48 protein-coding genes (1 of these 48 only partly in view) are annotated in these 57,671 nt (G+C 65.4%); 15 read left to right on the plus strand and 33 right to left on the minus strand.

Annotated elements, in window-relative coordinates:
* Positions 1–122 precede the first annotated feature (122 nt).
* Complete coding sequence (locus IFT63_RS07785; protein WP_192083750.1) at positions 123–2,897, minus strand: ATP-binding protein; 2,775 nt, start codon at positions 2,895–2,897, stop codon at positions 123–125.
* Between the two features lie 271 nt (positions 2,898–3,168).
* Here IFT63_RS07785 and IFT63_RS07790 point away from each other — a divergent pair, with 271 nt between their 5' ends.
* Entirely contained in the window at positions 3,169–3,543 is a 375-nt protein-coding gene (locus tag IFT63_RS07790; RefSeq protein ID WP_192084189.1) for an AlpA family phage regulatory protein, read from the plus strand.
* Between the two features lie 14 nt (positions 3,544–3,557).
* On the opposite strand, the gene IFT63_RS07795 is transcribed toward IFT63_RS07790, so the two are convergent.
* The 15 genes from IFT63_RS07795 to ndk all read right to left on the minus strand — a co-directional run bounded on the left by IFT63_RS07795 (position 3,558) and on the right by ndk (position 20,661).
* Entirely contained in the window at positions 3,558–4,082 is a 525-nt protein-coding gene (locus IFT63_RS07795) for a DNA-binding protein (protein ID WP_192083751.1), read from the minus strand.
* Between the two features lie 4 nt (positions 4,083–4,086).
* Entirely contained in the window at positions 4,087–4,362 is a 276-nt protein-coding gene (locus tag IFT63_RS07800; RefSeq protein WP_192083752.1) for a hypothetical protein, read from the minus strand.
* Between the two features lie 58 nt (positions 4,363–4,420).
* Positions 4,421–5,677 (minus strand): site-specific integrase, encoded by a 1,257-nt coding sequence (locus tag IFT63_RS07805; RefSeq protein ID WP_192083753.1) that lies wholly within the window; start codon positions 5,675–5,677, stop codon positions 4,421–4,423.
* A gap of 300 nt (positions 5,678–5,977) precedes the next feature.
* A complete protein-coding gene (gene guaA, locus IFT63_RS07810) occupies positions 5,978–7,543 on the minus strand; it encodes a glutamine-hydrolyzing GMP synthase (RefSeq protein WP_192083754.1) in 1,566 nt (521 codons plus the stop codon).
* Positions 7,544–7,652: 109 nt separating this feature from the next.
* Entirely contained in the window at positions 7,653–9,107 is a 1,455-nt protein-coding gene (guaB, locus tag IFT63_RS07815) for an IMP dehydrogenase (protein WP_042612605.1), read from the minus strand.
* Positions 9,108–9,276: 169 nt separating this feature from the next.
* On the minus strand, positions 9,277–10,158 hold the full coding sequence (gene folD / locus IFT63_RS07820; protein ID WP_101099050.1) for a bifunctional methylenetetrahydrofolate dehydrogenase/methenyltetrahydrofolate cyclohydrolase FolD: 882 nt from the start codon (positions 10,156–10,158) through the stop codon (positions 9,277–9,279).
* Positions 10,159–10,416: 258 nt separating this feature from the next.
* A complete protein-coding gene (locus IFT63_RS07825; RefSeq protein ID WP_192083755.1) occupies positions 10,417–12,249 on the minus strand; it encodes a monovalent cation:proton antiporter-2 (CPA2) family protein in 1,833 nt (610 codons plus the stop codon).
* 258 nt (positions 12,250–12,507) lie between these two features.
* Positions 12,508–13,644 (minus strand): molybdopterin-synthase adenylyltransferase MoeB, encoded by a 1,137-nt coding sequence (gene moeB / locus IFT63_RS07830; RefSeq protein ID WP_192083756.1) that lies wholly within the window; start codon positions 13,642–13,644, stop codon positions 12,508–12,510.
* Between the two features lie 345 nt (positions 13,645–13,989).
* Complete coding sequence (der, locus tag IFT63_RS07835) at positions 13,990–15,387, minus strand: ribosome biogenesis GTPase Der (protein WP_042615370.1); 1,398 nt, start codon at positions 15,385–15,387, stop codon at positions 13,990–13,992.
* 16 nt (positions 15,388–15,403) lie between these two features.
* On the minus strand, positions 15,404–16,609 hold the full coding sequence (gene bamB, locus IFT63_RS07840) for an outer membrane protein assembly factor BamB (protein ID WP_192083757.1): 1,206 nt from the start codon (positions 16,607–16,609) through the stop codon (positions 15,404–15,406).
* Entirely contained in the window at positions 16,609–17,247 is a 639-nt protein-coding gene (locus IFT63_RS07845; protein ID WP_192083758.1) for a tetratricopeptide repeat protein, read from the minus strand. Before IFT63_RS07845 ends, bamB begins: the two co-directional genes overlap by 1 nt.
* An 80-nt stretch (positions 17,248–17,327) precedes the next feature.
* Positions 17,328–18,206 carry a RodZ domain-containing protein gene (locus tag IFT63_RS07850; RefSeq protein ID WP_192083759.1) on the minus strand — a complete coding sequence of 293 codons (879 nt, stop codon included), beginning with the start codon at positions 18,204–18,206 and terminating at the stop codon, positions 17,328–17,330.
* Positions 18,207–18,212: 6 nt separating this feature from the next.
* The gene (locus IFT63_RS07855; RefSeq protein WP_192083760.1) at positions 18,213–19,022 is read right to left on the minus strand and encodes a tetratricopeptide repeat protein; all 810 of its coding nucleotides are present in this window, start codon (positions 19,020–19,022) and stop codon (positions 18,213–18,215) included.
* Positions 19,009–20,226 carry a 23S rRNA (adenine(2503)-C(2))-methyltransferase RlmN gene (gene rlmN, locus IFT63_RS07860; RefSeq protein WP_042615375.1) on the minus strand — a complete coding sequence of 406 codons (1,218 nt, stop codon included), beginning with the start codon at positions 20,224–20,226 and terminating at the stop codon, positions 19,009–19,011. The genes IFT63_RS07855 and rlmN overlap by 14 nt, the downstream gene beginning before the upstream one ends.
* Before the next feature lie 9 nt (positions 20,227–20,235).
* A complete protein-coding gene (gene ndk / locus IFT63_RS07865; protein ID WP_042615376.1) occupies positions 20,236–20,661 on the minus strand; it encodes a nucleoside-diphosphate kinase in 426 nt (141 codons plus the stop codon).
* Positions 20,662–20,907: 246 nt separating this feature from the next.
* Here ndk and IFT63_RS07870 point away from each other — a divergent pair, with 246 nt between their 5' ends.
* From IFT63_RS07870 to IFT63_RS07880, 3 genes are all read left to right on the plus strand, one after another.
* On the plus strand, positions 20,908–21,588 hold the full coding sequence (locus tag IFT63_RS07870; protein ID WP_192083761.1) for a TetR family transcriptional regulator: 681 nt from the start codon (positions 20,908–20,910) through the stop codon (positions 21,586–21,588).
* 26 nt (positions 21,589–21,614) lie between these two features.
* The gene (locus tag IFT63_RS07875; RefSeq protein ID WP_192083762.1) at positions 21,615–23,987 is read left to right on the plus strand and encodes a 3-hydroxyacyl-CoA dehydrogenase/enoyl-CoA hydratase family protein; all 2,373 of its coding nucleotides are present in this window, start codon (positions 21,615–21,617) and stop codon (positions 23,985–23,987) included.
* A gap of 74 nt (positions 23,988–24,061) precedes the next feature.
* Positions 24,062–25,270 (plus strand): acetyl-CoA C-acyltransferase, encoded by a 1,209-nt coding sequence (locus tag IFT63_RS07880; RefSeq protein WP_042615379.1) that lies wholly within the window; start codon positions 24,062–24,064, stop codon positions 25,268–25,270.
* Between the two features lie 527 nt (positions 25,271–25,797).
* Here the strand turns inward: IFT63_RS07880 and galU are convergent.
* The 8 genes from galU to cmk form a co-directional block, all read right to left on the minus strand.
* A complete protein-coding gene (gene galU / locus IFT63_RS07885; protein WP_192083763.1) occupies positions 25,798–26,682 on the minus strand; it encodes a UTP--glucose-1-phosphate uridylyltransferase GalU in 885 nt (294 codons plus the stop codon).
* Positions 26,683–26,685: 3 nt separating this feature from the next.
* Positions 26,686–28,590 (minus strand): nucleoside-diphosphate sugar epimerase/dehydratase, encoded by a 1,905-nt coding sequence (locus IFT63_RS07890; protein WP_042615398.1) that lies wholly within the window; start codon positions 28,588–28,590, stop codon positions 26,686–26,688.
* A gap of 15 nt (positions 28,591–28,605) precedes the next feature.
* On the minus strand, positions 28,606–29,586 hold the full coding sequence (locus IFT63_RS07895; RefSeq protein ID WP_042615399.1) for a glycosyltransferase family 4 protein: 981 nt from the start codon (positions 29,584–29,586) through the stop codon (positions 28,606–28,608).
* A 3-nt stretch (positions 29,587–29,589) separates the two neighbouring features.
* Positions 29,590–30,768: a lipopolysaccharide assembly protein LapB gene (lapB, locus tag IFT63_RS07900; RefSeq protein WP_042615400.1), complete on the minus strand. Its 1,179-nt coding sequence runs from the start codon at positions 30,766–30,768 to the stop codon at positions 29,590–29,592.
* Positions 30,769–30,774: 6 nt separating this feature from the next.
* Positions 30,775–31,056 (minus strand): lipopolysaccharide assembly protein LapA domain-containing protein, encoded by a 282-nt coding sequence (locus IFT63_RS07905; protein ID WP_042615401.1) that lies wholly within the window; start codon positions 31,054–31,056, stop codon positions 30,775–30,777.
* A gap of 75 nt (positions 31,057–31,131) precedes the next feature.
* Positions 31,132–31,437, minus strand: coding sequence for an integration host factor subunit beta (locus IFT63_RS07910; RefSeq protein WP_042615402.1), 306 nt, complete (start codon positions 31,435–31,437; stop codon positions 31,132–31,134).
* A gap of 87 nt (positions 31,438–31,524) precedes the next feature.
* Positions 31,525–33,207: a 30S ribosomal protein S1 gene (rpsA, locus tag IFT63_RS07915; RefSeq protein ID WP_042615403.1), complete on the minus strand. Its 1,683-nt coding sequence runs from the start codon at positions 33,205–33,207 to the stop codon at positions 31,525–31,527.
* A gap of 212 nt (positions 33,208–33,419) precedes the next feature.
* Positions 33,420–34,097 carry a (d)CMP kinase gene (gene cmk, locus IFT63_RS07920; protein WP_042615404.1) on the minus strand — a complete coding sequence of 226 codons (678 nt, stop codon included), beginning with the start codon at positions 34,095–34,097 and terminating at the stop codon, positions 33,420–33,422.
* A 209-nt stretch (positions 34,098–34,306) separates the two neighbouring features.
* Here cmk and ykgO point away from each other — a divergent pair, with 209 nt between their 5' ends.
* The 6 genes from ykgO to IFT63_RS07950 all read left to right on the plus strand — a co-directional run bounded on the left by ykgO (position 34,307) and on the right by IFT63_RS07950 (position 39,162).
* Entirely contained in the window at positions 34,307–34,432 is a 126-nt protein-coding gene (ykgO, locus tag IFT63_RS07925; protein ID WP_005409283.1) for a type B 50S ribosomal protein L36, read from the plus strand.
* 129 nt (positions 34,433–34,561) lie between these two features.
* Positions 34,562–34,891 carry a hypothetical protein gene (locus IFT63_RS07930; protein WP_042615405.1) on the plus strand — a complete coding sequence of 110 codons (330 nt, stop codon included), beginning with the start codon at positions 34,562–34,564 and terminating at the stop codon, positions 34,889–34,891.
* A gap of 42 nt (positions 34,892–34,933) precedes the next feature.
* The gene (locus IFT63_RS07935; protein WP_192083764.1) at positions 34,934–35,977 is read left to right on the plus strand and encodes an agmatine deiminase family protein; all 1,044 of its coding nucleotides are present in this window, start codon (positions 34,934–34,936) and stop codon (positions 35,975–35,977) included.
* Positions 35,978–36,466: 489 nt separating this feature from the next.
* Positions 36,467–37,354: a carbon-nitrogen hydrolase gene (locus tag IFT63_RS07940; protein ID WP_192083765.1), complete on the plus strand. Its 888-nt coding sequence runs from the start codon at positions 36,467–36,469 to the stop codon at positions 37,352–37,354.
* 22 nt (positions 37,355–37,376) lie between these two features.
* Positions 37,377–37,907, plus strand: a complete 531-nt coding sequence (locus IFT63_RS07945; RefSeq protein WP_192083766.1) for a GNAT family N-acetyltransferase — start codon at positions 37,377–37,379, stop codon at positions 37,905–37,907.
* A 4-nt stretch (positions 37,908–37,911) separates the two neighbouring features.
* A complete protein-coding gene (locus tag IFT63_RS07950) occupies positions 37,912–39,162 on the plus strand; it encodes a TraB/GumN family protein (protein ID WP_192083767.1) in 1,251 nt (416 codons plus the stop codon).
* Between the two features lie 120 nt (positions 39,163–39,282).
* On the opposite strand, the gene IFT63_RS07955 is transcribed toward IFT63_RS07950, so the two are convergent.
* From IFT63_RS07955 to IFT63_RS07965, 3 genes are read right to left on the minus strand one after another with little or no spacing between them, the layout of a single operon-like run.
* Positions 39,283–42,363 (minus strand): efflux RND transporter permease subunit, encoded by a 3,081-nt coding sequence (locus IFT63_RS07955; protein ID WP_192083768.1) that lies wholly within the window; start codon positions 42,361–42,363, stop codon positions 39,283–39,285.
* Complete coding sequence (locus IFT63_RS07960) at positions 42,360–45,893, minus strand: efflux RND transporter permease subunit (protein ID WP_192083769.1); 3,534 nt, start codon at positions 45,891–45,893, stop codon at positions 42,360–42,362. The genes IFT63_RS07955 and IFT63_RS07960 overlap by 4 nt, the downstream gene beginning before the upstream one ends.
* On the minus strand, positions 45,890–47,044 hold the full coding sequence (locus IFT63_RS07965; protein WP_192083770.1) for an efflux RND transporter periplasmic adaptor subunit: 1,155 nt from the start codon (positions 47,042–47,044) through the stop codon (positions 45,890–45,892). Before IFT63_RS07965 ends, IFT63_RS07960 begins: the two co-directional genes overlap by 4 nt.
* A 203-nt stretch (positions 47,045–47,247) precedes the next feature.
* Here IFT63_RS07965 and IFT63_RS07970 point away from each other — a divergent pair, with 203 nt between their 5' ends.
* Entirely contained in the window at positions 47,248–47,655 is a 408-nt protein-coding gene (locus IFT63_RS07970; RefSeq protein WP_192083771.1) for a cytochrome c, read from the plus strand.
* Between the two features lie 11 nt (positions 47,656–47,666).
* A complete protein-coding gene (locus IFT63_RS07975) occupies positions 47,667–48,131 on the plus strand; it encodes a cytochrome c (protein ID WP_042614922.1) in 465 nt (154 codons plus the stop codon).
* 110 nt (positions 48,132–48,241) lie between these two features.
* On the opposite strand, the gene IFT63_RS07980 is transcribed toward IFT63_RS07975, so the two are convergent.
* A complete protein-coding gene (locus IFT63_RS07980) occupies positions 48,242–50,137 on the minus strand; it encodes an ATP-binding cassette domain-containing protein (protein ID WP_042614921.1) in 1,896 nt (631 codons plus the stop codon).
* A gap of 37 nt (positions 50,138–50,174) precedes the next feature.
* Between IFT63_RS07980 and dbpA the strand changes: the two genes are divergently transcribed.
* The gene (gene dbpA / locus IFT63_RS07985; RefSeq protein ID WP_192083772.1) at positions 50,175–51,551 is read left to right on the plus strand and encodes an ATP-dependent RNA helicase DbpA; all 1,377 of its coding nucleotides are present in this window, start codon (positions 50,175–50,177) and stop codon (positions 51,549–51,551) included.
* An 80-nt stretch (positions 51,552–51,631) separates the two neighbouring features.
* On the opposite strand, the gene IFT63_RS07990 is transcribed toward dbpA, so the two are convergent.
* The 5 genes from IFT63_RS07990 to IFT63_RS08010 form a co-directional block, all read right to left on the minus strand.
* The gene (locus IFT63_RS07990) at positions 51,632–52,168 is read right to left on the minus strand and encodes an adenine phosphoribosyltransferase (RefSeq protein WP_042615061.1); all 537 of its coding nucleotides are present in this window, start codon (positions 52,166–52,168) and stop codon (positions 51,632–51,634) included.
* A gap of 80 nt (positions 52,169–52,248) precedes the next feature.
* On the minus strand, positions 52,249–53,817 hold the full coding sequence (locus IFT63_RS07995; protein WP_192083773.1) for a YdiU family protein: 1,569 nt from the start codon (positions 53,815–53,817) through the stop codon (positions 52,249–52,251).
* Positions 53,818–53,859: 42 nt separating this feature from the next.
* A complete protein-coding gene (locus IFT63_RS08000; protein WP_192083774.1) occupies positions 53,860–54,549 on the minus strand; it encodes a glutathione S-transferase in 690 nt (229 codons plus the stop codon).
* Positions 54,550–54,720: 171 nt separating this feature from the next.
* On the minus strand, positions 54,721–54,930 hold the full coding sequence (locus tag IFT63_RS08005; protein ID WP_042615064.1) for a cold-shock protein: 210 nt from the start codon (positions 54,928–54,930) through the stop codon (positions 54,721–54,723).
* A gap of 284 nt (positions 54,931–55,214) precedes the next feature.
* Positions 55,215–56,117, minus strand: a complete 903-nt coding sequence (locus tag IFT63_RS08010; protein ID WP_192083775.1) for a pseudouridine synthase — start codon at positions 56,115–56,117, stop codon at positions 55,215–55,217.
* A 42-nt stretch (positions 56,118–56,159) separates the two neighbouring features.
* Between IFT63_RS08010 and IFT63_RS08015 the strand changes: the two genes are divergently transcribed.
* Both IFT63_RS08015 and IFT63_RS08020 read left to right on the plus strand, forming a co-directional pair.
* Positions 56,160–56,708, plus strand: coding sequence for a YaeQ family protein (locus tag IFT63_RS08015; RefSeq protein ID WP_042615066.1), 549 nt, complete (start codon positions 56,160–56,162; stop codon positions 56,706–56,708).
* 5 nt (positions 56,709–56,713) lie between these two features.
* On the plus strand, positions 56,714–57,671 hold the 5' portion of the coding sequence (locus IFT63_RS08020; RefSeq protein WP_042615073.1) for an NAD(P)/FAD-dependent oxidoreductase. Its footprint extends 227 nt past the window's final position; 958 of the gene's 1,185 nt are visible here — the first part of the coding sequence; it begins with the start codon at positions 56,714–56,716; its stop codon lies off the right edge, out of view.

The following is a 57,671-nucleotide window of genomic DNA, read 5'->3' on the forward strand; positions in this document are numbered from 1 at the left end:
GCTGCGCCCTCTCAGTAGGCCATGCTAAAAAGTAGCCGACAAGGATTGAATGACAAGTGCTCACTTGCTCAAAGCCCACCTACGGCTGCCCGCTTGCTGGAGCACGTAACTTCGTCACTGGCCTAGACCAGGCCTCGTACCGCCTCAGGATCGAAACCTTGGGAATGCAGTTGGAGGTCGTCGACCAGATCCGCCAGCTTGACGAAGCGCTTTTGCTCGGCCAACGTCCTGCAGTGCTCATGCAGTTTCGACCCCTGCTTGATGAGGACGCGATGGCGGCCTAGGAACGCATAGGGCGTACCGCGATGACTCTCGAAATTTCGGGAATACAAGGCGCCAGCCCACCGCCCTTGCACCTTGGCCATGATCTGGTGCCTGTCGGTGTCGAGCGTCAGGCGCCCTAAACTCCATCGCTGGAGAACCAGATGGACAGGCGCACCTTCGGGATAGTTCGGCAGCCGCAACGTCTGAATCGTGCTTTTCGGGTCCGCATCGAACAGCATGGATGCGCGTCGATTCGCTTCGAGTAGGTACAGGGGCTCCGCCATTTGCTCTTGTCGCTTGATGATGGTTGCCGCGGCATACGCGATCTCGGTGAGCTGTTCCGCGTAGACACCTCGGAACTGCCCGTCGGGCGCAGGGAAATCCAGCGTTGTCTGAGCGACGACGCATGAACCCGAGAGTTGTTGGAGCCCCTTCCAATCCACGTGGCGCACGGCCGCCTGACCGAATCGACGCGAAGGGTCGACCTCATACAGCCGAAAGCAGAGCAGGTCCGGGTACTCATCGGCAGCCACGGAAAGTTGACTGTCCGTGTATTGATCGAAGACATTGCCACCGCTGAGTTCGGACTCTGCATTGAGACGATAGATTGACTCGGGGTCGTAAGCGTCGCGCGCTCTCAAGAATGCTCGGTAGCCATCATGTATGCACTGCGCTATGGCGCGGCCCATCTTCACACTTTGCTCCGACTCGAGCACTTGACCACGATCGAGTGAGTACTCAATCCCTTGGGGAGACTTCACATTGGCAATGCTCGTCCCAACTCTCCAAAGATCGAAACAAGTCGCGGAGGGCCTGAATGGGGCCTGGAATCCGCAGACTGCCGTGGTGGACATTCCAGATGCTCGATTCAGTCTGGAAATCACGGACGTATGTGCGTTCAGTCGGAACGTCGGCCTCTGGTCTTCGATGCGGAACACCAGTCCCAAGGCGACATCGACTCCGGACTTCTCACCGCGCCAATGGAACGTGTGCAACCCGTCCCCTTCCATCACGTTCATCTTCGCCCCCAGGAGCATCTCGGGGGTGACGTCGGGAACTGAGGTCGGGACTTTCTCTATCGCCCCGTCTAGAACCAAGTCGATCGGCACAGCCGCCGCAATCAAGAGATGGCGACAATGCTCGTACGTATCGTCGATGACAACATCGTCACGCAGGCTCAACGTCACCGATGTGCCGGGAGACATTGGGCAATCGCGGAAGACGGTGTAGTCCTTTAGTTCGTCAAGAGAAACATCGAACTGCAGCCCGGCGCGTGGGGTGGTTCCGGACTCAAAGGCCAATGACTTGATATGGGCTGTCGTGGCCACTGTGAACACAGACCAGAAACCAGTTCCGAATCGGGCGATCGGGGCGTAATTCTTCGTCGCGTAGGCCGGCTCCTTCGCCCGGCTGCTCGCCACGCTCAAGAAGTGATTCAGGATGGTACGAAGCGACATTCCGCAACCGTTGTCGGATACGGTGATGGTGTGACCCGCCCGGTCAAACTCAATTTTCACCTGCGGCTGGTATTCGTCGGCGGGGCTGGAATGGTGCGCTCGGAATCGACATGCCTCGACCGCGTTCTGAACCAACTCACGGATCGGCGCACCAGTTGAGCCTCTCCAGACAGCGTTCGACGCTACCAAATCTATGACCGCCCGCTTGCTCATCCTGACGCCCAGGCGTTCAAAGGTCGCGCCTGGCAGATCCAGTCTTCGTAGGAATGGTTCGGGCCGGATCTTCAACCGCGGAGTTTTTGACTGCCGATCAATGTCGCAGTAGCCGCGGATCCAGCCTTCCATTTCATCAAATGTCCGGTGGGCAAGCGCGAGCACATCGCCGTCATCGAACGTGCCACTGACGACCACTTGGCCATCAGCAGTCACCGCCAAGCTGTCACGAATGCAGTCATGCTTCCTGTTTTCCCGATAGGAGATCGCCGCGGCGCCGCCCCCTATCAGTCGTGCAATCTCGACCACGCCCTCCAACACACGTGTGTCGCTGAATTCGATGGCGTCAGCCGTACACAGAATCGCCGCAAGCTGGCGAACATCCAGTACGCGATCATCCGCCGCGAACGGTATCCGAAGATTCGCTTCCAGTTCCGAAACACTCAGGTTGTGCGACTTCATGATCCAATCAAGAGGTGCCACCAGATTCTCGGGAACTCCGAAGACAGATGCGTTCCGATGGATGTAAGTTCCCCCTCGCTTGGAATGTTCGCGGCGCAGGTAATCTGTCAGTGCGACACTGGTTTCCCATTCGTCGACAGGCAGATCCAGCTTCGACTTGAGATCTGGCGCCTCGTCAGGAAAAACTGTCATTCCCAGATCATGGGCATAGGCAGCTGCAATGAGGAGAAACAGCTCTGGCGACCCCAGCGACTTGTCCGAACCCGAATCGAGGCACCCATCCTGCAGCACATCTTGCAGGCGGCGTACGACTTGGAATCCATGGTGCGCGTCATGACGGGTGTAAAGCGGGAAATGTTGCACGGTCGTCGCGAGAATGGGCGCTATCGCCTCTACGAACCGTACGGCACGATCGGCATACTCTGGGCTCTGCGATGCAAGGTGCGAAAAGACTTTCGTACTTTTGATTTCTTCGACGGGATCCCTGACCAGCACGTTCACCTCCTCCGTGGAATTTTTGTTTGCTCATTCTCGTTTAAGACCGCATACCCACTGAGCTGATTCAAACACTCTAGATCAGAAATCCAAGGCCGCTATGGAGAGCATCGGAAGAGGCTGCATGGGCACAACGCCTACCATTCGTTCATAGCAGTTTCACTACGCCTCTCTACGCTCAGGTGAGTGTCCGCGATAGCTGAAGAAGGGCACCATATCTGCATGCGGTGACGAGTGGTAGATCGCCGAACAATCGGAGCTCGAAATAATGAACAGCATGCCCGGAAATTGCGACCCCGAAAACTCCGACAGGGCGAAATCACAGCCAGGGTCCCTGCCCCTGCCCAGCTCGAACGCCTACGACGATCTACCGCAGTTCCCCAAGCACGGCGTTCTGCCATTTCGGCGCACCATTCGCCGCCATGAGTTGCGGCAAATCGTTCCCTTGGCCGAAACCACGATCTACGAAATGGAGCGCCGCGGTGAATTCCCCCGGCGTTTCAATCTGACGCCGCGCTGCGTGGTGTGGGATCTCGCCGAGGTGGAGGCCTGGGTGGACGAACGCAGGCACGCACCTCGCGCCCCCGTCACCAAGCCTGATGTCCACCTGCGAAAAACCCGCCCAGTTCGGGCGGGTTCCAGCCGCGAATGAGGCTCGCGGCGACCTCACCCCACACGTGCTTCCAGATCCTCCACAACGGCCCCTGAAAGCCGCTGTCCCTCTTTCAACACATTGACCTGCAGGGCGACGCGCGCGACCTCCAACACGCCCTTGGCCAGCGAGTAGCTGCACCGGGCCTGCAGCCACCCCAACACATCCGCCAGGTGCCAGATTGACGCACTGCCTTCGTGCACCGGTGTCGGGAAGCTGCCTGGATGGGCCAGCATCAGCTTGCGCATGTTCTGCCGCGACACCCCCACGATGTCGGCCACATCGGTCAGCCCGACCAAATCCGGCGCAACCTCAATCAACTTGGCCGATGGCACGGCGCGCCGCACGTCGGCCAGCGCACTGCGCACAGCATGATCGGCATCGACCGCCTCGCGGGTGAACTCCAGTGCCAGGCGACCCGGTTGCCCGATGCCGACCAGAGCATCGTCGCAGCCGGCCTCGCCCAGGCGCTCGACCAGCGCTTCGGCGTCGCGATCGTCATCGGCAAGCTGGTACTTGAGTGTGAAGGTGTATTCCATCGTGCTACTCCTGCGCATCGTAGGCCGCCTCCTGCTCCTTGCGGTGGGTCGTACAGTTGTCCACGACGCGCCGCACGGCGCGCGCGTGGTTCCCAGGGCTCTTCGGCGTGCTCCAGATGCTGGTGATGCAGAACTCGCCGCAGCGGCACTCCGCGTCGTTGTAGGGACAATAGATCTGCCCCCAGGCGTGGCTACCGCCGACGTCTACGCGCCAGCCCTGCCCTTCGGCGTGCCTGAGTGCTTCCTCGACTTCCTTTTTCGGATGAGAGGGACGTGCCATCAGTGATCTCCAGTGTGAGGATGATCGCCAAGGTTGTCAAGTGACAACTAAGCGCGTTTCAATCCGACGCAGTGACTGCCGGCACGAATACGTCCCTTGGGATCAACTTCGGCACGTAGTTCTGTCCCCCACCCCGGGCATCGATGAGATGGGCCCACTCCTGCAGCATGTGGCGCCTCTGCTCCGCGTACTGGGCCTTGTTGTAGATCGAGCGCGAGGAACAACCGTCCTCGTGTGCGAGGCATTTCTCGATCCAGTCGCGGTTAAAGCCGATTTCGTTCAGCAGCGTCGACCCTGTGCGGCGCAGGTCATGGACGGTGAACGGATGCAGCGGCAGCCCTTTGACCTTGGCTGCCTGCACCAAGAGCTGCGTGACCCGGTTCAATGTGGCGTTGGACACGCAACGCTCTGCGTCGTAGCGCGAAGGAAAGACGTATCTCGATCCAGCCGCACAGGCGTGCAACTTGATAAAGATGTCGAGCGCCTGGCGCGACAGGTAGACCACGTGCGGATTGCGTCCCTTCATCCGCTCCTTTGGAATCGTCCACGTCGCGTTTTCAAAATTTACCTCGTCCCATGTGGCATGGATCAATTCGCTCTTGCGCACCAGCGTCAGCAGAATCAAACGCAATGCCAGTTTGATGGTCGGATAGGTCGCGACTTGGTCCAGTTGCTGCACGACGAGCCGGATCTCCAGAGGCGACAGCGCGCGATCCTTGGGTACAAAAGTTGCGATCGAGGCAGCGCCCACGCTGTCGGTGGGGTTGGGTACTTTTTCGCCATGCGCGATGGCGTAGACGTACACCTGCTTCACGATGTCGCGGATCTGTACCGCCGTGGCAGGCGCGCCGCGTTCCTTGACCTTGTTGCACAGGGCGCGCAGATCCTCCGGCTCGATCTCGGTGAGCAGGCGATTGCGAAACGCCGGCAGGATGTCGCGGTCGATGATGTGCTTGCGCATGGCACGGGTGCTATCTGCCAACTTGGCATTGGCAAACCATGCGTCCATGGCCTCCCCGAACGTCTTGATGGACGCCACCCGGCGTTTCTCGCGCTGCTTTTCGATCGCGGGCGAGACGCCCTTGAGCACGGCCTTGCGCGCATCGAGGAGCAGTTCGCGCGCCATGGCCAGCGAAATGCCTGCGGGGCCATAGCGACCGAGGGTCAGCGTTTCCCGGCGACCGTGAAGGCGGTAGTCGTAGCGGAAGGTGACGGTACCGCCCGGCGATACCGTCACGTACATCCCATCCCTGTCAGAAGCCTTATAAACCTTAGACTTAGGCTTCAAGTTTCGTAGCGCAGTGTCGGTCAGCATGGCAATTTTTCTCCTGTTTTTTGACGGTATTTCCGTCTGGGTCCCAGGAGACCTGCTGATGCCCGGAAAGCCGCATGAAACAAGCATTTCCGAGATAACTTTTACCGTCAAAGACGGGTTAAGTCCGAATAGTGAATGAAACTGTCTTAATTTCGCCCCGATTTTTACCGTCAGCGCTTTCGTCAGATTTTTTTGCTGCCCGGCGATAGCCACCGACAGGTGCAGCGACGTATCTCCTTTTAGATCAATACGTTACGGCAGTTTTTCGATTGCTGGCGATAGTCCTCGAAAGACTTGATTTCACTCCCACTCAATAGTAGCCGGCGGCTTCCCCGAGATGTCATAGACAACCCTTGAAACCCCCCGCAGCTCATTGATGATCCGGTTGCTCACCGTGCCCAGGAAGTCATACGGCAGGTGCGACCAATGGGCGGTCATGAAATCGATGGTCTCCACCGCGCGCAGCGCGATCACCCACTCATAAGCCCGCGCGTCACCCACCACGCCGACCGACTTCACCGGCAGGAACACAGCGAACGCCTGGCTGGTCTTGTCGTACAGATCCGCCTTGCGCAGCTCTTCAATGAAGATCGCATCAGCCTTGGCCAGCAGTTCGGCGTACTCACGCTTCACTTCGCCCAGGATGCGCACGCCCAGGCCCGGGCCGGGGAACGGATGGCGGTAGACCATGCTGCGCGGCAGGCCGAGTTCAACACCCAGGCGACGCACTTCGTCCTTGAACAGCTCGCGCAGCGGCTCCACGAGGCCCAGCTTCATGTGCTCCGGCAGGCCGCCCACGTTGTGGTGGCTCTTGATCACGTGCGCCTTACCGGTCTTGCTGCCGGCCGACTCGATCACGTCCGGGTAGATGGTGCCCTGTGCCAGCCACTTGGCATTGCTCAGCTTGTTGGATTCTTCGTCGAAGATGTCCACGAACAGGTTGCCGATGATCTTGCGCTTGGCTTCCGGATCACTCACGCCTTCCAGCTTGGCGAAGTAACGGTCGGCCGCGTTCACGCGGATCACCTTGACGCCCATGTGCTCGGCGAACATCGCCATCACCTGGTCGCCTTCCTGCCAGCGCAGCAGGCCGGTGTCGACGAACACGCAGGTCAGCTTGTCACCAATCGCCTTGTGCAGCAGCGCGGCCACGACCGACGAATCGACGCCGCCGGACAGGCCCAGGATCACTTCGTCATCGCCCACCTGTTCGCGCACGCGGGCGATCTGGTCTTCGATGATGTTGGCGGCGGTCCACAGGGTTTCGCAGCCGCACACGTCCACCACGAAGCGGCGCAGCAGCGCCTGGCCCTGCAGGGTGTGGGTCACTTCCGGGTGGAACTGCACGCCGTACCAGCGCTTTTCTTCGTTGGCCATCGCAGCCACCGGAATGCGGTCGGTGGTGGCGGTGATGGTGAAGCCCGGCGGTGCCTTGGACACATGGTCGCCGTGGCTCATCCACACATTCAAACGGGCCTCGCCCGGGTGGTCGCTCAGCCCGGCGAACAGCGAATCCGGGGCGACGATGTTGACTTCGGCATGGCCGAATTCGCGCTGGTCGGCCGCTTCGGTTTCACCGCCCAGCTGCGCGGCCAGGGTCTGCATGCCGTAGCAGATGCCGAACACCGGCAGGCCGCTGTCGAACACTTCCTGCGGCGCGGCGGGCGCGCCCGGCAGGGTGGTCGATTCCGGGCCACCGGACAGGATGATGCCCTTGGCACCGAAGCCGGCGATATCGGCCGGGTTGTGGTCCCACGCCCAGATCTCGCAGTAGACACCGAGCTCGCGGATGCGGCGGGCGATCAGCTGGGTGTACTGCGCGCCGAAATCGAGGATAAGGATCTTGTCGGTATGGATGTTGGTCATGGTGCCCGGGCGATGCAGGAGGAATAACGGAGTACGAAAGCGCAACCAGCGGCGGATATGGAAAGAGGAACGGGAATCTGCTTCCTCGTTCCTCTTGCTGCGTCCGGCCTCAGGCGCGGTAGTTCGGCGGTTCCTTGGTGATCTGCACGTCGTGGACGTGGCTCTCACGTTGGCCGGCGCCGCTGATCTTGACGAACTTCGGCTTGCTGCGCATCTCTTCGACCGTGCCGCAGCCCACGTAGCCCATGGTGGCGCGCAGGCCGCCCATCAGCTGGTGGATGATGCCGCCGACCGGGCCGCGATACGGCACGCGGCCTTCGATGCCTTCGGGCACCAGCTTGTCGGCGCTGGAGGCGTCCTGGAAGTAGCGGTCCTTGGACCCCTTTTCCATCGCCGCCAGCGAGCCCATGCCGCGGTAGCTCTTGTACGAACGGCCCTGGAACAGCTCGGTTTCGCCGGGCGATTCCTCGGTACCGGCCAGCAGGCCACCGATCATGATGGTGGAGGCACCGGCGGCCAGCGCCTTGCCGATGTCACCGGAGTAGCGGATGCCACCGTCGGCGATCAGCGGGATGCGATCCTGCAGTGCCTCGGCCACCAGGTCGATGGCGGTGATCTGCGGCACGCCGACACCGGCGACCACGCGGGTGGTGCAGATCGAGCCCGGACCGATGCCGACCTTGACCGCGTCTGCGCCGCAATCCAGCAGCGCCAGTGCGGCTTCGCCGGTGCAGATGTTGCCACCGACCACCTGCACCTGAGGGAAGTGCTTCTTGACCCAGCGCACGCGGTCCAGCACGCCCTGCGAATGGCCATGCGCGGTGTCCACCACAAGCACGTCCACGCCGGCGGCGACCAGCGCTTCCACACGGCGATCGGTATCGCCGCCCACGCCGACCGCGGCACCCACCAGCAGGCGCGTGGCGGAGTCCTTGGCAGCGTTGGGGTAATCGGTGTTCTTCTGGATGTCCTTGACGGTGATCAGGCCACGCAGGGCGAAATCATCGTTGACCACCAGGATCTTTTCGATGCGGTTGCGATGCAGCAGCAGCTGCACTTCTTCCGACGCGGCGCCTTCCTTGACCGTGATCAGGCGATCCTTCTTGGTCATGATGTGGCGGACCGGATCGTCCAGCTCGGTTTCAAAGCGCATGTCGCGGTGGGTCACGATGCCCACCAGCTGGCCGCCATCCACCACCGGCACGCCGGAGATGTTGCGCGCCTGGGTCAGTGCCAGCACGTCGCGGATGGTGGTTTCCGGCCCGACGGTGATCGGGTCGCGAATGACGCCGGCTTCGAACTTCTTGACCTTGGCCACTTCGGCGGCCTGCTGTTCCACGCTCAGGTTCTTGTGGATGATGCCCATGCCGCCGAGCTGGGCCATGGCGATGGCCAGGCGTGCTTCGGTGACGGTATCCATCGCAGCGGACAGGATCGGGAGCTTCAGCCGCAGGTCGCGGGTCAGCCGGGTTTCCAGGCTGACATCCTTGGGCAGGATGATCGAGTGGGCGGGGACGAGCGAGACGTCGTCGTAGGTGAGAGCTTCAGCCTGGATGCGCAGCATCGGCATACCCGAGATGTGGGGAAGCGCGTCATTTTACCCTGTTTGTCGGCCGAGCGGCAGGGGGTAGATGCGACGCAGTGTCGCGCGGATGGGGTGTGGGGTGAAAGGCGCCGCTGCGCTCGCCGACCATGGGTCGGCGCTACCCCCATCCGTCACCGCCTGGGTGGCCTCAGACGAACGCTTCCGCGGCTTCCAGGGTGTTCTGCATCAGCGTGGCCACGGTCATCGGGCCGACGCCGCCGGGCACCGGGGTGATCCAGCTGGCGCGCTCTGCGGCCGCTTCAAAGCCGACGTCGCCGACCAGCCGGCCGTCATCCAGCCGGTTGATGCCCACATCGATCACCACCGCTCCGGGCTTGACCCATTCACCCGGCACGATGCCCGGGCGGCCGACCGCCACCACCAGGATGTCGGCGTTGCGCACGGCCTGTTCCAGCACGTCCTTCGGGGTGAACTTGTGGCAACTGGTCACGGTGCAGCCGGCGATCAGCAGCTCCAGTCCCATCGGCCGGCCGACATGGTTGCTGACGCCGACGATGGTGGCATTGCGGCCGCGCACGGGCTGGTCGGTGTGGCCCAGCAGCGTGGTGATGCCACGCGGGGTGCACGGGCGCAGGCCGAACTCGCGCAGCGCAAGATGGCCCACGTTTTCCGGGTGGAACCCGTCCACGTCCTTGCGCGGATCGATGCGCTGGATCAGCCGGCGCGCGTCGGGTATGCCGGGCAGCGGGAGCTGGATCAGGATGCCGTGGATCTTCGGGTCCGCATTCAACTTATCGATCAACGCCAGCAGCTCGGCTTCGCTGGTGCCGGCGGGGAGATCGAAATCATGCGCCTCGATGCCGACCTTCTCCGCCGCACGGCGCTTGTTGCGCACGTACACGGTGGACGCCGGGTCGCCGCCCACCAGCACCACGGCCAGCCCGGGGCGGCTGCCACCGGCGGCGACACGGGCGTCTACGCGCACTTTCAGGCTGTCCAGCAGCGCTTCGGAGATGCGGCGGCCGTCGAGGATGCGGGCGGAATGGGAGGCGTCGGTTGGCAAGGTCATCGAAGCAGGCGTGGAGCGGCGGGGATGGCTATTGTCCCTGATTCAGGCCCGGTAGTGACGGCCGCTGGCCGTCAACCCGCAGATGGTAGTGACGGCCGCTGGCCGTCAACCGCAGATGGTAGTGACGGCCGCTGGCCGTCAACCGCAGATGGTAGTGACGGCCGCTGGCCGTCAACCCGCGATGGTAGTGACGGCCGCTGGCCGTCTGCCGCGCAATGACGGCCAGCGGCCGTCACTACCGACCCATCCCTGCCCTGCTCAGGCGTCCGGCGGCACCTGATCGGCATTCAGCGTGCGCGACTGGCGCTTGGGCACGGTGAACGGGGTCGGCGTGGGCACGCCCGGCAGCGAGCTGCCGAAGGCCATGTGGGCGCCGGCGCGGAGGTCGCCACCGGCCATTTCCAGCTGCAGGCGCTCGGCGTCGCGCTCGCGGATCTGCTCGGCGATATCGCGCGCGTCGTCCTCGTCCGCGCCGAGCTCCATCAGCGCGGCCTGGCCGAACATCACCGCCGATTCGAAGGTTTCGCGGATCTGGAAATCGACGCCGGCGTGGATCAGCCGCAGCGAATGTTCGCGGTCGAACGAGCGCACCAGCAGCTTGGCCTGCGGAAATTCATGCGACACCAGTTCGACGATGCGGTCGGCTTCGGCGGCATCGTTGACGCACACCGCGATCGCCCGGGCGCTGGCCGCACCGGAAGCATGCAGCACGTCCAGCCGGGTGCCGTCGCCGTAATAGATCTTGAAGCCGAAGCGCTCGGCGCTATGGATCATCTCCACATCGTTGTCGATGATGGTCACGTCCACGTCGCGCGCCAGCAGTGACTGGCTGGCGACCTGGCCGAAGCGACCGAAGCCGATCAGCAGCACGCTGCCGGACAGGCCTTCGGCGGTTTCAACGCCTTCCATGCTGACTACTGCAGGGGCGGCGAAGCGCTTGTGCGCCAGCACCACCAGCGGCGTCAGGGCCATCGAAAGCACCACCACGGCAGTGAAGTTGGCATTGATGTCCACGTCGATGACACCGGCACTGGCGGCCGCGGCGAACAGCACGAAGGCGAACTCGCCGCCCTGCGCCATCACCACGCCACGGTCCAGTGCCTGCGCATGGCTGCTGCCCATCACGCGCGCCACTGCATAGATGCACAGGGCCTTGGCCACCATCAGCGCCAACACCAGCCCGACGATCAGCGGCCAGTTGCGCGCCACCACGCCCAGGTCCAGCGCCATGCCCACGCTGAGGAAGAACAGCCCCAGCAGGATGCCGCGGAACGGTTCGATGTCCGCTTCAATCTGGTGCCGGAACGTGGACTCACTGAGCAGCACGCCGGCCAGGAAGGCGCCCATCGCCATCGACAACCCGGACAGCTGCATCAGCAATGCGGCGCCCAGCACCACCAGCAGCGCGGCGGCGGTCATCACTTCGCGTGCCTTGGCGGCGGCGAGGATGCGGAACAACGGATTGAGCAGGAAGCGCCCGACCAGCACCAGGCCGACCACCGCACCGGCGCCGATGGCCACCGAGAGCCAGCGCGACCCTTCGCCACCGGCACTGCCGGCCGAGGGCCCCATGAAGGCGACCACCGCCAGCAGCGGCACGATCAGCAGGTCTTCGAACAGCAGGATGGAGACGATCTTCTGGCCGGGCGGCAGCGCGATGTCACCGCGCTCGGCCAACAGCTGCATCACCACCGCGGTGGAGGTCAGCACGAAGCCGGTGGCGCCGATGAAGGCGACCTGCCAAGGCAGCCCGAACAGCTTGGCCACCAGGGTCAGCACGATCGCGCAGGTAACGATCTGTGCGGTGCCCAGCCCGAAGATCTCCTTGCGCAGGCTCCACAGGTGCGAGGGCCGCATCTCCAGGCCGATCACGAAAAGAAACATCACCACGCCGAGTTCGGCGGTGTGCAGGATCGCCTGCGGATCGGAGAACCAGCCCAGCCCGAACGGCCCGATCGCCAGGCCGGCAGTGAAGTACCCCAGCACCGACCCGAGGCCGAAGCGCCGGAACAACGGCACCATCACCACCGCCGCGCCCAACAGGGCGACGACCTTGACCAGTTCACTGCTTGCAGCTGCTTCCACCGCCATGCGGCCATTCCTGTGATGCGTTGAAGTGCGTCAACGATAGGGCATGCAGGACGCAATCAATAGCACGTGGGTTGCGGTTCATTGTTCTGCGAATGAAACGGGCGATCAATTCATCACCGTGTCGTTCCATCTGACGCTGCGAACGAACGGCTGCCGCTGCGCTCGCCGACCATGGGTCGGCGCTACCGAAGACTCGGCCTCATGCGTTGATCGCACCTCCGTAGCGCCGAGCCACGCTCGGCGAGCGCAGCGGGCGGATCAGCGACCCGCGCAGAACGCGGCGTAATCGATGTAGCCGGGGAAGTCCCGGCCGGGGGCGCAGACCGCGCAGTGTGGATCCGGCGACAGCCGGGTTTCGCGGAAGCGCATGTCCAGTGCATCGAAGCGCAGCAGCCGTCCGGTCAGCGGCTCGCCGATGCCCAGCAGCAGCTTCAGTACTTCGGTGGCCTGCAGCACGCCGGCCAGGCCGGGCAGAACGCCCAGTACGCCTGCTTCGGCGCAGTTGGGGGCGAACTCCGGCGGCGGGGGCTGTGGGAACAGGCAGCGGTAGCACGGCGCCACACCGCGCTGGCGGCCGGCATCGAACACGCTCACCTGGCCGTCGAAGCGCTCGATGGCCGCGTATACCAGGGGCGTGGCGTGCTTGATGCACGCATCATTGAGCAGGTAGCGCAGCGGGAAGTTGTCCGAACCATCCAGCACCACGTCCACACCTTCCATCAGCGCGTCGATGTTGGCCGCAGTGGCGCGCTCGGCGATGGCTTCGACGGCGATGGAGGGATTCAGGGCCAGCAGGCGCTCGCGCGCCGAGTCGACCTTGAACTGGCCGACGCCGGCTTCGGTATGCACGATCTGCCGGTGCAGGTTGCTGCGCTCCACGCGGTCGTCGTCGACGAAGCGAAGCTGCCCTACTCCGGCGGCGGCCAGGTAGAAGCCGGCCGGCGAACCCAGCCCGCCAGCGCCCAGCACCAGCACGCGCGAACGCTGCAGCAGGCGCTGCCCGGCCTCACCGACCTGCGGCAGCAGCAGGTGGCGCGAATAACGGTCATGGAAATCACGGTCTTCGGCGGTGCCGGACGGCTGCACCAGCGGCAGTTGCTGCGCACGCCAGGCCACTGTGCCGCCGGTTACCGAGGCGACGTTTGCATAACCCGCCGCGTGCAGGAACAGCGCAGCATCGGCAGAGCGTTTGCCGGTCTGGCAGATCAGCAGGATGTCTTGATCCTGGTGCGGCAGGTGCGCGGCCGGATCGGCCTGCAGGTCAGCCAGGGTGATGCCACGTGCGCCTTCGGCCATGCCGCCGGCGCGCTCGAGCGGCTGGCGTACGTCGATCAGCACGGCGCCTTCGGAAAGGCGCTGCAGGACGAGTCCGGGGGAGATTTCGAGGATGCGCATGGCCGCATTATCGGCCATGCACATCGGGTCGGCACACTGCCGCTGCGCTCGCCGACCGTGGGTCGGCGCTACCGGGGGTTGGCTTGGTAGCGCCGAGCCATGCTCGGCGGAATCTCTCCGCACACGGCCCGCTGCGCTCGCCGACCATGGGTCGGCCCTACCGGGGGGTTGGCTTGGTAGCGCCGATCCATGCTCGGCGGAATCTCTCCGCACACGGCCCGCTGCGCTCGCCGACCATGGGTCGGCGCTACCGGGGGGTTGGCTTGGTAGCGCCGATCCATGCTCGGCGGAATCTCTCCGCACACGGCCCGCTGCGCTCGCCGACCATGGGTCGGCGCTAGCGGGTCAGCGACCCTTGACGTGCTTCATCAGGCGGCGCTTGGCCTTGACCTGGCGTTCGGTCAGCGGGTTCTTCTTGCCTTCATAGGGGTTGGTACCCTCGCGGAAGATGAACTGCACCGGCGTGCCGACCAGCTTGAAACGCTTGCGGAAGAAGTTTTCCAGGTAGCGCTTGTAGGTCTCCGACAGTTCCTTCAGGCGCGTGCCGTGCACGATGAAGGTCGGCGGGTTGGCGCCGCCCGGATGCACGTAACGCAGCTTGGACACATGCCCACGGATGGTCGGCGGCGGATTGGCGGTGTAGGCCATTTCCAGCGCCTGGTTCACTTCGCTGGTGCTGAACTGGTGGTTCGCCGAATCGTGCGCGCGGTGGATCGCGTTGAACAGCTCACGCAGCCCGGAGCCGTGCATCGCCGAGATGCGCACCGATTCGGCCCACGGCACGAAGCCCAGGCGCAGCGACAGCTGGGTCTCTGCCTGCTCACGCTGGTAGTCGGTCAGTCCGTCCCACTTGTTGATCGCGATGACCAGCGCGCGCCCGGCATCCAGCACCGCACCGAGCACGGTGGCGTCCTGGTCGGTCACGCCTTCATGCGCGTCCAGCATCAGCACCGCGACCTGGCACTGTTCGATGGCCTGCATGGTCTTGACGACCGAGAATTTCTCCACCGCTTCGTCCACGCGGCCACGACGGCGCAGGCCGGCGGTGTCGATCAGACGGTAGTCGCGGCCCTCGCGTTCCAGGTCCACCGAGATCGAATCGCGGGTGGTGCCCGGCACTTCCGAGGCGATCATCCGCTCCTCGCCGAGGATGCGGTTGACCAGCGTCGACTTGCCCACGTTGGGGCGGCCGACGAAGGCGATGCGCACGCGGTTCGGATCGTTGTCCATCTCTTCGGCGCTGCCCTCTTCAGGCAGGCGCTCGACGATTTCCTCCAGCAGATCGTCCAGGCCCTGGCGATGCGCCGCCGAGACGGTCAGCATCTCGGCAAAGCCGTAGCGCGAGAACTCCGCACGCACGGTGTGCTCGTCGGTGCCGTCGATCTTGTTGATCAGCAGCACCTTCGGCTGCTGCTGCTTGCGCAGCCAGGCCAGGATGTCGTCGTCCAGCGAAGAGGTGCCATCGCGCGCATCGACCACAAAGACGATCAGATCGGCTTCTTCGGCGGCGGCACGGGCCTGGCGCGCGGTGGCGCCGGCCAGGCCTTCTTCTTGTTCGGCGATGCCGCCGGTGTCCACGATCAGGAAGTGATTGTCCTCGTCCAGGCGACAGACACCATAGTTGCGGTCACGGGTCACGCCGGGCTGGTCATGGACCAGCGCGTCGCGGGTGCGCGTGAGCGCATTGAAGATTGTGGACTTGCCGACATTCGGCCGTCCGACCAGGGCGACCAGGGGCAGCATCGCGTTTACTCCGTGATTAATTGGCCAACCGGAAAGCGGTCAGCTTGCCTTCGACGTTCTGCACCAGCAGGACCCCGTCGGCGACTATCGGTTGGGCCTTGACGGTCCCGCCGGTCTTTGCCCGGGCGGCCATCGCGCCATCGGACTGTTGCAGCCAGTGAACGTAGCCGTCGAAATCGCCGACAACCACGTAATCGCCCTGCAGGGCCGGGCCGGTCAGCTGGCGCCGGGCCAGTCCGGTCTGCGACCAGCTGGCCGCACCGCTCTGCTTGTCCAGGCCGAACACACCGCCCTGGTTGTCGGTGACGATCACGTAGGACGAGGACAGCGTGACGCCGCCTGCTCCGCCGTGATCGCGCGTCCACAACGGACGCCCGGTCGGACCTTCGATGGCGATGGTCTGGTTCTTGAAGCTGCTGGCGTACAGCGTGTTGCCTTCCAGCACCGGCGCGCCGTCGACGTCGGCCATGCGATCCAGTTCGGTACGCCCTTCCGGGTTCCCGACCACCTGGTCCCACAGGGTGCGGCCATCAGCTGCGCCCAGCGCAGCCAAGGTGCCGTCGTCGTTGCCGACGAAGACCACGCCCGGGCCCTGCACCACCGGCGCGTTGCCGCGCACGGTCAGCATCGGCAGTTCGCGCGGGTTGAACCAGCGCTGGGTGCCGTTGGTGGCGTCGAAGGAGGTGATGCGGCCGTCATTGCTGCGCACGAACACCATGCCCTGGCCGACGGCCGGGGCCGAGATCACTTCGCCCGGCACCTTGGCGCGCCACTTTTCGGTGCCGTCAGCGGCATCCAGCGCGATCACCTGGCCGTCCAGCGTGCCGATGACCACCAGGCCCTCGCCCACGCCCGGACCACCGGAAAGGCGCAGCTTGGGCTTCTTCTTTTCCTTTGCCGGCTCATAGGTCCAGACCTTCTTGCCGGTCTGCAGATCGATGGCATGCACGCCGCCGGTGATGGCAGCGGCATACACGCGGCCGTCGGCGACTGCCGGACCCTGGCGCACGCCGATGCGATCCTCGCCCTTGCCCAGGTTGACCGTCCACAGCTTGTCGACCTTGACGGTGGCATCGAACTTCACCAGTTCCACCGGCTCCTGCAGTTTCTTGGCTTCGGCGTCCTTGCCGGCGAACCAGCCCTTGACCGTGCTGCAACCGGACAGCGCCATGCCGAGCATGGCAACCGTGGCAACCCGCTTGAGGATGACCATCTGACTCATTACACCGACTCCTCAGTCGCCGCGACGGTGCCGCCGGCGTCCATCAACTTGGTTTCCAGCAGGCGCCGCTGCGGCGCTGCCACGTCCAGCGTCTTCAGCGCTTTCTCATACTGCCCACGCGCTTCATCGCGCTTGCCGGTGGCCATCAGGGCATCACCGTGGATTTCCAGCGAACCGGGATCGGTGGCGTTGCCCAGCAGGGTGATCGCTTCGCTGCCCTTGCCGGTGGCCACCAGCAGGCGCGCGATGCGCTGGTCCACGACCTGCTTGAGGTCGCCTTCCACCTTCACCGCGCGCAGGGTCGCCAGCGCGTCTTCATCCTTGCCCGCTTCCACCTGCGCCTTGGCCAGCTGCAGCGCAGCCAGTTCGGAATAGATGTTGGACGGACCGGCGTCGAGCGCCTTGACCGCCTTGCCGGCGTCGTCGAGCTTGTTTTCCTGGATGCCCTTGAGCACCTTCTGGTATTCGACGTTGGCCGAAGCCAGCTTGTTGCCGTGCTCCTGCTGCCAGTAGCCCCAGCCCCAGATGGCACCCACGGCGATCACTACACCGCCGATGATGCTCAGGCCATTCTTCCGCAGCCAGGTGCGGACGCGTTCACTTTGTTCGTGCTCGTCGAGCAGGTCATCGATCGCCATGCGTACTCTCGCCCTACCCGAGCCGGAGACAAGCTCGCCGGGGAGGACTGTTCAATGGGTTGTGGATTCCGGTCCGGGCCTCAGTTTGAAACCGGGACCACGGAGCCCTCAGAGGATACCGTAAAGCGTGCGACGTTGGCTCGCCGATACGGGCCAAGGTCGATGATGGCGCCGTTCTGCTGAACCTGGACCTGCGCGGCATTGCCCAGCACCACCCGGCCAACCTGGCCCGGGGTGAAGCTGCGCGACTGGCCGGCCTGGACCAACGCCTTTTCCACCGTGCTGCCATCCGGCGCGGTGATCTCCACCCAACTGTCGCCGCTGAACTGAAGGCCGAGTGCGCCCTTGGCCATGGCCGGTGGTTCGGTGGGCGCCGCAGGCCGCGGCACCGGCGTCAGCGAGGCCATGTAGGGCTGCGTGACAGGACGCGCTGGTGCGACGGCCGGGGCTGCAACGCCGGGGGTGGCCGCATCGTCGTTGCGCGGCGGGGCCACGGCGACGGTGGCCGGAATCACATCCAGCGAGGCCGTGCTCGGCCCCTGCCCATCGGCATCCAGATGGCTGCGGGTGGCGAACCAGACCGGCACCGCCAGCGCGGCGGTGATGCCCACGTACAGCAGACGCCGGCCAACGCTCTCGGCAATCCGGCGCGCACGCGGCGTATGGGTGTGGCTGACCAGGGTGGGCGGAACGATCGGGCCGACCTGCGCCTGCTCCAGCACCTCGCCAACGTCCACGCCCAGCAGGCGCGCATAGCTGCGCAGCTGGCCGCGGACGAATACCGGCGCACCGAGCCGCTGCCATTGTTCTTCTTCCAGCGAACGCACCACCTGCGCCGGCATGTGCAGGCGCTGGGCCACATCATCAAGCGTCAGTCCTGCCGCTTCACGGGCTTGGCGCAGGCGTTGGCCACAGCCGGCGGCCGTCTCGAAAGCGTTCACGGTCTGGTTGTCAGTCACAGTGCTTCAACCCTTGGAATTGAGGTCCGCTTCCTGCGGAAATTCCTGTCGAATCCGCTGCTGGTAGCGCTCAGCGGCTCGCTGATCACCCAGTCGCGTCTCTATTTGCGACGCCAGTTGTAACACGGAACGCGTTGGCGGTGCAGCCGCGAGCCGGCGCTCGGAGAACGCGCGCGCTTCCATGTAACGGCCATTGTCGAAGGAAAGCTGGGCCATGGCATCCAATGCCTGGGCATCGCGCGGGTCCTGTGCGAGCGCCGCGCGCAGGTAGCGCTCGGCAGGCACCGGCTGCTTGGCCCGAAGCGCACACGCACCCGCATTGGACAAGGCAACGCCGGGACTGGAATAACCGGGCGCTGCGATGGCGCGCTCGAACATGCCGAGCGACGCTTCGGCGTTGCCGTGGTCACACATCCAGGCCGCGTAGTTGTTCAATACATCGCCGCGCTCGGGGGCCTGTGCCACGGCGCGCTGCAGCAGCTCACCGGCACGCGGACCCTCGCCACGACGGTCGGCGATGGCAGCCAGCAGCAGCAGCGCGTCGGGACGATCGGGAATGAGCTTGAGCGCGGCACGCGCGCGCTTTTCCGCAGCGTCCAGCTTGCCGGTGCCGAAGTCCGAGCCGGCAAGGGTCAGCTGGCTCTGGTACTGGTGCAGCTTGCGGATACGACCATCATCCTGGGCAACGTAGGTGGGGGCCACCGCCAGCTGCGCCTTGGGCAGTTTGACGCCCTTGGAACCGCTGTTGCAGGCGGCCAGCGCCAACGCACACAGCGTAGCGAGGGCCAGGATCCACGCGCGGTCAGGCCGCTGCATCGCGCCCGGCGCCTTCCTTGATGGCCTTGTCGAGCGTCTTGTTGAACTCGGCCTGGCGGCGGGTGCGGTCCATCACCTGCCCCTTCAACTGGCCACACGCCGCATCGATGTCGTCACCACGCGTGCGACGCACCATGGTCAGCACGTTGCTGTCCAGCAGGATGGTCTGGAACGCGCGGATCTGCACATCGTCGGAGCGCTCGTAGCGGGTGCCCGGGAACGGATTGAACGGAATCAGGTTGATCTTGCCCGAGCCCTTGGCCTGCACCGCGTTGTCGAACTGGCGCATCAACCGGGCCAGTGCACGGGCGTGCTCGGGCTGGTCGTTGATGCCCTTCATCAGGGTGTATTCGAAAGTCACCGATTCGCGGCGCTTGTTGGCGCGCAGGTAGCGCGCACAGGAGGCCATCAGATCGGCGATCGGGTATTTCTTGTTGAGCGGCACCAGCGTCTCGCGCAGCTCGTCGGTCGGCGCATGCAGCGAAACGGCCAGCGACACGTCGCTTTCGGTGGACAGCCGGTCGATCTGCGGCACCAGGCCGGAGGTGGACAGGGTCACCCGCTTGTTGGCCAGGCCGTAGCCCAGGTCATCGCGCATCACGCTCATGGCGCGCACGACGTTGTCGAAATTCATCAGCGGCTCGCCCATGCCCATCATCACCACGTTGGTGAGGCGACGCTGCTTGTGCGGGATGTTGCCCAGGTGGCGCGCGGCCACCCACACCTGGCCGATGATCTCGGCGGTGGACAGGTTGCGGTTGAAGCCCTGCGTGGCGGTCGAACAGAAGGTGCAGTTCAGCGCGCAGCCGACCTGCGAGGACACGCACAGCGTGCCGCGGTTCTTGTCCGGGATGTAGACCGCCTCGATGGCGTTCTTGCCATCGGTGCCCATCGCCAGCAGCCACTTGTGGGTGCCGTCGGCGGACGGTTTTTCGAACACGATGTTCGGGACGAGGACCTCGGCATGTTCCTGCAGCTTGGCGCGCAGGTTCTTGCCGAGGTCGGTCATCTCATCGAAGTCGGTGACGTAGTGATGGTGGATCCACTTCATCACCTGGTGGGCCCGGAACTTCTGTTCGCCCAGTTTCTCGACGAAAAAGCGCTCCAGGCCCGCGCGATCAAGGTCGAGCAGGTTCTGCTTGCCAGCCGTGGGTGCCGACTTCGGCAGCGGCTGGATGGCGGGTGTCTGTACGACCTCGTTCACGTCGACCTCTTAGCGGGAAACCACTTCGGTAGCGGCAAAGAAATAGGCGATTTCGTTGGTGGCGTTCTCGACCGAGTCCGAGCCGTGGGCGGCGTTGGCATCGATGGATTCAGCGAAATCGGCGCGGATTGTGCCCGGCGCAGCTTCCTTCGGGTTGGTGGCACCGAGCAGGTCACGGTGGGCCAGCACGGCGTTCTCGCCTTCCAGGGCCTGGATCATCACCGGGCCGGAGATCATGAACTCGACCAGTGCGTTGAAGAACGGACGCTCGCGGTGCACGGCGTAGAAGCCTTCGGCTTCGCGGCGCGACAGCTGCTTGTACTTGGCGGCGACGACCTTCAGGCCAGCCTTCTCGAAGCGGGCGTAGATTTCACCGATGACGTTCTTGGCAACGGCGTCCGGCTTGATGATCGAAAGGGTGCGCTCCAGCGCCATGGTGGTATCTCCGAAAGTCCGGGCCACTCAAGGCCCGAGGGTAACATGAAAAAAACCCGCGTCAAAACGCGGGCTTAGCCTGATAAACGTGCGCGGATTGTAACGCCTCGCTCCCCTCCACGGTAGCCCTGGCCATTCATGTGAGACGTGGCTGAACGCCGCCAACAACATGCTGCGGCGCACAATGCGCTGGCCCGTAGGCGGGTCTAATATCAAACAATCGTTTGATTGAACCTGTCCCGCCCCATGGCCAAACCTGCTCACTTCTCCACCAAGGACCGCATTCTCGGCGCTGCCGAGGAGCTGTTCGCGCTGCATGGCTTTGCCGGGACCTCGCTGCGCCAGGTGACCACCCAGGCCGATGTGAACATCGCCGCGGTCAACTACCACTTCGGCTCCAAGGAAAACCTGGTCAACGAGGTGTTCCGCCGGCGCATGGACGAAATGACCGCAGCGCGCATGGGCCAGCTGGAAAAGGCGCGCGCCGAGCATCCCGGCGCGCTTCGGCCGGTGCTGGCTGCCTTCGTCGAACCGGCACTGGCGATGGCCCAGGACCGGCAGAGCGGCGGTGCCTTCGTAAGGGTGATCGCCCGCGCCTACGCCGAAAAGAACGACAACCTGCGCCGCTTCCTTTCCGACCACTACGGGCACGTGCTGCGCGATTTCGGCCGTGCCATCGCCGGTTGCGTACCGGGGCTGAGCAAGGAGGAGCTGTACTGGCGGCTGGACTTCCTGGCCGGCTCGCTGACTTACGCCATGGCCGACTTCGGCCTGATCAAGCGTCCCGCCGGTGTCACCGAAGAAGCCCATCGTGCACAGGCCGCCCAGGAACTCATCCACTTCGCCGAGGCCGGTTTCCGCGCCGCGGCACGCAGTGAAGGCAGCCCCACGCCTTCGACCCCTGCCCCCTCCCTTTCCACCCAGTAACTGCTGACCAACCAAGGCTTATCGACATGTCCAATTCCCTGCCAGTCCGCCGCGCCGCCGTGCTGGGTGCCGGCGTCATGGGTGCCCAGATCGCCGCCCACCTCACCAACGCCGGTGTCGACACCGTGCTGTTCGACCTGCCCGCCAAGGAAGGTCCCGCCGACGGCGTGGTGATCAAGGCGATCGCCAACCTGACCAAGCTGAGCCCGGCCCCGCTGGCCAGCAAGTCCTACGCCGAAGCGATCACCCCGGCCAACTACGAGACCGGACTTGAGCAGCTGCGCGACTGCGACCTGATCATCGAGGCCATCGCCGAACGGATGGACTGGAAGCAGGACCTGTACAAGAAGATCGCCCCGTTCGTTGCCGACCACGCCGTGCTGGCCTCCAACACCTCCGGGCTGGGCATCAACAAGCTGGCCGACGTGCTGCCCGAGCAGCTGCGCCACCGCTTCTGCGGCGTGCATTTCTTCAACCCGCCGCGCTACATGCACCTGGCCGAACTGATCCCGGCCACCACCACCGATGCCTCGGTGCTGGAAGCCTTGGAAGCCTTCCTGGTCACCACCCTGGGCAAGGGCGTGGTGTACGCCAAGGACACCCCGAACTTCATCGGCAACCGCATCGGCGTGTTCTCGATCCTGTCCACCATCCACCACACGCAGGAATTCGGGCTGGGCTTCGATGAAGTCGATGGCCTGACCGGACCGCTGGTCGGCCGCCCGAAGTCGGCAACCTACCGCACCTCCGACGTGGTTGGCCTGGACACCATGGCGCACGTGATCAAGACCATGGGCGATACCCTGCCGAATGATCCGTGGCATGAGTTCTTCAAGTCGCCGAAGTGGCTGGACGCGCTGATTTCCAAGGGCGCACTGGGCCAGAAGACCGGCGCGGGCATCTTCCGCAAGGTCGGCAAGGACATCGTGGTGCTGGACCTGGAAAAACAGGACTACCGCCCGGCCGACCGCGCCGCAGCACCGGAAGTGGTCGAGATCCTGAAGATCAAGAACCCGGCCGAGAAGTTCGCCAAGCTGCGCGAGAGCCAGCACCCGCAGGCGCAGTTCCTGTGGGCGACCTTCCGTGATCTGTTCCATTACAGCGCCTACCACCTGGCCGATATCGCCGAGACCGCGCGCGATGTTGATCTGGCCATCCGCTGGGGCTACGGCTGGTCGCTGGGCCCGTTCGAAACCTGGCAGGCCGCCGGCTGGAAGCAGGTCGCGCAGTGGATCGCCGATGACATCGTGGCGGGCAAGAGCATGAGCAGCGCGCCGCTGCCGGACTGGGTGTTCGATGGCCGCGATGGCGTGCACGCCGCCGAGGGCAGCTACAGCCCGTCGCGCAACGCGAAGCTGCCGCGCTCGGCGCTGCCGGTGTACCAGCGCCAGCGCTTCCCCGATCCGCTGCTGGGCGAGAAGTTCGCTCCGGGCGAAACCGTGTTCGAAAACGACGGCGTGCGCATGTGGCACGACGGCGACGGCATCGCGGTGGTCAGCTTCAAGACCAAGATGAACACCGTTTCCGACCACGTGCTCGATGGCCTGCAGGAGGCGATCAAGCGCGCCGAGCAGGACTTCCAGGGCCTGGTGATCTGGCAGCAGAAGGAACCCTTCTCCGCCGGTGCCGACCTGGCTGGCGCGCTCGGCCTGCTGCAGGCCGGCAAGGTCGAACAGTTCGAAGAAATGGTGCACAACTTCCAGCGCACCAGCCAGGCGATCAAGTACTCGCTGGTGCCGGTGGTGACCGCCGTGCGCGGCCTGGCGCTGGGCGGCGGCTGCGAGTTCCAGATGCACAGCGCCAAGAGCGTGGCCTCGCTGGAAAGCTACATCGGCCTGGTCGAGGCCGGAGTCGGCCTGCTGCCCGCCGGCGGTGGCCTGAAGGAACTGGCGGTGCGTGCTTCGCAGGCGGCCGGTCCGGGCGGTGATGTGTTCGCCGAACTGAAGAAGACCTTCGAAACCGTGGCCATGGCCAAGGTATCCAACTCGGCCGTCAACGCCAAGGAACTGGGCCTGATGCGCGCCACCGACAAGGTGGTGTTCAACAGCCATGAGGCGCTGTACATCGCCAAGGCCGAAGTGCGCGCACTGGCCGAAGGCGGCTATCGCCCGCCGATGCCGGCGCGCCGCATCCAGGTCGCTGGCGACGTGGGTATCGCCACCTTCAAGATGATGCTGGTCAACATGCTGGAAGGCCGCTTCATCAGCCCGTACGACTACGAGATCGCCGTGCGCATCGCCACCGTGCTGTGCGGTGGCGAAGTGGATCGCGGCACGCTGGTGGACGAAGAGTGGCTGCTGACCCTGGAGCGCAAGCACTTCGTCGAACTGGCCCAGCAGGAGAAGACCCAGGCCCGCATCGCGCACATGCTGAAGACCGGCAAGCCGCTGCGCAACTGATCGCCCCTCCCTGCTTTCGGTGGGTGCCGACCGTTGGTCGGCACTCCTGCTAAAAATTTCGAGAGATCACTGCAATGACCAAGCAAATCCAGGACGCCTACATCGTCGCCGCCACCCGTACCCCGGTCGGCAAGGCGCCCAAAGGCGTGTTCCGCAATACCCGCCCCGATGACATGCTGGCCCACGTACTTCGCTCCGTGGTCGCGCAGGCGCCGGGCATCGACGTCAACCGCATCGACGATGCGATCATCGGCTGCGCCATGCCCGAGGCCGAGCAGGGCATGAACGTGGCCCGCATCGGCGTGCTGCTGGCCGGCCTGCCGGACACCATCGCTGCGCAGACCGTCAATCGCTTCTGCTCCTCCGGCCTGCAGGCGGTGGCGATGGCCGCCGACCAGATCCGCCTGGGCAATTCGGACCTGATGCTGGCAGGTGGCACCGAGTCGATGTCGATGGTGCCGATGATGGGCAACAAGATCGCGATGGCACCGAGCGTGTTCGACAACGACCACGTCGCTATCGCCTATGGCATGGGCATCACCGCCGAGAAGGTCGCCGAGGAATGGAAGGTGTCGCGCGAAGAGCAGGACGCCTTTGCCCTGGCCTCGCACCAGAAGGCGATCGCGGCGATCCAGAACGGCGAGTTCAAGGACGAGATCAGCCCCTACGACGTGCGGACCCGCCAGCCGGATCTGGCCGACGGTCGCCGCATCATCACCCGCGACAAGGTGGTGGATACCGATGAAGGCCCGCGCCTGGATTCGTCTGCCGAAGGCTTGGCCAAGCTGCGCCCGGTGTTCCGCAACGGCCAGTTCGGTGGCACGGTGACGGCCGGCAACTCCTCGCAGATGAGCGATGGCGCCGGTGCGGTACTGCTGGCCTCGGAGCAGGCGATCAAGGATTACGGCCTGACCCCGCTGGCGCGTTTCGTCAGTTTCTCCGTGGCCGGTGTACGCCCGGAAGTGATGGGCATCGGCCCGATCGCCGCGATTCCCAAGGCCCTCAAGCAGGCCGGCCTGAGCCAGGACCAGCTGGACTGGATCGAGCTCAACGAAGCCTTCGCCGCGCAGTCGCTGGCGGTGATCCGCGATTGCGGCCTGGATCCGTCCAAGGTCAACCCGCTGGGCGGGGCGATCGCGCTGGGCCACCCACTGGGCGCGACCGGTGCGATCCGCACCGCGACCCTGCTGCACGGCCTGCGCCGTCGCCAGCAGAAGTACGGCATGGTGACGATGTGCATCGGCACCGGCATGGGCGCGGCGGGCATCTTCGAATCGCTGTAAGGGGTCTGTGGTTGCCGGGGCTGCGCCCCGGCAGCCTGCTTCTTTTTGAAGCAACGGCAACGGCAACAGCAGAGGCTGTGGGTCTGTGCGTTTGGCGGGGCGGGGTGGGTTCGCGGGAATCGCCGTGAATCCATCCATGGAGGCTCGCCATCCGCATCCATGCGGATGAGCGTTCCCGCGAACCCACCCCGCCCCACCCCTGACAGGTCCATGGGGGCCTGTGGTAGCGCCGACCCATGGTCGGCGGATGGTGGGGAATAGGAAAAAGGGGTCGAAAAGGGGTCAGGGTCCTTTCGCGCAGCGAAAGGACCCTGACCCCTTTTTTATTATTTACGTGGCTGGCGGCCACCGGAACCTGTCGAGGGTCGGGCGGTGGGGCTGGGCGGGGGCGTTGAGTGCCATGGATGGCGCGAAACGAGGCCCGCATGGACGCAGTGTTTGCCGTCCCCCGACCAGCCCCACCGCCCGGCCCACCTCGCAGCTAAAGCATTAGCCACCAGCCACGAGGGGCCCAGCCGCTCGCCGGATCAATCCTCTTCCGCAAGCATTTCCTGCAGCTTCTGCCGTGCCGGCTTGGCCAGCTTCTTGCTGTTCAATGCGAACCGGATGGTAGCTTCCACCAAGCCCAGGTGCGTGCCGCAATCGAAGCGCCGGCCTTCAAAACGATAGGCATCCACCGGCTCGCTCTTCAGCAGGTCGGCAATGGCGTCGGTCAGCTGGATCTCGCCGCCGGCACCGGTACCGGTCGATTCCAGCAGCTCGAAGATCTTCGGGCTCAGCACATACCGGCCGACTACGGCAAGGTCGCTCGGCGCGTCTTCCGGCTTGGGTTTTTCCACGATCGCCGAGATGCGGCCATGGCTGCCATCGAAGGTCTCAGTGGCGACGATGCCGTAGCTGGCGGTCTGCTCGTGCGGCACGTCTTCCACGGCGATCACACTGGCCCCGGTGGACGCATTGAGGTCGGCCATCTGCTTCAGGGCGCCGTCGCCACGGTTGTAGATCAGGTCATCCGGCAGCAGCACCGCGAAGGGCTCATCGCCGATGATCTCCTTGGCGCACAACACGGCATGGCCAAGGCCCAGCGCTTCAGCCTGGGTCACGAACACCGCGCGCACCCCGTTGGGCAGCACGTGGCGGACCAGCTCAAGCTGTTCGGTCTTGCCGGCGCGCTCGAGCTTCTGTTCCAGCTCGTAAGCCTTGTCGAAATAGTCGGCGACGGCGTGCTTGTAGCGGTTGGTGATGAAGATCAGCGTGTCACAGCCGGCTTCGATGGCCTCGTCGACCGCGTACTGGATAAGCGGACGATCAATGATCGGCAGCATTTCCTTCGGAACCGTCTTGGTTGCCGGCAAAAAGCGCGTCCCTAGCCCTGCCACTGGAAAAACTGCCTTTCTGATTCGCTTGCTCATCGATTACCTGTTGGCCTCACGTGCCGGGAAAGGCACTACGTTAGCGGATGGAATGTAAGCATCCTGTTGAAGCGGATCGAATTCCGGCATCGTCGCGAACAGGATCTCCTGGATCGCGTTGATATCGTAAGTAGCGATGGCCTCGCGCAGCTTGGGCACGTTGCCCAGCACCAGGTCGCGCGAGAACGTGCGCACACCGGCCTCCAGCACTTTCGGGTGCGAAGTGGGCCGGTAATCCTCATCGGAATAGAACAGCGTCTCGTGCAGCTTTTCACCGGGGCGCAGTCCGGTATAGATGATTGCAATGTCCTTGTACGGCTGCTTGCCCGCCAGCCGGATCATCTGTTCGGCCAGCACGCGGATCGGCACCGGTTCGCCCATGTCCAGCGTGTAGATCGCGCCGTGCGATGCCGACGCGGCCGCCTGCAGGATCAGCTGGCAGGCCTCGGGAATGGTCATGAAATAGCGGGTGACTTCCGGGTCGGTCACGGTCACCGGGCCGCCCTTCATGATCTGGTCGCGGAACACCGGCACCACGCTGCCGGCCGAGGCCAGCACGTTGCCGAAGCGGACGGTCACGAAACGGGTATGCGTGGACTTCTGGTCCAGGCTCTGGCAGATCATCTCCGCATAGCGCTTGCTGGCGCCCAGCGAATTGACCGGGTCCACCGCCTTGTCGGTGGAGATGAACACGAAGTGCTCGACCCTGGCCTCCATGCAGGCCCGGGCCACATTTTCGGTAGCCAGGATGTTGTTGCGCACCGCTTCGCGCAGCTGACGCTCCAGCACCGGCACCTGCTTGTAGGCGGCCGCGTGGAAAGCCGCTTCGATGCGATGCAGCGACAGCGCGTGGCGGATCACCGCCGGATCGCCACAGTCACCCAGCACCGCCTCCACTTCGATATCCGGGAAGCTGCGGCGCAGCTCGGCTTCGATGGTCAGCAGCAGCAGCTCGCTCATTTCCAGCAGGACGATGCGCCCTGCCCCGTGGCGGGCGCACTGCCGGCACAGTTCCGAACCGATCGACCCGCCCGCGCCGGTGACCAGCACCGTACGGCCACCCAGCCAATTGCGGATCAGCGACCAGTCCGGCTGGATCGGCTTGCGGCCGAGCAGGTCTTCGATCGCCACTTCCTTCAACTGCCCCGGCAGCGACTGCCCCTGCAGGATGTCAGTGAGTTTGGGCACGGTGCGGAACGGCACCCCGGTGCTTTCGCACAGGCCGACCACGCGCTGCATGCCGACCGCATCCAGGGAGGGAATGGCGATGACGATCAGCTTGGCGGCCGTCTCGCGGGCAACTGCGGCGGCGTCATCCAGCGTGCCCAGGATCGGCAGGCCCTGCAACTTGGCGCCCTGCAGGTGCGGGGCGTCGTCGAGCAGGCCGACCGGATCGAACTCGCCTGAACGCCGCAGGTCACGAACCAGTGCCTCGGCAGCCTGGCCTGCACCGAGAATCAGCACGCGCCGCCCGCTGGTATCGGACTGCACGGCCTGGTAATCCTTCCAGGCGCGATACAGCAGGCGCGGAGCGCCCAGCAGGGCCGACAGCGCGAACGGGTAGATGACCAGCACCGACATTGGAACGCCGTCGAAGCGCTTCCACATCAGGGTCAGGACGATGGCCACCAGGCCGATGAAACTGGCCTTGAAGATGTTGATCAGGTCGGCAACGCTGGCGAACCGCCACAGACCGCGATACAGCCCGACGCGCCAGAACACCAACGCCTGGATGCCCAGCACCAGCGAGGTGTCGACATTCCAGAGCGGCAGCGCGGGCGCCTCGGGCAGGATGGAATAGCGGCCGGCATGCAGCAGCTGCCAGCAGGCCCACACCATGAACAGGTCATGGACGACAATGGCCGCGCGGGGCACCAACGCGATTATTCGATTCCACCGAGCTGACATGACCAGGTTAAACCCTCAATAGTTGCGCAGGCGAACACGCATGACAGCCCACAGACAGGCCAACAGCGCGCCCCAGGCCACCGCTACGCCGGCCTGTTGCAGCGGCGGCAGCGGAACGGAAGCATCCAGCACTGCTGCGCCGACGAGGCCGAGCAGAATATACACGCCCGTCACCCGTGCGTGGCTGAAACCCGCCTTCACCGCGCGCTGGTAGACATGCTGCGTATGCGGTTCCATCCAGCGCTGCCCCGAGAGCATGCGGGATGAGAGCGTGAAGCCCGCGTCCACGATGAAGGCTGACAACGGTATCAGCAGCGCCAACCAGTGAATGCTGGTGACGACGCTGGCCAGTCCCGCCAAGGCCGCCATCAGGTACCCCAGCGCGCCGCTGCCGACGTCACCCATGAAAATGCGTGCGCGCGGAAAATTGAACGGCAGGAACCCGAGGCAGCCGGCCGCGACCACCACCGCGATCAGCGCGAACGGCATCGGCATCACCGCAGCCAGGCTCAGCGCACCGACAAGCGCATAGCCGCTGGCGATGCCGTTGATGCCGTCCATGAAGTTCCACAGGTTCACCAGCGCGGTCGCCACCAGGAACAGCAGCACGGCCTGCAGCGCATTGCCCGTCGCCTGCCAGACCAGGCCAGCCAGCAGGGCCGATGCCAGCATGTGTACCAGCAGCCGGCGAATGGCCGGCAACGGGCGGTGATCGTCCCACCAGCCGATGCCCGCCACCAGCGCCAGGCCAGTGGCGAATATCGCCAGTTGCGCTGCGGCGGTCGGGTAGAGCAACGCGCCCGCAGCGAGGCCGACCAGCGCAGTCACCACGATGGCGATCCCCCCGCCGCGCGGCGTCGCAACCTGGTGGCTGCGGCGCTCGCCCGGGTGGTCCAGCAGCTGCCGCCGCAACGCGTAGCGACGCGCCAGCCAGGTCAGCACGCCCGATACCAGCGCCAGCGCCACAAGCGCCAGCCACGGTTGGATCTCCCGCATCGCTTACAGCACCGCGTAGTTCAGCAGCGGCTTGACCGTTCCCCATTCCTTGCAGCTGGGGCATTGCCAGTGATGGGTGCGCGCGCCGAAGCCGCAACGCGTGCAGCGATAGGCCGGGTTGCGCACCAGCAGCTGATCGGTGATGTGTTTGAGGTCATGCAGGGTCGCGGTGGGATCAGCGCCTTCGGCCAAGGTGAGGTCGATCAGCGCCGACTCGCCACGTACCGACGGGCGGTCCTTCAGCTGCCGGCCCAGATAGGCACGGGCGGGCGAAATGCCCTCTTGTTCTTCCATCAGGCGGGTCAGTGCCAGCACCGGGGCGATGCCGCGGTAATGCTCGGTCATTTCCGACAGGAAGCTGCGGGCGCCGCCCATGTCACCGACCTTGCGATAGTTCTGCATCAGCGGCTGCAGCACTTCGGGCAGGTATTCCGGATCATTGCGTGCGGCGCGCTCGAAGGCGCGCACGGCGGCTTCGGCATTGCCCGCGTCGGTTTCCAGCCTGCCTTCGATGATGCCGGCACGCACCGACATCGCATCAGCCTGGTAGGCGCGCGCAATGGCCGCCCTCGCCTCCTCGACGTTGCCGGCACCACGATGGCGTTCGGCCAGTTCACATTCAAACTGTCCCACCAGTTTGCCCATCGGCTCGCCGGTCACTTCCTCAAAGCGCAGGGCGTTGTCGATCGCCTTTTCCCAGTCGCGCTCAGCCTGGTAGATGCCGATCAGGTGCTTGAGTGCCTGCGGGGCGCGCTGGTCGATCTGCGCCAGCTCGCTGAACACCGTTTCGGCGCGGTCCAGCAGGCCTGACTTCATGTAGTCCTCGCCGAGCGCCAGCAGCGCCTGTACACGCTGGGCATCACTCAGGTCGGTACGGTTGACCAGCCCCTGGTGCAGGCGGATGGCACGGTCGACCTCGCCACGACGGCGGAACAGATGGCCCAGCGCGACCTGGGTCTCGAAGGTTTCCTTGTCCAGCTCGGCGATGTGCAGGAACAGCTCGATCGCCTTGTCCGGCTGCTCGTTGAGCAGGTAGTTCAGGCCACGGAAATAGGTGCTGGACAGGCGACTGACCTGGTTGTCACCGTGCCGCTGCCCGCCGCGACGGCCGATCACCCAGCCGGCGACGGCGGCCAGCGGTACGCAGAGAAAGAACCAGAAGTACTGGGAAACGAATTCCATGCGTGATCAGCGTCCGGCAAAAGGAGGATTGGGGGTCGCCACCGGGGTCACCAGGGCGGCCTTGTTGGCGCGGCGCAGCTGGGCATAGAGCGGAACGACCACGCTCACCAGCACCAGACCGGCACCGACCACGACCCCGACCAGCAATGCGGCGATCATCGCCACGCCAACCGAGGTATGCAATTGGGTAAATACAAGATTGATCGACATCTCGGTCATGTTGACCGCGCCGATGATGAGTCCAAGGACCAGAACGGCCAGCAGGACCAGCAAACGGAAAACCTTCATGCGACAGCTCCAGTCATGCCCGGTCTGTAGCTTATCCGACCCGGCGGGGGGATCGCACGCGCAACGTCACTGCCGTCAGGCAGGATCAGCATCCTGCGGAACCACGTCGCTGACGCGTTCGCGCAGCTCCTTGCCCGGCTTGAAATGCGGTACATGCTTGCCCGGCAGGGCGACCGACTCCCCCGTCTTGGGGTTGCGGCCCAGTCGCGGCGGGCGGTAATGCAGGGAAAAACTGCCGAAACCACGGATCTCGATCCGGTCACCGGCCGACAACGAACCACCCATCATTTCCAGCAACGACTTGACCGCCAGATCGACATCATCGGCCTTCAGGTGCGCCTGCCGGCGCGCGAGGATTTCGATCAGTTCCGATTTGGTCATTGCAGGCTCTGCTTGGGGGGCTCCAACCCTGAAACGGCCCGGACAAATGTCCGGGCCGTCCAGGAAACTACGACAGCGTAAGGCCGATTACTCGGACTTGTTGCCGCCCAGCTGTGCACGCAGCAGCGCGCCAAGCTGGGTCATGCCACCCGAAGCGGCGGACTGGTAGTCCTCCAGCACTTCGCGCATTTCGGCATCGTCCTTCGCCTTGATCGACAGCTGCAGGGTACGGCCCTTGCGGTCCATGCCCACGAACTTGGCTTCGATCTTGTCGCCAACCTTCAGGTGCTGGGTTGCATCGTCGACGCGGTCGGCGGAGATATCGCGGGCAGCCACATAGCCCTCGATGCCGTCGGCCAGTTCGATGATGGCGCCCTTGGCGTCAACTTCCTTGACCACACCTTCGATCTTCGAACCCTTCGGGTTCACGGCCATGAACTGGCCGAACGGGTCCTGCTCCAGCTGCTTGACGCCCAGGCTGATGCGCTCGCGTTCCGGATCGACGGCCAGGACGACGGCGTCCAGGTTGTCGCCCTTCTTGAAGTTGCGCACGATGTCTTCGCCAGTGGTCGCCCAGCTGATGTCGGACAGGTGGACCAGGCCGTCGATGCCGCCGTCCAGGCCGATGAAGATGCCGAAGTCGGTGATCGACTTGATCTGGCCCGACACCTTGTCACCCTTCTTGTGGGTGGCAGCGAAGGTTTCCCACGGATTGGCGGCAACCTGCTTCATGCCCAGCGAGATGCGGCGACGCTCTTCGTCACAATCCAGCACCATCACTTCGACTTCGTCACCCACCTGCACAACCTTGGACGGGTTGACGTTCTTGTTGGTCCAATCCATCTCGGACACGTGCACCAGGCCTTCCACGCCCGGCTCGATCTCGACGAACGCGCCGTAATCGGTCACGTTGGAGACCTTGCCGAAGACGCGGCTGTTGGCCGGGTAACGACGCGAGATGTTATCCCACGGATCTTCGCCCAGCTGCTTCAGGCCCAGCGAAACGCGGTTGCGCTCGCGGTCGAACTTCAGCACGCGCACGTCCAGCTCGTCGCCGACATTCACGACTTCGGACGGATGGCGCACGCGCTTCCATGCCATGTCGGTGATGTGCAGCAGGCCGTCGATACCGCCCAGGTCCACGAATGCGCCGTAGTCGGTCAGGTTCTTGACGACACCCTTCAGGATCGCGCCTTCCTGCAGCTTGTCCATCAGCTGCTCGCGCTCTTCCGAGTGCTCGCTTTCGACGACAGCGCGGCGCGAAACCACGACGTTGTTACGCTTGCGGTCCAGCTTGATGAGCTTGAACTCCAGCTCCTTGCCTTCCAGGTAGGCCGGATCGCGCACGGGGCGCACATCGACCAGGGAACCCGGCAGGAACGCGCGGACATCCTTGATGTCCACGGTGAAACCACCCTTGACCTTGCCGCTGATGCGGCCGGTGATGGTTTCGTTCTTTTCCAACGCTTCTTCCAGCTCGTCCCACACCATGGCGCGCTTGGCTTTCTCGCGCGACAGGACGGTTTCACCGAAGCCGTTCTCGATGGAATCGAGGGCGACCTTGACGATATCGCCTTCAGCGACATCGATTTCGCCAGCGTCGTTACGGAACTGTTCGATCGGCACGATGCCTTCGGACTTCAGCCCGGCGTTGATCACCACGACATCGCCGCGGACTTCCACGACGGTACCGCTGACGATCGAGCCCGGCTTCAGCTTGGCCAGATTGGCCTGGCTGGCTTCAAACAGTTCGGCAAAAGATTCGGTCATTAGATTTACTCTGTTGATCACATGGGTCAGCGGCTTCCATCAAGGAGTCCGTCTGCCCGCCTGTTGGTCGACCCCGGAAAAGCAGGCCGTGTGTGAAGTGGTTAAACCGCCACGCATCATTGCGCGACGGAGCATTTACTACCTTGCAGTACGGATCGCCTTGCGGCGGCGACAACCGCCACGAACGCTGGCGGTACTCCTGTACGAACGGATCAGGCAGCCGAAACCGGAAGCAGATCCATCACTCGTGCAACGACATCATCGATGCCGATACCAGTGGTATCGATGAGGACGGCATCGTCTGCCGGCTTCAGGGGCGCCACAGTGCGCTGTGCATCACGGGCGTCGCGGGCCATGATCTCGCGCAGGAGGTCATCAAAGTTAACAGAAACCCCTTTGTCATTCAACTGCTTATGCCGGCGCTCGGCGCGCTCCTCAGCGCTGGCGGTCAGGAAAACCTTGAATGGGGCGTCGGCGAAGATGACCGTGCCCATGTCGCGACCGTCCGCGACCAGGCCGGGCGCCGACCTGAATGCGCGCTGGCGCTCCTTCAGTGCGCTGCGCACCTCCGGAATGGCGGCAATGGCCGAGGCCAGCGCCCCGGTGGTCTCCAGCCGCAGCTCGTCGGTGGCGTCGGTGCCGTTGACCAGCACCCGCATCGCCTCGCCCTGCTCTACGAACTGGACCTTGGTGTCAAAGGTGCAGCGCACCAGCGCGGAGGCGTCGGAGGTATCGATGTCGGCCCAGCTTGCCGCCACGCCCACGGCCCGGTACAGCGCACCCGAATCGAGGTAATGCCAGCCCAGCCGACGGGCGACGATGCGGCTGATGGTACCCTTGCCAGCCCCGGAAGGGCCGTCGATGGTGAGGACGGGAACGAGTGCGGACATGGGGTTTCCAGCGGGTGTGAAGGCCCCATTCTAGCCCCAGCCTGAGCGCCTGCCACGATTGTTCTGTGCAACCACTTGAAACGATGGAGAAAAGCCCGGTAGAATGGCGGGCTTGAACGAGCGTCAACGCAGTATTGTCTCTGGCATATCGCGGCCGCGCTCCATCTGAACACTTACTTTTACACTCAACGTGTACGCCGAGGTATGCCATGAAAGTCCTGTCCTCCCTGAAGTCGGCGAAGGCCCGTCACCGTGACTGCAAGGTCGTGCGTCGTCGTGGCAAGATCTTCGTCATCTGCAAGTCGAACCCGCGTTTCAAGGCGCGCCAGCGCTGAGTCGGCCGGCCTGACGGCCGTCCACGGTTCCTTCGCGGGGCCGGTTTGATGCAGAAAGCCGCCTCCGGGCGGCTTTCTGCTTTGTTTGTGCTGTAATCGCCGTTCTTGACCACTGGGGAGTAGCTCGAGATGAAGCGTTACCTGATGTCCCTGGCCGTGCTGGCCATGCTGGCCGCCGCCACGCCGGCGCTGGCCGATACCCTGCTGATCGACCGTGCCGCCGACAAGCCGGCCGGCGCCCTGCCCGTCCGCGGACAGAGCATGCAGCAGGTGCAGAGCCAGTTCGGCTCACCCGCTGAACAGCTCGATGCCCGCGGCGGCCAGAAGCGCCAGTGGCCGACCATCAACCGCTGGGTCTACCCGCAGTTCACCGTCTACTTCGAAAGGCAGAAGGTGATCGACGTGGTGGCCAACAAGGCGGCCCCCAACGAGATCGGCCCCAAGCCGCCGATCCGCTGACGAACCCGGCCCGCGCCTGCGCGGGCGCATCCAAGCGAGACCATGAACCAGACCCTTCGTTTTCCTGCCGAATGGGAAGCCCAGAGCGGCATCCTGATTGCCTGGCCGACCGCCGACACCGACTGGGCCGACCGCCTGGGCCAGGTGGAAGAGACCTACATCGCCCTGGTCGCGGCGATCACCCGCTTCCAGCCGGTGCTGATCTGCGTGGCCGACGATGACGTGGAGACCTACGCCGAGATGCGCCTGCGCTCCAACCGCATCGACATGGACCGCGTGCTGTTCGTCACCGCCGCCTACGATGACACCTGGCTGCGCGACTCCGGCCCGATCACCCTGCAGCGCAAGGACGGCGGCTTCCAGCTGCTGGATTTCCGCTTCACCGGCTGGGGCGGCAAGTTCGACGCCACCCTGGACGATCAGCTGGTCGGCGTGCTGGATGCCGCGCGCGTGTTCAACGACGCACCGGTGCGCAGCATTGCCTTCGCGCTTGAGGGCGGTGGCATCGAAACCGATGGCCAAGGCACCCTGCTGACCACCTGGAAATGCCTGCACGAGCGTCACCCGGACCGCGACCGCGACAGCCTGTCCGCCGACCTGGCCGACTGGCTGCAGCAGGACCGCGTGCTGTGGCTGGACCACGGCTACCTGGAAGGTGATGACACCGACGCGCACATCGACACGCTGGCGCGCTTCGCCTCGGCCGACAGCATCGTCTACCAGGCCTGCGACGATGCGTCTGATTCACACCATGCAGAGCTGCAGGCGATGGGTGCTGAGCTGGCCGCGCTGCGCACCGCCGATGGCCAGCCGTACCGCCTGTTCCCGCTGCCGTGGCCGCAGCCGGTGCTGGATGAAGGGCGCCGCCTGGCAGCGTCCTACGCGAACTTCCTGATCATCAATGGCGCGGTGCTGATGCCGGCTTACGGCGACGTGGCCGACGACGCGGCGCGTGACGTGCTGGCGGCGGCGTTCCCGGACCGGGAGATCGTGCAGGTGCCGTGCCGGTCGTTGATCTGGCAGAACGGCAGTCTGCATTGCATCACCATGCAGCTGCCGGCGGGGTTGCTGGCCGCAAACGGCTGAGCCCTTCGTGGCTGGCTGGAAAGCCGCATCCTGGGGTGGGCCGGGCGGTGGGCCGCCAGCCACGAAAGAAAAAAAGCGGTAGCGCCGACCCATGGTCGGCGGAGTCCGTCACACCTCATTCCCCCTACCATCCGCCGACCATGGGTCGGCGCTACCGAAGGCCCAATGGCCGCCATGGACCTGTCGGAGGTGGGGCGGGAGGGGGTGCTGGGAACGCTCATCGCCATGAAGGGCGATGGCGAGCCTACAGGGACGTATTCACGGCGATTCCCAGCAGCCCCTCCCGCCCCGCCCGAGCCCATGCAGCAGTGCTGTTGCTGTTGCTGTTGCTGTTGCTGTTGCTGTTGCTGTTGCTATTGCTTTCGCTTCTGCTCGCGCCTCTGCCGGCCGCAGGCCAGAACACGCTCATACCCGTCATTCAGCCGCCGCCACGCCACCCTCCCCCATCCGCGTTAACATGCACGTTTTCCCCCGCAGGAACGCTTCCGGATGAGCCCCCGCCAGCCCCTTACCGTCGCCCTGATCCAGGAGCGCAACCACGGTGATGCCGCCGCCAACCTCGCCGTGATCGAATCCCGCGTCGCTGAAGCGGCCGCACAGGGTGCCAAGCTGATCCTGCTGCAGGAACTGCATAACGGCGCGTACTTCTGCCAGCACGAAAGCGTCGACGAATTCGACCTGGCCGAGCCGATTCCCGGCCCCAGCACCGAACGCATCGGCAAGCTGGCCAAACAGCATGGCGTGGTCATCGTCGCCTCGCTGTTCGAACGCCGCGCCGCTGGCCTGTACCACAACACCGCCGTGGTGTTCGAAAAGGACGGCAGCCTGCTCGGCAAGTACCGCAAGATGCATATCCCGGATGACCCGGGTTTCTACGAGAAATTCTATTTCACCCCCGGCGACCTCGGTTTCACCCCGATCGACACCTCGGTCGGCCGCCTCGGCGTGCTGGTGTGCTGGGACCAGTGGTATCCGGAAGCGGCGCGCCTGATGGCGCTGGCCGGCGCCGAACTGCTGCTCTACCCCACCGCCATCGGTTGGGATCCGGACGACCAGCAGGATGAAAAGAACCGCCAGCGCGACGCCTGGATACTCAGCCACCGCGGCCATGCCGTGGCCAATGGCGTGCCGGTGCTGAGCTGCAACCGCGTCGGCCATGAACCCTCGCCGATGGGCGCCTCGGGCATCCAGTTCTGGGGCAACAGCCACGTGCTGGGTCCGCAGGGCGAGTTCATCGCCGAAGCCGGTGGCGAAGAAACGGTGCTTATCTGCGAGGTCGACCTGCAGCGCAGTGAACACGTGCGGCGCATCTGGCCGTTCCTGCGCGACCGCCGCATCGACGCCTACGGCGACCTGCTGAAGCGCTACATCGACTGATTCCCTGCCGGAACCTGCGCCCATGGCCGTGCTTATCCGTGATGTCAGCGAGGCTGACATCACCGCGATCACCGCGATCTACGCGGTGGAAGTGACCGACTTCGTCAACACCTACGAGTACGACATCCCGGAAGCGGCGGAGATGCTGCGACGGATGCAGGACATCGTCGCCCGCGGCTTTCCGTACCTTGTCGCCGAAGTCGACGGCGAGGTGGCCGGCTATGCCTACGCCAATACCTACCGCACCCGCGTCGCCTACCAGTGGACGGTGGAAAACTCGGTCTACGTCGATGCGCGCTTCCAGGGCCAGCGCGTCGGGACCACGCTGCTGCAGGCGCTGATCGATGCCTGCAGCGCGCGCGGCTACCGGCAGATGGTCGCGGTCATCGGCGAACCCACCAATACCGCCTCCATCAAGCTGCACGAGCGCTTCGGCTTCCATCTGGTCGGTGTGTTCCAAGGCTTGGGGCGCAAGCACGGCCGCTGGCTGGACACCGTGCAGATGCAGCGTGCACTGGGCGACGGCGCGGACAGCGCCCCAACAAACGAGTAAATGCATGACTGACACTCTCCCCCTGTCCATCGACGGGACTGCAGACGATGCGCTGTTCGCCGGCCAACCGGTGCGCATCGTCGAACGCGATGGCGTGCGCTATACCCTCTTGGGCACCGCGCACGTGTCGCACGCCAGCGTGGAAGCGGTGGAAAAAGCCATCCACAGCGGCCGCTTCGACGCGGTCGCGGTGGAACTGGATCCGCAGCGCCTGCAGGCGCTGACCGAGCCGGACACGCTGGCCAAGCTGGACCTGGTGGAAGTGATCCGCAAGGGCCGCGTGGCGCTGTTCGCGGCCAACCTTGCGCTGTCGGCCTACCAGCGTCGCCTGGCCGAACAGCTGGGCATCGAACCGGGCGCCGAACTGAAGCGCGCGGTGCTGCTGGCCCGGGAACAGGGCCTGCCGGTGCACCTGATCGACCGCGAGGTCGGGCTGACCTTCAAGCGCGCTTCGGCGCAGCTGGGCTTCTTCGGCAGGATCAAGCTGATGACCGGCCTGGCCGCCGGCCTGTTCTCCTCCGACGAGGTCGGCACGGACGAAATCGAGAAGCTCAAGCAGGGCGACATGCTGGAGTCCAGCTTCGGCGAGTTCGCCAAGGAAAGCCCCGCGTTGTATGACGCCATCATCGGCGAGCGCGACCGCTACATGGCTACCCGCCTGCGCGAGGAACGTGCCCTGCAGGGCGCCGAGCCCGCCCAGCGCGAGGTGCTGGCGGTGGTCGGCGCCGGCCATCTGGCCGGCCTGGCAACGTATCTGGAAAGCGACCACGAAGCGCCGGTACCGCTGCGCGCGCAGTTGGAAGAAGTGGCCAAGAAGCGCAACATTCCGTGGTTCACCCTGGCCATCCTGGCGATCGTGGCGACCGGCATCGGCGTGGGCTTCTACCGCGGCGGGCTGGGGGTGGGCGGCGAGCTGCTGCTGACCTGGGCAATGTACACCGGGGGCCTGGCCGGCCTCGGCTGCCTGCTGGCCGGCAGCCATCCGCTGAGCATCCTCACCGCGATCGTGGTGGCCCCGTTCAAGCCGTTCCGCCTCAGCATTCCCACCGGCGCCTTCGCCGCGCTGGTGGAAGCGCGCCTGCGAAAGCCCGCCTACGAGGATTTCCTCAAGCTGCGCGACGATGCGCAGAGCCTGAAGGGCTGGTACCGCAACCGCGTGACCCGCGTGGTGCTGACCTTCATGCTGACCAACCTCGGCAGCATGCTGGGCCTGTGGCTGACCGGCTTCCAGGTATGGGGCAAGGTCGCCGGATGAAACCAGTGGGTGACGACCGAAGGTCGTCACCTGGTAGCGCCGACCCATGGTCGGCGAGCGCGGCGGGCTTCTCGCCCGGACATCCCGCCGAGCATGGCTCGGCGCTACCCATTCCGCGGTTCAGGCCTCCACCACCGGGGCGTCCACACCCCGGCCGCGGGCCTTGCCGATGAGCCGCGTCGCCGCACTGCGCGCATCATCCAGCACCGCGTAGATGGTCGGCAGGAACAGCAGGCTGACCACCGTGGAGAACGCCAGGCCGCCGGCAATCGCGCGCGCCATCGGGTAGTACGGCGGGCCGTCGCCGAACATCTGCGTGTCGGTCAACGAAATCGGCACCATCGCCAGGATTGCCGTACCCATCGTCATCATGATCGGGCGCAGGCGTTCGCGTGAGCCTTCCACCAGCGCTTGGGTGCGGGCCATGCCGCGCCGGCGCAGGTTGTTGATGTGCTCGATCATCACGATGCCGTTGTTCACCACAACGCCCATCAGCACCAGGATGCCGATGAAGGACATGATGCCGAACGAGGTGCCGGTCAGCCAGAACAGCCAGAACACCCCGAAGATCGAGAACAGCACCCCGCTCATGATCGCCGCCGGGAACAGCAGCGACTCGAACACCGCCGCCATCACCACGTAGATCATCAGCAGCGCGATGACCAGGTTGAACAGCATCTGCTGCATCGCTTCGTCATCATTGCCGAAGTCGCCGCCGTCGAAGCTGAAGCTGTAGCCGGCCGGGAAGTTCATCGGCTTGAGCACCGCCTCGATCGCCTTGCGCCCATCCGGGGCGGTGACCTTGTCAGCCAGGTTGGCCTTGATGGTCAGCGTGGTCTGCCGGTTGGTGCGGCCGATCTGCGTGGCCGAGGACAGGATCTCCACCGATACAAGGCTCAGCAGTGGCACGGTGCGGCCATCGCCGGTGCGCACGCTGAAGCCGTCCAGGTCCTCCGGCGTGCTCTGCTCGGCGCCGGCGAAACGCACCCACACCGGCACTTCGTTGTCGCCGCGGCGGAACTCGCGCATCGGGGCGCCACGCAGTGCCAGGCCGACGAAGCTGGCCACCTGTTCGGCATTGAAGCCGAACGCGGCCGCTCGCTCACGGTCGACCTTGATCGCCAGCTCGCTGCCCTTCTCACCGTTGTCGATGCGTACATCGCGCAGTTCCTTGCGCTGCGCCAGCAGTGGCAGCACTTCCTCGCCGATCTCCTGCAGCATCGAACTGGAATCGCCGACCAGCTGCACCTGCACGCCGCTGTTGCTGCCACCGGAATCGCCGCCCTGGTTGCCGACGAAGTAATCGGCACGCGCGGATTTCGGCAGGCCCTTGCGCAGTTCTTCCTGGATCGCCTTCAGGCCCCCGGCGTGCGCTTCGTCCAGGGTCACGATGGTGGAACTGCCCTCGTCTTCGCTGTACCAGGAATACACCTGGGCGATGTGCAGGCGCTCGCGGTTGGCATCGAGCCAGTCTTCCACGCGTTTCACTTCATCGGACATCTGCCGGTAGGTGTAGGCGCTTTTCCACATGTAGCCGATGAACACGTCCTTGCCACCATCGCCGCCGAACATGTCCACCTTGGTCAGCTTCATCGGCACCAGGCTGACCAGCACCACCAGCAGGATGCCGAGCAGGCTCCAGCCACGGTGGCGCAGGGTCCAGTCCAGCAGCACCGCATAGCGGCCCTGCAGGCGCGCGATGACGCCGGTCTTTGAATGCAGCAGCTTCGGGGTGTCCATGCGCGCGGACAGCATCGGGATCAGGCTCACCGCCACCAGCCAGGACGCCAGCAGGGACACCGAGATGGTGATCGCGATCTGCGACATGAAGATGCTGATGTTGTTGGTTTCACCGAACAGGTTCGGGATGAACACGATGCAGTGGCACAGGGTGCCGGCGCTGAGCGCGATGGCCACGTTGCGGGTGCCGATGATCGAGGCCAGCCGCGGTTGGTCGGGCATCCGCTCGCGTTCCTGGTAGATGCTCTCCACCACCACCACGGCGTTGTCCACCAGCATGCCCACCGCCAGCAGCAGGCCCATCATGGTCAGGATGTTCAGCGTCACCCCGACGAAGTACATGAAGCCCAGGGTGATGATGAAGCAGATCGGGATGGCCAGGGTCACCATCAGCGTGGAGGGCCAGTGGCGCAGGAAGAAGAACAGCACCGTCACCGACAGGATCAGGCCGACCGCACCGGCTTCGGCCAGTTCCAGCAGCGAGGACGTCACCGTCTTGCCTTGGTTGTCGATGACCTTGATCTGCACATCGCGCATGCTTGGCTGTGCACGGATCGCCTCCACTTCGGCCAGCGCAGCGCGCGAGACTTCCACCAGGTTGGCGCTGCGCTCCTTGAAGATGTCCAGGCCGATCGCCGGGTTGCCATCCAGGCGACGACCGTAGCTCATCCGGGTCGGTTTCAGGCGCACCTCGGCGATGTCGCCCAGACGCAGTCCCTTGGCGTTGATCACCAGGTCGCGCATCTCCTGCAGGTCGGTGATCTCGCCCACCGGCTGCACACGTACGCGCTGGCCGTTGTCGTCGATCTGCCCGGCCGACAGCGAGAAGTTCAACGTGCGCAGGCGTTCGCTGAGTTCGTTGATGCTCAGCCCATGCGCGTTCAGCCGGTTCGGGTCGATGGCGATCTCGACTTCGTTCGGCGGTGCGCCGGAGATGTTCACCCGGGCCACGCCGGGGATGCGTTCGATGCGCCGCTTGAACTCGCGGTCCAGCATGTCATACGCGCCGGTCAGGTCGGTATCGCTGGCCAGGCGTACCTTCAGCACCGGCTCGTCACTGCTGGACCACTTGAACACGTTGTAGCGCTGCAGGTCATCGGGCAGGTCGGTGCGGATGGCATCGATGCGCTCGCGTGCATCGGATGCGGCGATGGCGATGTCGCGGTCCCAATCACTGAACTCGATGAAGATGTTGGCCCCTTCGGAGGTGGCCGACGAGCGCATCCGCTTGATCCCGGTCATCGTCGCCAGGCTTTCTTCCACCGGGCGGATCAGGGTGCGTTCCACCTCTTCCGGGGTGGAACCGGTGTATGGAATCTGCACGAACAGGAAGGGTGCAGTGATGTCCGGAAGCGCCTCCAGCGGCAGCCGGAACGAGGCGATCAGGCCCACCACCACCAGTGACACGAAACACATGATGGTGGTGACCGGGCGACGAATGGAGAACTCTGCGATGCTCATGCCGGCTCCCCTTGGCCCTGCCCGGCCTTGGGCGCGTCAAAGCCCGCGTCGTGGTCCAGCTTGCGCCCGCGCTCGCGGTAATAGGCATCGCCCTTGCGGTCCATCAGGTCATACACCACCGGGATCACCAGCAGCGTCAGCAGGGTGGACACCAGCAGGCCGCCGATCACGGTGATCGCCATCGGCGCGCGCACTTCGGCGCCCTCGCCCATCGCCACCGCCAGCGGCAGGAAGCCGAACAACGTGCACAGCGTGGTCATGATGATCGGCCTCAAGCGCGAGCGTGCGCCTTCCACCAGCGCCTCGTGCTTGGCCACGCCGGCCTCGCGCAGCTGGTTGACCTTGTCGATCAGGATGATCGCGTTCTTGGTCACCAGCCCCACCAGCAGGATCAGGCCGATGAACACCACCACCGAGATCGGCTTGCCGCTCAGCAACAGCGCCAGCACCGCCCCGACCAGGGCCAGCGGGATGGTGAACAGGATCACGAACGGATGCAGCAGCGATTCGAACTGCGAGGCCATCACCAGGTAGACCAGGAAGATCGCCAGCCCGAAGGCGAAGATCAGCGATCGCGCCGACTCGGCGAGTTCTTCGCCCTGCCCGCCGATGTGCATGCCCACCGCAGCGCCCAAGGGTTGTTCGGCCACCATCGCCTGCACTTCGCGCATGGCACCGCCCAGGTCGATGTCGCGCAGGTTGGCCGATACCACTGCCACCCGCGTCTGGTCGGCACGATGGATCTCGCTGGGGCCGGTGGTGGCGACCACTTCGGCCACCGCGTCCAGGGTCACCGGGCGGGTGCTGCCCGGGTTGACGATCAGCCGGCGGATGCTGTCCACGCTGGCCCGGTCGCCCTGCTGCGCACGCACCAGCACGTCGATCTTGCGGTCGCGGAAGCTGTAGCGGGTGGCGACGTCGCCGCGCACTTTCTTGACCACCACATCGGCGATCTGGCGGGTGGTGAGGCCCAGCGCACCGGCGCGCTCCTGGTCGAAGCGGATCTGGATTTCCGGGAAGCCTTCTTCCACCGTGGATTTGACGTCGGCGTAGTGCGCGTTGTTGCGCAGCATCGCCGCCAGCCGCTGCCCGGCCTGCTCCAGCGAGGCCATGTCCTGCCCGCGCAGCTCGATTTCCAGCGGCGTGGAGAAGCTGAACAGTGCCGGTCGTGCGAAGTCCACCTGCACGCCCGGATGCGAGGCCATGGTGCCGCGCAGGCGTTCGGTGATGGCCGCTTCGCTGCGTGCATCACCGCCCCCTTCCATCACCACGGTCAGCTTGCCGATGTTCTCCCCGCTCTCTGTCGGGCTGGCATCCAGCCGCGTGCCGGCACCACTCACGCCATACAGCGAGGCGATGCCTTCACCGGCCGCCTGCTTGCCGTTGCCATGCGCCAGCTGCAGTTCGCGCACCAGCGCATCGGTCTGCTTCAGCGGCGTGCCGGCCGGCAGCTTCACCGTCATCTCGAAGCGGTCCTGGGCCAGCTGCGGGATCAGGTCCGCGCCGAGCATCGGCACCAGTGCCATGGTCGCCACGAAGGCCAGTGCGGCCAGTCCCAGCACCTTGCCCGGATGAGCCAGTGCGCTGGGCAGCAGGCGCAGGTAGCCGCGTTCGGCGCCGCCGTAGGGCTTCATCGCCACGTCGCTGGCCTTGCGCATCACCGGGCCGACCACCGCCACGATGCCGCGCCACACCCGCACCACCAGCCAGGCCGCGCCGAAGAAGCTCCAGCGGATGCCCGCCACGAAGCCGCGACGGCCGCCGGCCACCGGCTTGAGCCAGCGGTTCTGCGGACGCCAGGCTTCGCCGGCCTGCTCTTCCGGGAACGCCAGCGGCGGGCGGCCCTTCAACGAACTGAGCATCGGAATCAGGGTCATCGACACCAGCAGCGAGATCGCGATGGCGATCGCCACGGTGAGTGCCTGGTCGCGGAACAGCTGGCCGGCGATGCCATCGACGAACACCAGCGGCAGGAACACCGCGATGGTGGTCAGCGTGGACGCCACCACCGCCATGCTCACTTCCCGCGTACCCGCGATGGCTGCCTGCAACACGCCCAGCCCGCGTTCGCGCGCCTTGGCGATGCTTTCCAGCACCACGATGGAATCATCCACCACCAGGCCGGTGGCCAGCGCCAGGCCGCCCAGCGACATCACGTTCAAGCTCAGGCCCAGCTGGCCCATGAAGAAGAACGTGGCGATGATCGACACCGGCAACGACAGGCTGATGACGAAGGTGCTCCAGCCATCGCGCAGGAACAGGAAGATGATCAGGATGGCCAGCAGGCCACCGATCACCGCATCCTTCTTGACGTCGCTGATCGCATGCTCGATGAAGCGCGACTGGTCTTCGACGGTGGTGAGCTCGGCATCGGACGGGAAGGTGGTCTTGATCTGCTCCAGCCGCGCGCGCAGGGCCTCGGCGGTGGCTACGGTATTCGCGTCGCCCTCCTTGTAGATCGCCAGCTCCACCGCTTCCTTGCCGCCCAACCGGATGATCGCCTCGCGTTCCTTGTAGCCCTGGCGCACCGTGGCGACATCCTTCAGCCGCACCGGCACGCCATTGGCCACCACGCTGGAGTTTCCGCCCGATGCACTCTGCGCCGCCGATGCCGCCGACATCGCCGCGTCCGAGCCGGTTGCCGCAGCAATGGCGAACATCTGCGCCATCGCCGAATCGGCTGCGCTGCCGTTGGAAGACTGGGTGGTGATCAGCAGGTTGCGGATCTCTTCCAGATCGACGAACTGGTTGACGGTACGCACCAGGAAACGCTGCGAACCCTCTTCCAGGCGCCCGCCGGAGATGTTGATGTTTTCCTCCTTCAGGCGCTGGATGACGGTGTCGATCGGCAGGTTCAGCTGCGCCAGCTTCTGCTGGTCGATGTCCACCTGGATCTCATCTTCCAGGCCACCGCCGACCTTCACTGCGGCCACGCCGGCGACCGGCTCCAGCTTCTTCTTCAGGTCTTCGTCGGCATAGCGGCGCAGGCCGGTGAGCTCGCGGATCGCCTCGGCGTCGCTGGCCGGTGCGTCCTTGCTGGAAATCACCAGCCGCATGATCGGTTCGGTGGACGGATTGAAGCGAAGCAGCACCGGGGCCTTGGCCTCCAGTGGCAGGTTCAGCGCTTCCATCTTGTCGCGCACCTCCAGGCTGGCCTGGTCCATGTTGGTGCCCCAGGCGAACTCCAGCACCACATCGCTCTGGCCGGTACGCGAGATCGACTTCAGCTTGCGCAGGTTCTTGACCACCCCGACCGCTTCTTCCACCGGCTCGGAGATCAGGGTTTCGATCTCAGACGGTGCCGCGCCGGTGTACTCGGTGCGCACGGTCAGGGTGGGATAGCTCAGGTCCGGCAGCAGGTTGACCTTCAGGCTGTTCAAGGCGATCAGCCCGAACAGGATGAGGGTGACCGTGCACATGGCGATGGTCACGCGGCGGCGCGTGGCGAACTCCACCAGGCCTCCGCCCATGCTGCCGGGGCCGTGACCCGGGTGCGGGTCGCGACCGTGGTCGTTACCGGCCGGTGTCATGGGGCGCTCCCTGCCTTGGCAGCCGGCGTGGCCCTGGTCACCTGCTTGGGATCGGTAGGCACGATCACCTGCACCGCGGTGCCATCGCGCAGCGCGACCTTGCCGGCGGTGACCACCTGGTCGCCTGCGGCCAGGCCCTCGCGCACTTCCACCCAGGCGCCCTCGGCGTAGCCGAGCGTCACCGGTACGCGCGCGACCTTGCCGGCGCGCACGCGGAACACGGCCGGGTCACCGTCGTCCAGCAGCGCCAGGCGCGGCACCACCAGCGCATCGGCGCGCTGGTCGTAATCGATGCGGATGCGGCCGAACATGCCCGGCTGCAGCGACTGCGCGCCGCCGTCGAAAGTGCTCACCACGCGGAACGTGCCGCTGCCGGAATCGACGACCGGCGAGATGCGGTCGACCTGACCGGTGAAGCTCTTGCCCGGCAGTGCATCGGCCAGCAGGGTGACCGGCTGCCCGGCACGCAGCGTGGCCAGCTCGCGCTCGGGCACGTTGAGCGTGGCTTCCAGCCGCGCGTTGTCGACGATGCGGAAGATCGGGGTGTTGATCTGCACGAAGTTGCCGGTCTTGATCGAACGCGAAGCGATCACCCCGGAGATCGGAGCGGTAACCGTGGTGTAGGACAGTTCCAGCGTGGCCAACCGGTACTGCGCGCGGGCGTTTTCCACGTCGTAACGCAACTGGTCCACGTCTGCGGCGCTGACCATCTGCTGGCCCACCAAACGGTTGGCGCGCTGGTAGTTGTTTTCCAGCTTGCGCATCACCGCTTCGCTCTGCGCCACCGCCAGCCGCGCGCGGTCCGGGTCCAGGCGCACCAACGGCTGCCCCGCACGCACCTGCTGGCCTTCTTCCACCAGTACCGCCAGCGCCACGCCGGAGGTCTTGGCCACCACCTGCGATTCGGCGCGCGGCTCCAGTGCGGCGGTGCCGGTGTAGCTGGCGGCCACGCCGCGATGGCTGGCCACCGCCACTTCCACCGGCACGGCATCGACCTTCTTTTCTTCGGACTTGCCGTCCTTGCCGTCCGCTGCCTTGGCTTCGTTGTTGGGGCCACCCGCGCAGCCGGACATCAGCAGCGTGGTGGAGATGAGCAGCGCGGCGGCGCAGATTCCGCTGCGGCCGGCGGGCAGGAAGGCATGGCGTGACATCGTCGGGTCCCTGGGGATGCGTGAACAGGTGTGGTAGCAAAGTAATGCACCACCTCACGGCTACACCATATCCCAAAGGTCACGGTGACTTCACGCCGCCGGTCGGGCCGACCCCATTTCAGCAACATGAAACGAGCCGCTATACTCGAGCCGTTCCGTACCCCACGCCGGAACGACCAGACCCGTAGCCCGGAAACGACATCATGCGCCCGCAGCCGCTCGCCGCTTGTCTTGCTCTGGCCGTCCTCCTGCCCTTCGGGGCCGCCGTGGCCGCTCCTGCTCCTGCTTCAACACCGCCCGCCGCTGCCGCGCCTGCGCCGCTTCCGGCCCCGCAGGCTCCCGCGCCAGCCGCCGCGCTGACCGGGAACTTCGACAATGGCCGGGTCCTGGCATACACCTGCCAGGGCTGCCACGGCATCACCGGTTACAAGAACGCCTACCCCAGCTACCGCGTGCCGAAGATCGGCGGGCAGAGCGAGCAGTACCTGCTGCAGGCCCTCACCGAGTACCGCCACGGCAAGCGTCGCCATCCGACCATGCAGGCGCAGTCGATGAGTTTCAGCGAACAGGAGATCGCCGATCTCGCTGTTTACCTGTCCACCGTCAAGTAAGGCACGCCTACATGTCGAAAGCCGCGCAGTTAACGCGTCATGCCATCGCCTTGTCCGTCGCCGTCCTGATGGCCGCCTGCTCGCCGTCGCACGAAGACAGCAGCACGCAGTCGCCCGACCAGCCGGGCCAGGCCAGTGGCGATCTTCCCGCTCCTTCATCATCTGCCGGACTGCCGGCCGGTCGCCCCGCCGCCGGTGAGGCGCGTGCGCAGGTCAAGGGCAAGGCCACCGGGCAGAGCTGCATCGACTGCCACGGTGCCGATGGCAATGCGCCGATCGACCCGACCTACCCCAAGCTGGGGGGGCAATACAGTGATTACCTGGCGCACGCGCTGCAGGCGTATCGCTCCGGCGATCGCCAGCACGCGTTGATGACCCCGCAGGCGACCGGCATCAGCGACCAGGAAATCGCCGACCTGGCCGCCTATTTCGCTTCACGCCCGACCCAGCTGCGTGACCTGCACGGAGTGAAATAAGCCTCGCTGAAAACGCGTGACGGCCAGCGGCCGTCACTACCGCGGGGTGACCCGGCTAGCGCCGACCCATGGTCGGCGAGCGCAGCGGCAATCTGACCCCGTCGAGCGGTTCAGGCGTCCAGTTCCTGCCAGCGCGCGTAGGCGGCATCCAGCTCGGCCTGCACCTTGGCCAGTTTCTGGTTGTGCGCGGCCATGTCCGGCGCGCTGCGCTGATAGAACGCCGGATCGTTCATCGCGGCAGTCAGCCCTTCGACGTCCTTTTCCAGCGTTTCGATCTTCAGCGGCAGCTGGTCCAGTTCGCGCGCGTCCTTGTAGCTGAGCTTGCGCTTGGCGGGCGCCGGGACTGCGGCCGCTGCCGCGGCAGGGGCGGCCGCGGCGGCCGGACGACTCGCCACCACCGGCGCATTGGCCTGCTGCGCGGCCACGAAGGCCGCATGGCGCTGCCAGTCGCTGTAGCCGCCCACGTAGTCACCGACCACGCCCTCGCCTTCCATCACCAGCGTGGAGGTCACCACGTTGTCTAGGAAATCACGGTCATGGCTGACCAGCAGCAGCGTGCCGGTGTAATCGCCGAGCAGCTCTTCCAACAGCTCCAGCGTTTCCACGTCCAGGTCGTTGGTCGGTTCGTCCATCACCAGCAGGTTGGACGGCTGCGCGAACAGCTTGGCCAGCAGCAGGCGGTTGCGCTCGCCACCGGAAAGACGGGTGATCGGCGCGCGCGCGCGTTCGGGGGTGAACAGGAAATCCTGCAGGTAGGCGTGCACATGCTTGCGCTTGCCGTTGAACTCGATGAAATCGCGGCCTTCGGCCACGTTTTCGATGGCGGTCCAGTCTTCGCGCAGCACCGAGCGGTACTGGTCGAAATAGGCGATTTCCAGATTGGTACCGGCGCGCACTTCACCGCGGTCCGGTGCCAGGTCGCCCAGCAGCAGCTTCAGCAGCGTGGTCTTGCCGCTGCCGTTGGGACCGATCAGGCCGATGCGGTCACCACGCAGGATGGTGGCGGAGAAATCGCGCACCATGCAGCGCTCGCCGAAGGAGAACGACACGTCCTTGATGTCGATGACCTTCTTGCCGGAATTGGCAGCCTGGGCCGCTTCCATCCTGACGTTGCCGCTGATTTCGCGGCGCGACGAGCGCTCGTTGCGCATCGCTTCCAGGCGGCGCACGCGGCCTTCGTCGCGGGTCCGGCGGGCCTTGATGCCCTGGCGGATCCACACTTCTTCCTGCGCCAGCATCTTGTCGAAACGGGCGTTTTCCTGTGCCTGCGCGTTGAGCCGTTCTTCGCGGCGGCGCTCATAGTTGGCCCAGTCGCCCGGCCAGCTGGTGACCTGGCCACGATCGATTTCCACGATGCGTGTGGCCAGCGCGCGCAGGAAGCGACGGTCATGGGTGACGAACACCACACTGCCGTTCCAGTTCTTCAGGAACATTTCCAGCCAGTCGATGGCTTCGATGTCCAGGTGGTTGGTCGGTTCGTCCAGCAGCAACAGGTCCGGGCTGGACACCAGCGCGCGGCCCAGCAGCACGCGGCGCTTCATGCCGCCGGACAGGCGCGCGAATTCGGCATCGCCGTCCAGGTCGAGCTTGGTCAGGGTTTCGCTGACGCGCTGGTCCAGGCCCCAGCCGTTGGCGGCGTCGATCTTGGCCTGCACCGCGCCCAGCGCATCGCCGTCGAACTCTTCGGCCACGCTCAGGTGGTGGAATTCGGCCAGCCACTGGCCCAGTTCGCCCAAGCCTTCGGCGACCACGTCGAACACGCTGCCAGCGGCGCCGTGGGGCACCTCCTGTTCCAGCCGGGTCACGCGGACGCCCTGCTGCACGCGGACTTCGCCATCATCGGGCTTGTGGTCGCCGGACAGCAGCTTGAGCAAAGTGGATTTGCCGGCGCCGTTGCGGCCGATCAGGGCGATACGCTCGCCCGGCTCGATCGACAGTTCGGCTTTTTCCAGCAACAACGGGCCGCCGACGCTGAAGTCGACGTTCTGCAAGGTAATCAGAGGCATGCGGGTATTGTAAGGGGTTAACCCCGTACAATGCGCCATGAATGAATTCTCGACCCTGCCGCTGAGCCCGGCCCTTCAGCCTGGCCTGGAAGCGCTCGGCTACACCACCCTCACCGCCATCCAGGCGCGCAGCCTGCCGGCCATCCTCGACCGCCGCGATGTGATCGCACAGGCCCCCACCGGCAGCGGCAAGACCGCCGCCTTCGGGCTGGGCCTGCTGCAGGCGCTGGATCCGGCCACCCAGCGGGTTCAGGCGCTGGTGCTGTGCCCCACTCGCGAACTGGCCGACCAGGTCGGCAAGCAGATCCGCAAGCTGGCCACCGGCATCCCGAACATGAAGCTGCTGGTGCTGACCGGCGGTTCGCCGCTGGCGCCGCAGCTGGCCTCGCTGGAAGCCCATCATCCGCACGTGGTGGTCGGCACCCCCGGCCGCGTGCAGGAACTGGCCCGCAAGCGCGCGCTGAACCTCGGCGCGGTGCGCACGCTGGTGCTGGACGAAGGCGACCGCATGCTGGACATGGGCTTTGAAGAGCCCATCCGCGAGATCGCCGGGCGCACCCACAAGGACCGCCAGACGTTGCTGTTCTCGGCCACCTTCCCCGATGCGATCCGCGCGATCGGCCGCGACGTGCTGCGCGACCCGGTGGAAGTAACCGTGGACGGCGCCGACGATGCTCCCTCCATCCGCCACCTGTTCTGCGAAGTGGAACCGGCGCACCGGCAGAAGGCACTGGCCGGACTGCTGCTGAAGTACACACCGGAATCGGCGGTGGTGTTCTGCAATACCCGCAAGGATGTCGACGAAGTCGCCAATTCGCTGCAGCAGTTCGGCTTCTCCTCGCTCGCCCTGCACGGCGACATGGAACAGCGCGACCGCGAAGAAGTGCTGGTGCGCTTCGCCAACCGCAGCTGCAACGTGCTGGTGGCCAGCGACGTGGCCGCGCGCGGGCTGGACGTGGAAGACCTGGCGATGGTGATCAACTACGAACTGCCGACCGACATGGAAACCTACCAGCACCGCGTTGGCCGTACCGGCCGCGCCGGTGCCAGCGGCATGGCGATCAGCCTGGTGGCCGGCCGCGAAAAATCCCGTGCCGAGGCGCTGGAAGCGCAGCGCGGCAAGCCGCTGGACTGGCAGAAGACGCCGCTGGCGACCTCGCGCCCGGCCGAACTGCCGCAGGCCGCCATGCGCACCCTGCGCATCGACGGTGGCAAGACCGACAAGCTGCGTCCCGGTGACATCCTGGGCGCGCTGACCGGCGACGCCGGCCTGGCCGGCAAGCACATCGGCAAGATCGCGATCTACCCGACGCGCTCGTACGTGGCCATCGCCCGCGAGCACGCCAACCGGGCCGTGGCCAAGCTGGAAGAAGGCAAGATCAAGGGCCGCAGGTTCCGTACCCGCGTGATGTAAGCCAGCAGCGGTGACGACCAGCGGTCGTCACTACCGAAGCCGGGACGGTAGCGCCGAGCCATGCTCGGCGGCCATGGACCTCAATAAACCAGTTCAGTGTGCAGCGGCAGCCCGGCTTCCCAGCGACCACGGCCGCCCAGTCCGTCCAGCTCCACCAGCACGCCGGCGCCGACCACGTCCACGCCCAGTCGGCGCACCAGCGACAGCGCCGCCACCAGCGTGCCGCCGGTCGCCAGCACGTCATCGATGATCGCCACGCGGGCACCGGCCGGCAGCGCGTCGGCATGCACTTCGATGCAGTCGCTTCGATATTCCAGCGTGTATTCCTCGCGCAGCACCTTGCCCGGCAGCTTGCCCGGCTTGCGCACCGGCACGAAGCCCACACCGAGCTCCAGCGCCATCGCCGCGCCCAGGATGAAGCCACGCGACTCGATGCCGACCACGGCATCCAGCTGCAGGTCGCGCCAGCGCGCGCTCATGGCCTGGATCGCCGCACGGAAATCATCTCCATCGGCGAGCAGCGGCATGATGTCCTTGAACAGGATGCCCGGCTTGGGGAAATCAGCGATGTCGCGCAGGCGCGATGCCCACTGCGGTTCGACGTGTGCGTCGGTCATTGCAAGGCCAGCGTTGTAGGGCGGCATAGGGTAACAGGCCGGTCGGTGGGCTGCTGTTGGTGGACTCGATGGCCGGCCGCTCAGGAACTGCAGGACAGCATCGAACAGCCTGCCTTGTGATCTGCCCACGCCGGACGTCTGCCGGCGTAATGCTCCAGCCCGGCACGTTCGGTGTACGGATCACGCAACACCTCCTGCAGCGCCTGCACGCCCCCCATGTCGCCCTGGCTGGCGCGCTCGATCGCTTCCTGGGCCAGCCAGTTGCGCAGCACGTACAGCGGATTGGCGTGCGTCATCCGCGCGATACGCTCGGGCGCGGCCAGCGGATCGGCACGCAGGCGCGCGGCGTAGTCGTGCAGCCATTGCAGCAGCGGCTCGTGCACGGCCGCCTGGCGTGCGGGGTCGTAGAACACGCCATCGAGCACTCCCGCATCCGGCGCAGCCACGTCCAGCCGGATCAGCGCGCGGTAGGCCAGGGTCATGTCCATCGCCCCGTCCTGCATCAGCTGCTGCCAGCGCTGGTGCAGCTCCAGGTCGGCCTCATCGGCTGCGGACAGGCCCAGCTTTGCCGCCACGTCGCGTCGCGTGCAGGCGGCCAGCGTAGCCTGGAACGCCTCCAGTCCGGCCTGCAGCGGCTGCACGTCGGCGAACAGCGGGGCCAGCGCCTGCGCCAGCCGGGTGAGGTTCCAGAACACCACCTGCGGCTGGGTGCCGAAGCGGTAACGGCGGCCCTGCGCATCGGTGGTATTGGGCGTCCACTCCGGATCGTAGTCTTCCATCCAGCCGTAGGGACCATAGTCGATGGTGAGACCGAGCACGGACATGTTGTCGGTGTTCATGACGCCGTGGACGAAGCCCACGCGCATCCAGTGCGCCACCATTTCCGCACTGCGCGCGGCGATCTGGGCGAACCAGTCGCCCAGCAGCGATTCGCCACTGCCCTGCAGTTCGGGGAAGTCCCGCGCGATGCAGGTTTCCGCCATCTGCTGCAGCAACGCCTGCTCGCCGCGCGACGCGGGCAGCTCGAAGCTGCCGAAGCGCAGGAACGACGGCGCCACGCGGCACACGATGGCGCCCGGTTCGATCTCAGGATGACCGTCGTAGAACATGTCGCGCAGCACGCCCTCGCCGCTGCCGACCAGCGACAGCGCGCGCGTGGTCGGCACGCCCAGATGGTGCATCGCCTCGCTGCACAGGAATTCACGGATCGACGAACGCAGCACCGCACGCCCATCGGCGCCACGCGAATAGGGCGTCGGTCCGGCGCCCTTCAATTGCAGCTCCCAGTGGCGCCCGTCAGCAGCGACCAGTTCACCCAGCGAGATCGCCCGGCCGTCCCCCAACTGGCCGGCCCAGTGGCCGAACTGGTGTCCGCCATAGTTGGCGGCCCACGGCTGCATGCCCTGCAGCAGCGCGTTGCCGGCGAACACCTCGGCGAAATCCGTGCTGCCGACGAAGTCGGCCGGCAGTCCCAGCAGGTCGGCCACTTCAGGCCACACCGCCAGGGTGGACGGTGCCGAAACCGGCGTCGGCATGACCGCCGACCAGGCGGCACCGCGCACCTCACGGCGTTGGTTGGACGGCTCCGGGTCGCCGGGCAGGCGCTGGATCAGGCGGTTGTCGAAACGAAGGGTGTCAGCAGTATCCATGCCCCCGACATGGGGGCGGCCGGACGCAGCGGCAAGACGCACTCAGCGCCCGCTGAGCGCCTCCAGGCTGCCCCCGCGGGCCACCGCGCGCTGGTAGCCCGGGCGCTGTTCAATGCGCTGCAGGAAGCCGCGCAGCGCCGGCTTGTCGGCCAGTCCATCGCCGCGACTGGCGGCGGCCTGGATCGGGAAGCTCATCTGGATATCGGCGGCGGTGAAGCGCTTGCCGGCAAACCACGGGGTTTCCACCAGGCGCTGTTCCATCCAGTCCAGGTGCAGGCGGCGCTGCGGCCCGACGAAGCCTTTCTCGGCCTTGTCGGCGATGGCGCGCGCGATGGGTTTTGCGAAGAACGGCATCGGCGCGTTGCGGATCCTCGACATCACCAGGGTCAGCAACATTGGCGGCATCGCCGAGCCTTCTGCGTAATGCAGCCAGTAACGGTAGGCCATGCGCTCGTCCGAACCAGCCGGCAGCGGCGCAGGCGACAACACGCGTTCACTGTCGTAGCTGTCGGCCAGGTAATCCAGGATGGCACCGGATTCGGCCAGTATGCGCGTGCCGTCCTGCAGCACCGGGGCCTTGCCCAGCCCGTGCACCTGCCGCAGTTCCGGCGGCGCCAGCATGGTCTTCGGATCGCGCGCGTACTGCTTCAGCTCGTAGGCCAGCCCGAGTTCTTCCAGCATCCACAGCACGCGCAGCGAGCGGGAGTTGTCGAGGTGGTGGACGGTGAGCATGCGGGGAATCCGGGTAGGCAGGTGAGTTACAGGGTAGAGCGAGGGGATTGGGGAAAGCGTGACGACCAACGGTCGTCACCCACCACCGCAACGCGACCGCAACGCGGGCAAAAAAAAACGCCGGAAGCTTTCGCTTCCGGCGTCTTTGGCTACCTTACGGCAGCAAGCGGATCAGACCGCCTGCACCTGGTCAGCCTGCATGCCCTTCTGGCCCTGCACGGCGACGAAGGTCACCTTCTGGCCTTCCTGCAGCGACTTGAAGCCGTTGCCCTGGATGGCACGGAAATGCACGAACAGGTCCGGGCCGCTTTCCGGGGTGATGAAGCCGAAGCCCTTGGCATCGTTGAACCACTTGACGGTACCGCTCTGACGATCAGACATCTTTGAAACTCCTGAAACAATGTGAAATAAATCGCAGCCACCGGATATCGGGGCCGAGACTGAGTTGCAGGCGTTGGCAAAGCGGATCGATGGAGCAGATCGTGAGATCAACTGCACCAGGCCACGATTTACGGTGACCCTAGCAAACACAGTGAGACGGACGATACGCGTGTTTGCTCCAAAAAGCGATAGGCAGTGCGTTCATGGTCTACCGCCCCGGCGCAGCTGTGCCAAGGCGCGAGGCCGGATCGGGGTCCAGGCAAGCTCCCAATTCAGCTTTCCGCCTACTCTCTGCCCGGCCCACGCAGCGTGAAGCTGCTGGTGAACCGGCGCGGCTCGCCGTCGAGGGGATCGCTGAACGACAGACCGCAGGCCAGCAGTTGCAGGGGGCGGCGATAGTCACCCGGCGGCTGAGGCGCGTAGCCCGGATACAGGTCATCGCCAAGGATCGGCGCCCCCAGGGCCGCCATGTGCACGCGCAGTTGGTGCTTGCGCCCGGTCACCGGCTGCAGCCGGTAGCGCCAGACCGGGCCCTGGCGATCAAGCACGTCGATGAGGGTCTCGCTGTTGGGATCGCCCTCCTCTTCGCGCATGCAATGGAAAGGCTCGCCCTTCTGCAGCCGGCTGCGGTGCTGCAGCGGGAAGGACCGCCGCGGCAGCGCAGGGGCCAGCGCATCGTAGACCTTGGCGATCCGCCGCTCACGGAACAGCCGCTGGTACGCATCCCGGCTTTCAGGGCGGGTGGAGAACAGCACCAGCCCGGCGGTGAGGCGGTCCAGCCGGTGCAGCGGCACCAGGTCCGCATTGCCGGTGGCAGCCACCAGCCGCGCAAGCAGGGTCTGCTGGACGTGGCCGCCGGCCGGCACCACCGGCAGGAAATGCGGCTTGTCCGCCACCAGCAGGTGGGCGTCGTGGTGAACGATGCGCTCGGCGAAGGGGATGACCGGTTCATCTTCGACTTCACGGAAGTAGCGGATTTCCAGCCCCACCTGCCACGGTTGGCCCGGGAGCAGTGCCCTGCCCTGCGCATCCTGCACCCGCCCGCGCGCGAAACGATCCTGCCACTGGGCGCGGCTGATCCGCGCAAAGCGGGCGCACAGCCCGTCCAGCAGGCTCTTCCAGTTGCCCGGGGGCAGTTGGAGACGACTGGCGGCAACGACGGGAAGGATCGGATCGGACGGGGTCATGGCGCACCCATTATCATGGTGCTCTTTGTCCACGGAAGCCTCATGGCCCTCACCGCCACCATCCGCAAGGCCGAGTTGCAGATCAGCGACATGGATCGCGGCTACTACGCGACCCACAACCTCACCCTCGCCCAGCACCCGTCGGAGACCGACGAGCGCTTGATGGTGCGTCTGCTGGCTTTCGCGCTCAATGCCGAGGACCGGCTGGAGTTCGGTCGCGGGCTGAGCACCGACGACGAACCGGATCTTTGGGAACAGGACTACACCGGTGACATCCTGCGCTGGATCGACCTCGGACACCCGGACGAATCGCGCGTGCGCAAGGCCTGCAACCGCAGCCGCCAGGTGCAGGTGGTGACCTACGCCGGGCATGCTTCGGACGTGTGGTGGCAGAAGCAGGGCAAGGCGCTGGAGCGCTTCAGCAACCTGTCCGTGCTCGACCTTCCTGGCGCCTTCGTGGAGCAGTGGAGCCAGCAGATCCAGCGTGCCATGCGCTGGAGCGTGCTGATCCAGGATGCCGAAGTGCAGCTGATCAACGACCAGATGCAGTTGGATGTCATCCCCGTCTGGCGCAAGCGCGCCAAGGAGTGAGCGGCGTGGCGGCAACGCGGTGCGATGTGCTGGTGATCGGCGCGGGCGCGGCCGGCCTGATGTGTGCGCTCACCGCCGGCCAGCGCGGCCGCGTGGTACAGGTGATCGACCATGCCAACAAGGTCGGCAAGAAGATCCTGATGTCCGGCGGCGGCCGCTGCAACTTCACCAATACCGGCACCACCCCGGCCAACTTCGTGTCGGCCAACCCGCATTTCTGCAAATCCGCCCTGGCCCGCTACACGCCTGCGGACTTCATCGAGATGGTCGAGCGGCACCGCATCGCCTACCACGAGAAAGAGCTCGGCCAGCTGTTCTGCGATGTGTCGTCCAAGCAGATCGTCAAGATGCTGGTGGATGAATGCGTGGAGGCCGGCGTGCAGGTCCGCACCGACTGCGCGGTGCAGCGGATCGAACGCGGCAGCGACGGCTTCCACGTGCAGACCACCCACGGGACGTTCTTCGCCGCCTCGCTGGTGGTGGCCACCGGCGGGCTGTCCATCCCCAGCCTGGGCGCCACCGGCTTCGGCTATGAGATCGCCAGGCAGTTCGGCCACGATGTACTGCCGACGCGCGCCGGACTGGTGCCGCTGACCCTCAGCGGCACCCACCAGCAACGTCTGGCGGACCTGTCCGGCGTGGCGCTGCCGGTCGAAGCGCGCAGCAACGGCATGGCCTTCCGCAACTCGCTGCTGATCACCCACCGCGGCATCAGCGGCCCGGCGATCCTGCAGATTTCGTCTTTCTGGCAACCTGGTGATGCGCTGGAACTGGACCTGCTGCCGGGCCAGGACGCCGAGCAGTGGCTGCGCGCGATGAAACGCGACCGCCCGGACGCGGCCCTGCGCACCGTGCTGGCCGAGGTGCTGCCCAAGCGCCTGGCGCAGCGCCTGTGCGAGCACTGGCTGCCGGACCGTCCGGTCAAGCAGATCGATGAGCCACAACTGCGCCAGGCCGCCGCCC

Source organism: Stenotrophomonas sp. CFBP 13724, assembly GCF_014841975.1.
Lineage (GTDB): Bacteria > Pseudomonadota > Gammaproteobacteria > Xanthomonadales > Xanthomonadaceae > Stenotrophomonas > Stenotrophomonas lacuserhaii.

What these genes read in the sequence shown, in the direction of transcription:
- IFT63_RS07790 (WP_192084189.1), top strand. Translation starts at nt 3,169, where the DNA reads ATGCCCGGAAATTGCGACCCCGAAAACTCCGACAGGGCGAAATCACAG.
- IFT63_RS07795 (WP_192083751.1), bottom strand. Translation starts at nt 4,082, where the DNA reads ATGGAATACACCTTCACACTCAAGTACCAGCTTGCCGATGACGATCGC.
- IFT63_RS07800 (WP_192083752.1), bottom strand. Translation starts at nt 4,362, where the DNA reads ATGGCACGTCCCTCTCATCCGAAAAAGGAAGTCGAGGAAGCACTCAGG.
- IFT63_RS07805 (WP_192083753.1), bottom strand. Translation starts at nt 5,677, where the DNA reads ATGCTGACCGACACTGCGCTACGAAACTTGAAGCCTAAGTCTAAGGTT.
- guaA (WP_192083754.1), bottom strand. Translation starts at nt 7,543, where the DNA reads ATGACCAACATCCATACCGACAAGATCCTTATCCTCGATTTCGGCGCG.
- guaB (WP_042612605.1), bottom strand. Translation starts at nt 9,107, where the DNA reads ATGCTGCGCATCCAGGCTGAAGCTCTCACCTACGACGACGTCTCGCTC.
- folD (WP_101099050.1), bottom strand. Translation starts at nt 10,158, where the DNA reads ATGACCTTGCCAACCGACGCCTCCCATTCCGCCCGCATCCTCGACGGC.
- IFT63_RS07825 (WP_192083755.1), bottom strand. Translation starts at nt 12,249, where the DNA reads ATGGCGGTGGAAGCAGCTGCAAGCAGTGAACTGGTCAAGGTCGTCGCC.
- moeB (WP_192083756.1), bottom strand. Translation starts at nt 13,644, where the DNA reads ATGCGCATCCTCGAAATCTCCCCCGGACTCGTCCTGCAGCGCCTTTCC.
- der (WP_042615370.1), bottom strand. Translation starts at nt 15,387, where the DNA reads ATGCTGCCCCTGGTCGCCCTGGTCGGACGGCCGAATGTCGGCAAGTCC.
- bamB (WP_192083757.1), bottom strand. Translation starts at nt 16,609, where the DNA reads ATGAGTCAGATGGTCATCCTCAAGCGGGTTGCCACGGTTGCCATGCTC.
- IFT63_RS07845 (WP_192083758.1), bottom strand. Translation starts at nt 17,247, where the DNA reads ATGGCGATCGATGACCTGCTCGACGAGCACGAACAAAGTGAACGCGTC.
- IFT63_RS07855 (WP_192083760.1), bottom strand. Translation starts at nt 19,022, where the DNA reads ATGCAGCGGCCTGACCGCGCGTGGATCCTGGCCCTCGCTACGCTGTGT.
- ndk (WP_042615376.1), bottom strand. Translation starts at nt 20,661, where the DNA reads ATGGCGCTGGAGCGCACCCTTTCGATCATCAAGCCGGACGCCGTTGCC.
- IFT63_RS07870 (WP_192083761.1), top strand. Translation starts at nt 20,908, where the DNA reads ATGGCCAAACCTGCTCACTTCTCCACCAAGGACCGCATTCTCGGCGCT.
- IFT63_RS07875 (WP_192083762.1), top strand. Translation starts at nt 21,615, where the DNA reads ATGTCCAATTCCCTGCCAGTCCGCCGCGCCGCCGTGCTGGGTGCCGGC.
- IFT63_RS07880 (WP_042615379.1), top strand. Translation starts at nt 24,062, where the DNA reads ATGACCAAGCAAATCCAGGACGCCTACATCGTCGCCGCCACCCGTACC.
- galU (WP_192083763.1), bottom strand. Translation starts at nt 26,682, where the DNA reads ATGAGCAAGCGAATCAGAAAGGCAGTTTTTCCAGTGGCAGGGCTAGGG.
- IFT63_RS07890 (WP_042615398.1), bottom strand. Translation starts at nt 28,590, where the DNA reads ATGTCAGCTCGGTGGAATCGAATAATCGCGTTGGTGCCCCGCGCGGCC.
- IFT63_RS07895 (WP_042615399.1), bottom strand. Translation starts at nt 29,586, where the DNA reads ATGCGGGAGATCCAACCGTGGCTGGCGCTTGTGGCGCTGGCGCTGGTA.
- lapB (WP_042615400.1), bottom strand. Translation starts at nt 30,768, where the DNA reads ATGGAATTCGTTTCCCAGTACTTCTGGTTCTTTCTCTGCGTACCGCTG.
- IFT63_RS07905 (WP_042615401.1), bottom strand. Translation starts at nt 31,056, where the DNA reads ATGAAGGTTTTCCGTTTGCTGGTCCTGCTGGCCGTTCTGGTCCTTGGA.
- IFT63_RS07910 (WP_042615402.1), bottom strand. Translation starts at nt 31,437, where the DNA reads ATGACCAAATCGGAACTGATCGAAATCCTCGCGCGCCGGCAGGCGCAC.
- rpsA (WP_042615403.1), bottom strand. Translation starts at nt 33,207, where the DNA reads ATGACCGAATCTTTTGCCGAACTGTTTGAAGCCAGCCAGGCCAATCTG.
- cmk (WP_042615404.1), bottom strand. Translation starts at nt 34,097, where the DNA reads ATGTCCGCACTCGTTCCCGTCCTCACCATCGACGGCCCTTCCGGGGCT.
- ykgO (WP_005409283.1), top strand. Translation starts at nt 34,307, where the DNA reads ATGAAAGTCCTGTCCTCCCTGAAGTCGGCGAAGGCCCGTCACCGTGAC.
- IFT63_RS07930 (WP_042615405.1), top strand. Translation starts at nt 34,562, where the DNA reads ATGAAGCGTTACCTGATGTCCCTGGCCGTGCTGGCCATGCTGGCCGCC.
- IFT63_RS07935 (WP_192083764.1), top strand. Translation starts at nt 34,934, where the DNA reads ATGAACCAGACCCTTCGTTTTCCTGCCGAATGGGAAGCCCAGAGCGGC.
- IFT63_RS07940 (WP_192083765.1), top strand. Translation starts at nt 36,467, where the DNA reads ATGAGCCCCCGCCAGCCCCTTACCGTCGCCCTGATCCAGGAGCGCAAC.
- IFT63_RS07945 (WP_192083766.1), top strand. Translation starts at nt 37,377, where the DNA reads ATGGCCGTGCTTATCCGTGATGTCAGCGAGGCTGACATCACCGCGATC.
- IFT63_RS07950 (WP_192083767.1), top strand. Translation starts at nt 37,912, where the DNA reads ATGACTGACACTCTCCCCCTGTCCATCGACGGGACTGCAGACGATGCG.
- IFT63_RS07955 (WP_192083768.1), bottom strand. Translation starts at nt 42,363, where the DNA reads ATGAGCATCGCAGAGTTCTCCATTCGTCGCCCGGTCACCACCATCATG.
- IFT63_RS07960 (WP_192083769.1), bottom strand. Translation starts at nt 45,893, where the DNA reads ATGACACCGGCCGGTAACGACCACGGTCGCGACCCGCACCCGGGTCAC.
- IFT63_RS07965 (WP_192083770.1), bottom strand. Translation starts at nt 47,044, where the DNA reads ATGTCACGCCATGCCTTCCTGCCCGCCGGCCGCAGCGGAATCTGCGCC.
- IFT63_RS07970 (WP_192083771.1), top strand. Translation starts at nt 47,248, where the DNA reads ATGCGCCCGCAGCCGCTCGCCGCTTGTCTTGCTCTGGCCGTCCTCCTG.
- IFT63_RS07975 (WP_042614922.1), top strand. Translation starts at nt 47,667, where the DNA reads ATGTCGAAAGCCGCGCAGTTAACGCGTCATGCCATCGCCTTGTCCGTC.
- IFT63_RS07980 (WP_042614921.1), bottom strand. Translation starts at nt 50,137, where the DNA reads ATGCCTCTGATTACCTTGCAGAACGTCGACTTCAGCGTCGGCGGCCCG.
- dbpA (WP_192083772.1), top strand. Translation starts at nt 50,175, where the DNA reads ATGAATGAATTCTCGACCCTGCCGCTGAGCCCGGCCCTTCAGCCTGGC.
- IFT63_RS07990 (WP_042615061.1), bottom strand. Translation starts at nt 52,168, where the DNA reads ATGACCGACGCACACGTCGAACCGCAGTGGGCATCGCGCCTGCGCGAC.
- IFT63_RS07995 (WP_192083773.1), bottom strand. Translation starts at nt 53,817, where the DNA reads ATGGATACTGCTGACACCCTTCGTTTCGACAACCGCCTGATCCAGCGC.
- IFT63_RS08000 (WP_192083774.1), bottom strand. Translation starts at nt 54,549, where the DNA reads ATGCTCACCGTCCACCACCTCGACAACTCCCGCTCGCTGCGCGTGCTG.
- IFT63_RS08005 (WP_042615064.1), bottom strand. Translation starts at nt 54,930, where the DNA reads ATGTCTGATCGTCAGAGCGGTACCGTCAAGTGGTTCAACGATGCCAAG.
- IFT63_RS08010 (WP_192083775.1), bottom strand. Translation starts at nt 56,117, where the DNA reads ATGACCCCGTCCGATCCGATCCTTCCCGTCGTTGCCGCCAGTCGTCTC.
- IFT63_RS08015 (WP_042615066.1), top strand. Translation starts at nt 56,160, where the DNA reads ATGGCCCTCACCGCCACCATCCGCAAGGCCGAGTTGCAGATCAGCGAC.